We start from the raw sequence: 57,671 nt of genomic DNA, 5'->3' as shown, positions 1-57,671 counted from the left end.
GTGTGCGGACGTGAACGTCATGGATTTTTCGCCGGGCGTGCGCCATGCAGGCCGCTTCGGCGATACGGCCGTCTTCGTACAGTGCGTTGTAGCCGCCGTAAGCATCGGCCTGCAGGATACCGCTGTATCCGGCAAGGTGTTGCTGCGGATGTATCCCCTTACGGTCCGGCGAGTACGCGAACCACACCGCCGGGGGAAGCGGTGAGCCCGCGTTACGGTCGTCCCGCACGTAGACCCACAGCCGGGCCGTGCGGGTTTTACCGCTGCCCGGCTCCTGAACCGGCACAGGGATATCGTCGGTATGCACCTTGCCCGGAATCAGCACGTACTGGCGCAGCAGGTCATACAGCGGCTCCAGCAGTTCGCTGACCGCACCGGACCAGCGCCCCAGTGTGGCACGACTCAGCTCCACGCACTGACGCCGGTATATCTCTGACTGACGATAGTGAGGCGTGTGCTCTGCGAACTTTGCCGTGACGATGCGCGCCAGCAGCCCGGGACCCGCGTAGCTGCGCTCTATGGGTTTTGCCGGCATGGTCGCCTGAACGATGTGGTCACATCCACAGCAGGCCAGTTTTGGCCGCTGCGTTTCGATAACCTTAAAGGCGCTGCTGATGAGCTCCAGCTGCTCCGATACGTCGCAGCCCAGCGCGCTGAGCTCTCCGCCGCACGACGGGCAGGCGGTTTCTGCCGGCGACAGCGTGCGGGTTTCGCGGGGGAGTGTGGCCGGTAATGGTTTACGGGCAGAAGACTGGCGCAGCGGTTGCGGAACCACCGGGTCATGCTGCTCACCCAGCGCCTCAGCCATCTCCTCCTGCAGGGCGCCGATGCGCTCTTCAGCCTCGCGCACCTGGCGCTGCGTTTTCTCACGCAGCTTTTCGGAGCTTTTGCCGAACTGCATGCGCTGAAGCTTAGTGATCAGCGCCTTCAGCCGGTTGATTTCGCTGGCGTACGCCGCCACCCGCTGTGAGAGCAGGCGGTTATACTCCGCCATTTTGCGGATGGTGGTCTGCTGCTCCAGCAGCAGCGCCCTGAGCCGGGCGTTTTCATCGGGAAGGGATGCGTCCATAACCCCATTTTACAGCAGGTTATATCCGCAGGCCAGGCCGTTCAGTCCGCTGTGGGTGCTTCCAGTTAATGCCTTCCAGCAGCATGGAGAGCTGCGCAGGCGTCAGATGCACTTTTCCGTCACGGGTCACCGGCCAGACGAAGCGCCCCCGCTCCAGTCGTTTGGTGAACAGGCACAGGCCGTCCCGGTCGGCCCACAGCACCTTTATCATGTCGCCGCGACGACCGCGAAAGATAAACAGATGACCGCTGAACGGATCGGTGCGAAGCGTGTTCTGCACTTTCGCTGCCAGCCCGTTGAAGCTACAGCGCATATCTGTCACGCCAGCAACCAGCCAGATCCGCGAACCTGCCGGAAAGCTAATCATGACTCACCCTCCCTGAGTTCGCTGACCAGTGCGCGCAGAAGTTCAGGCGTCAGCGGGCCAGTCAGGTTGAGGCTTCCACCTGGCAACGTCAGCCTGCAGCTGATGACCGGTGGCAGGTCTGCTGATACGACGCCGTTTTGCCTGGGCGGAGGGACAACAGGCTCCATAGTAACCGGAATCAGAGTCGCTCTGTTGGCCGGATCCAGTAGCCCCTGACGATGCAGATTGCGCCAGTTGAACAGCAGATTATCGTTAATGCCATGCTCACGGGCAATTTGAGCCACACAGGCGTCCGGCTGCAGGGTCAGCTCCGCCATGCGAATTTTGAATTCCAGAGGCCAGTCCGGCCGGCGTTTTTTTACAGGAAGATTTGTCTCAAGATTGAAGGCATAGAGCTCTTCCTCCAGGCGTTCAGGCGTGTATTCTTCCGACAATGGCCAGTTAATTCCGGTTCGTCGAAAACGCGTGAACATTTTATGTATGGCAGATGAGCTAAGGTTCAGTTGTTCTGCTATTTCACGGTAAGTCAGAGCCTCATTAAAGCGCAGGCTCAGCGCTGTGAAGATCCATGGTCTTCTGGTGTAAGGCGTATTTTTGTCCACGGTAGTGTCCATGTTCGCGAAAGTGTCCATGGTAGGAAACGCGGGCAAAAATAAAAGACGGTCTGGATGAGACGCTTACCACCGCTATAAAGGGACACCGTGGTCAATCCGGGAAATTATCCGCCGTTTCGGCTTCGGAGAAGTGGATCTGATTGAAGGCACTGGTCAGATCGGCTACGACGGCAAACACACTTACAACGGGCTTTTCGTCCATGGAGATGCTGAAGCATGGGCGGTTTATCGCGTCATCCTTCAACAGCCCATCACTAACGATCAGGCGGCGCTGTTACGTCAGACGCTGGCAGCCTTTGCTCCGGCCCGCTGCCATCTGGCGAGCCTGGAGTATCAGTCTGTCGCTATTCGCTACAACAACACCGTCAACTATGACGGCAGCTATAACCACGGGAGCAGTTAACTATGGCAAACCTACCCGAAACCCCGCAGTGGGAAGAAGGCGTCTACCAGATTGAGGTCTCTGACCCCGTTCTGGGGGGGGCTGACGGGATATCTAACCGTCAGGCTAAACAGCTGGCCAGCCGTACTTCATACCTGAAACAACAGGTTGAAAAAGGCGGTGCAGACCTTGAGAAACACATTGCGGCAGTTGACCCGCATACCCAGTACGCACCGAAAGCCAGCCCGACATTCACCGGCACGCCAACAGCGCCCACGCCTGCAAATAGCGACAACAGCAAGAAACTGGCGACGACGGAGTTTGTGGCCAAAGCACTTGCGGCGCTTGCAGGCAGCGCCCCTGAGACGCTGGATACCCTCAAAGAGCTGGCTGATGCCCTTGGTAACGATCCAAACTTTGCAACCACGGTACTGAATAATCTGGCGGAGAAGCTGGCCAAAGACCAGAACGGCGCAGATATTCCTGACCCGGCGCTCTTTGTCAAAAACCTTGGTTTAGGAGAAGGCTCTGCTGTTATCGGTTCACCGTTCCCCTGGCCGCACGCGAAAATGCCAAACGAACTGTTTCCCTCAATGTCTGGCATGGTCTTTCTGAAAAGTAACGGGGCCAGTTTCAGCGGCACACTGTACCCAAAGCTGGCGCTGGCTTATCCGGCGCTTAAGCTGCCTGATCTGCGCGGGGAGTTTATTCGTGGCTGGGATGACGGGCGCGGCGTTGACACCTACCGCTCTTTAGGTTCCGCGCAGGCATCAACGGGCCTGCGAACCGCTGCTGTTGATTACCCTGGCATTGATGCGACAACTTCTGGTGCTACCGTAGGCACGGCCTTCAATCAGCCTGATTCAGTCACGAAGGCACAACCAGGGGATGCGAAAAATCCTGATAACGGCAAATTAGGCGCGGTACTCAGTGACAACTCAATCCAGGCAACTCAACTGCAGGCAGGCATTCCGGGCGGCTCTGTTTGGATCACAACGCGCCCGCGCAACGTGGCGTTTAACTACATCGTGAGGGCCGCATAATGGCAAAGGTGAAACTTGATGAAAACGGGCTGGCAAAAACTGACGGCACGCTGACGGTTTATAATTTTGATGAGGTAAGCGGAGAGTTTACTGGTTCAAATGATGAGTATCTGGCGCAAGGGGTTGGTCTGCCAGCTAATGCCTGCACCACCGCGCCACTGATTACTGATTCCGGGCATGTAGCGCTTTATATCAGTGGCTGCTGGCAGGCAGTTGCCGATCATCGTGGGGAAACAGTGTATTCAGTCAACGACGGAAAAGCAGTGCTGATTGATCTGCCCGGTGATTATCCGGCAGACACTACGCCGCTGAAACCTGCAACTGCCTGGGATAAATGGGATGGTGAGAAATGGGTAACTGATCCAGTTGAAGAGAAAGCGGCAGCCATCAAAGAAGCCAGAGAACTGCAGGCCGCACTGATTGCGGAAGCGAACAGCATTACGCAGGCATGGCAGACGCAACTTCTGCTCGGAATTATTACGGACGAAGACAAAGCCACGTTGACAAAATGGATGAAATATATTCAGTCGGTGCAGGCGATTGACATTAATAATGCGCCGGACATTATCTGGCCGCAGAAACCTTAATAAAAGGCCCGCAAAGCGGGCTTTATTTTTAGTTGGGCTTTTCAGTCCACTCAATATCCGGCGCTTTCGACGTATCAACAGCCTGCACTGCCCTGATGTATCTCATCCATGAGATCAGACTGGCTCTGTCTTCATCGCTGATAATGCCTAACTGTAGCTCCATCTGCCAGAAGCTGATTATTGTCTGAGCTTCCGCCAGTAGTGAAGCTTTCTGCTGTTCTGCCGCTTCAATAGGATTGTAATTCTTTTGCAAATATTGAAACGCCGCAGCGGTGCCATTTATCTCACGGAAATGGTCGCATTTATCGCGCGGCGCATCACTCAGCGGTAAGCCAACGTACGCCGCAGATTGATCGTCTGCAAACGCTGATCTATCGTCGCGACCAGTTGCAGAAAGTCGAAGGCATGGATGTACCGGGCAAAGCTGACGCGCTGGGTATGGGTTGGGTGTATATGGAGCCAAAAGACGGACGCCCTGGCATTATTCAGAAAACTGGCGGAGGCGGCGGCTTTATTACCTATATGGCGATGGTGCCGCAGCATAACGTCGGAGTATTTGTCGTCGTTACGCGTTCGCCGCTGACCCGTTTTACGCCGATGAGCGATGGAGTCAATAATATGCTGGCCGAGCTGGTTGGCAACCAAACCGGGTCACCCATGATGGTACAGGCCATGCGTTAACGCTGTTGCGTGGCTGAATTTGACTGGCTCACCCATAACGTGGGCCAGTCATCGCTGCTGTGCCATGCATCGCAGGTTGTCTCCTGTGCATATTCCGCCAGCACGAAGTTGTTGCCATCAAACTGCCAGCGCGTTGCCGTTCCACAGTCTCCCAGGCCACGCCCTTTACTAAAGGTATACAGCAAACCGGTTGCCGCATCATATTCCGCATTAATCAGTTCAAGCTGACGTTCATTCGTCGTCGGCGGCGTAAAGGGCAACGTCAGGCTAATGCCGCGTGCGATATAAGGCTGGGTACGCGTCACTTCAAACGCCAAATCGATCATGTTATAAGCGCCCATTTCGCAACTCACCAGCAGCAAAGCTTTATGGTCAGTTAATGGCGAAACGCTGACTTCACGCCGCATGGGATCAAGAGAACAGGAGTCAGTATTGATGCGCCAGGTGCCATAATCAATTAAGCCGCTGGTTTCTTCACGCGTAAGGGCTGCCGGTTGCTGTGGTGTCGGGGGTAAGCGTGGCAGCGCGGGCTGTGGCGGCACATCCCAGCTAGCGCGGTCACCACGCTTTACCCAGGCGCTCATGCCGTTAACCCGCCCTTGTATATCGTCCATTAGCAGTAGCGCAGCTTTCATACCACGCAGCGAAATCAATGCCCTGGGATCAAAAGTAAGTTGCAGACTTTTTGCTTCTATCACCAGATCAAGAAACTCATCAACGGCGATAGCATTACTGGTAGCGAGATGATGTGGCTCGACCGTCCAGTGTTTCAGATCGGGTCGCAGGCGGCGTTGGTCAATGAGCAGATTGTCTTTCAGCGCCCCGCCGGGTAACTCACCGCTGTAGGCACTGCCGTAGTCGATACGCAACAAGGGGCGATCGTTCACCCCCGCATGGCGCGAAATCGTCATCACTAATCCATTGTCGCCCGGAATATTGCGTACCACGCAAAAGGCCGCATTGTTACAGGTCATCTGCCAGTCAGAAAATGACTTTTGCAGCGGAGCGGCCCGTACGCTGGCAACAAAAAGAAAAGACAATACAAACAGCGTCTTCATCCAATACGACATTAATAAAACCGGTCCCCAAATTTTTAGAGTGGAGATGATAGCGCAACAGCGAACCTGGCGAAGCCCGGAAAATGTGACCCCGCCCAGAAAGCATCGTTAACTGCTTAAAAAACGTTCAGCGTCACGTCATATCGTAAAAGTGAAGCACAGGAAATCATCATCGTCATTGCCGCTAACGCGCTCAATCGGATTCCTCGGACAATTCATCGTCACGAATTGGTCAAATCGGCGTCAACGGCCAAAAACAGTCATAGTATAGACACTCTTTCTTGCGGGTTATTCCTCAGGTTCGATCATGAAGGCTGACGCGGAAAATAGATTGCTGACGCCAAAAAAAGAGTCACAAGCCAGTTCGCCACACGCAGCAGACAGCCTGCTAATGCGCATATCAGGCATGGCTGGCGAAACGCGGGGCCAGAGGGTGTGCCTCAGCAGGTAGAGCACGCAGACGCGGCATATTTAATGCCGCCCTACGCGAACGAGTGGAAGGTTTGCAGACGCACCCGGCAATGTGGTGCCGGGCGAAGGCGTTAAGGAGTGAGCCAACCGACAAGTTGGGCGTGTTGCAAAAGCATGATGGTTTTACCATCGCGGATGCGCCCATCTTTTACCATCGCTAACGCGTCAGGAAAAGTGAGTTCCAGTACGTCGATAACTTCATCATCAACGCCGCCACCTGCATTGGCACGCAGCGAATCATTATACTCAGCCGCAAAAAAGTGAATCATTTCAGTGACGCCGCCTGGCGACATATAGCATGCGTAGAGTTTTTCCACCTCGCCCACCGCATAACCCGTTTCCTCAATGGCTTCTTTACGGATGCAATCTTCCGGCGAGTCGTCGTCGAGTAGTCCGGCACAGGCTTCAATCAGCATGCCGCTTTCATTGCCGTTGACATAGGTCGCGATACGGAACTGGCGCGTCAGCACTACGCTATTTTTTTCACGGTTATAAAGCAGGATAGTCGCACCATTGCCCCGGTCATACACCTCGCGTTTGTGACGCAGCACGTCACCCGCTTTGTCGGTGAGTTCATACGTGAAGTTGCGCAGAACAAACCAGTTCTCGGACAGTAATTTCTCTTTGATAATATTGATCTTTAATGACATGCGTTCTCCGCATTTTTGAAGGGAGCTTCACATCTTAGGACGCCACACACCGAAAAACTATCTGAAATGTGATGTAGCGCACCATAAGTTGGGTGCGCTGACCCGCTTAAAAACCGTTGGGATTATTTTTCCTGTTCGTTAAAGGGTGCGCGATGCCTTTATGACAGGCGATACAGATTTGTCCGGTTGCTACTACACTGGCATGGATGTTAGCGGCAACGGTTTTCTGCTGGGTGAAATCTCTCTCTTCGAAGTTGTGGTAGTTTCGACACGCCTGCGAATGATTTTTCTTCATAGCATGATGCCGCCCTTATCTCAGTAACAGAGTGCTATCACGCAAAATAAGCCAACCATTTACCGGGAAATATCATTCAAAGGGCATCTTTCCCAAAACTGGATTAAATAAAGTGGAAATGGCATGAGGTAGGATCAAAAAAGCCAGCCCGAAGGCTAGCTAAAGCGCGTTTATGGCCGTTTAGCGCGACGCTTCATCAACCAGTTTGATCGAACTGGCATCATCCTGGCTATGCAGATGATCGTGTTCCGTCTGTGCAATAGTATTTACGCGCTTACGCACGCCAAACCAGCCGAGCACCAGAACCACCGCAATCAGGGGGATAGACGCAATGGTATAAGTGCCGTTCGGGTAGTCAAAAGCCATTAATACCAGCACGCTAAACAGGAACAGCAGCGTCAGCCACGAGGTGAATGGCGCGCCAGGCAGTTTGAAGCTGACATCGTCCGCTTTGCCTTCTTTGATCGCCTTACGCAGGCGCAGCTGGCACACCACGATAAACGCCCATGAAGAGATAATGCCCAGCGAAGCGATATTCAGCACTATTTCAAACACTTGCGAAGGGACATAATAATTCAGCACCACGCCGATAACGTACACACCAATAGTGACCAGGATTCCGGCGTAGGGTACTTGCTGGCCGCTCATTTTCGCCATGAATTTCGGCGCCGATCCGCCCATCGACATAGAACGCAGAATGCGGCCGGTTGAATACAGCCCTGAGTTCAGGCTCGACAGCGCTGCGCTCAATACGACAATATTCATTATGCTGCCAATATAAGGCACGCCGAGTTTAGAGAAGAAAGTGACAAACGGACTTTGTCCCGCCTGGTAGGCATTCCACGGCAGCAGCAGTACCAGCAGTACCACCGAACCCACGTAAAAAAGGCCAATACGCCAAATCACGCTGTTAATGGCTTTCGGCAGCATGGTTTTTGGATCTTTACATTCGCCTGCCGCCGTTCCCACCAGCTCAATCGAGGCGAAGGCGAACACCACACCCTGAATTAACACCAGCGCCGGTAACAAGCCGTGCGGAAACAGCCCGCCATTATCGGTTATTAAATGGAAGCCGGTGGTGCTGCCAGCCAGCGGTTTGCCTGTGCCCAAAAACACCACGCCGACCACCAGGAACACCACAATCGCCAGCACTTTGATTAACGCAAACCAGAACTCCATTTCAGCGAACCATTTAACGCCAATCATGTTCATGGTGCCGACAATCGCCAGCGCGCCCAAAGCAAAAACCCATTGCGGTACATCACCAAACGCGCCCCAGTAATGCATATAAAGTGCAACGGCGATAATATCGACAATACCGGTCATGGCCCAGTTGACGAAGTACATCCAGCCCGCTACATAGGAGGCTTTCTCACCAAGAAACTCACGCGCGTAAGAAACGAAATTACCACTGCTTGGACGGTGTAAAACCAGTTCGCCCAGGGCGCGTAAGATAAAGAATGAGAAGATCCCGCAAACCAGGTAGATGGTTGCTAAGGCAGGACCGGCCGCTTGTAAACGCGCCCCCGCGCCGAGGAACAAGCCAGTGCCGATAGCTCCCCCAATCGCAATCATTTGTACGTGACGGTTACCCATCGCTTTCTGGTAGCCGGTATCGTGAGAGTTCAGCCAACGTCTTTTCGCAGCGCGCATCTCGGCTGCGGTTTTTTTAGTAGATTTCATAGCCTTCCTGTTTGTCCTGACCATCAATCCACGGCAAAACCAATCGATTGCGTTGAGCCGTGCGAAAGGGGTATTTTCCTCTGTGCGCCTGCCTGTGAGTGAGGCCATAGCAGCGCGGGAATTTACGGCGATGAATCCTACCCGTTCTGCATGAACGAAGCAAAATATACCGCGGGGATGCACAGAATGATTTGTAAGAATGATTGGTCATACACAAAAAAACCGGCCACTGGCGGGCCGGTAAAAATGACAGGAAGGGAAAACAGAAAGAAATTTAGCGATAGATTTCTGCCGTGCCCGTCCACAAGCTGGAGTCGCCTAGGTTATCAACCCCAATAACACGATAATGGCTGGCTCCTCTCTCTGCTGCTTTTTGCGAAAGCTGTTCGGTGGCGTCATCTATAGAACCCCGTATACTGGAAACGGATACGCTCCCTAAACTTTGCATGCTTTGCGCCTGATCGCGGTCAATTGGGGTCGCGGCAAAAGACGAGAACGAAGCGGCGGTCAGTAGGGCACCGGCCAGAACTGCAGTCAGTTTTTTCATGGGAGACTCCTCAGTGAAACCTTTTTGTTTATTCCGATTGAATTATTAGCGACGCAATGAAAGCGAACATCAGCGCAATGTAAAGCTATTTAACTTTTAGCCAATGATGCAGACACAATCCTGGGAAAGGTCAGATTTGGTTGTTTTTCACTCAGCACCTAATCGTCTGTTTGCTTTTTGAAGGGGAATAGCCTGGCGCGCAATTTCTCCTCCTTATAAACTCGCGCCAGCATCAGGAATACCAAGGTGTTTGTGAAACGTTCCGTAACCCACAGCATTGCTCAGGCGCTTATCGCCATTGTGCTGTTGTCATTATTAAGTACCGGCCTGGCGTTAATCACCCTTTTCAGTAGTCTGCGCGACGCGGAAGTCATCAATCTGGCCGGTTCGTTACGTATGCAAAGCTATCGCCTGGCGTGGGACGCTGCGCATGAACCGCAGCAGCTTGTGAGTCATTTAGCCCAATATCAGCAGACGCTGGATGCACCGGCACTAAAAAACCTCAATCGCTTCTGGACCCCACGGGACGTATTCAAATATTATCGCCATCTGCGCCGCGCCTGGCCGCAACTGCAACATAATCTGCAACAAGGTGAAGCTCACCGTTATCAGCAGCAGGTGGCGGTTTACGTCAGTGAAATCGATCGCTTTGTGTTGGGTTTACAGCGTTATGCTGAACTGAAGATGCATCTGGTCGTTGCCAGCAGCCTGCTCGGATTGATTGCCATTGTAGCGCTGACGCTGCTGACCATTCGCTTTACCCGTCAACAGGTGGTTCGACCACTGAACGCGTTGGTGACCGCCAGTCGCTATATAGAGAACGGTAACTTCGCTTTTCCTCCGCTGGTCGTTGCTCAGGAAAATGAATTGCAGATGCTGTCGCAAACCTTTAGCAAGATGGCAATGCGCCTGCAACTACATTATCAACTGCTGGAAAGCACGGTACGTGAGAAAACCGAAGCGCTAACCGAAGCCAACCGTACCCTTTCGCTGCTGTATGAAAGCTCGCAAATGTTAACTGCCAGCCCGCTGCATCCGACGCTTTTTGAAAGCGTACTGGCGAACGTGCTGACGCATGAAGACCTGGCCGCTATCCGGCTGGAGAGTGATCACTTTCTGTTTTGCGCCGGTACTGGTCATCCTTCATTGACATGGCAGCGCGTGCCGTTACGGCAGGACGATCGGCTAACGGGCGAATTGCGCTGGCAGGCTAATCACGACGAGCCGCCGGAAGCCTTGATGCACAGCCTGGCGGCAATACTGGGGCGCGCACTCTGGATTTGGCAAACCCAGAAGCAGTATCAGCAAATGTTGTTAATTGAAGAACGTGCCACCATCGCCCGCGAATTACATGATTCCCTGGCCCAGGCGCTGGCATTTTTACGCATTCAACTCACCCTGCTGCGCCGTACTGTAGACCAGGCAGACAGCGCCGCGCAATTTATCATCGCTGACGTTGATCGCGCGTTATCTGATGCCTACCGTCAGCTGCGAGAATTGCTGGCAACCTTTCGTCTTAGCATTGAGCAAGCCGATTTAGTGGCGGCCATGCAGGCAATGATCGCGTCATTGCAAGAACAGGCTGATGCGCGAATTAGCTTTCATTATCAGTCAGGTTTGCAGAACCTTGATGCACAGCAGCAGGTACATGTTTTACAGATTGCGCGTGAAGCATTACTTAACGCCATTCGTCACGCTAATGCCCAGGAAATTCAGATAGCTTATCAACGTACATCTGAAGGTGAGCATGTACTGACCATTTCGGACGATGGTGTGGGCATTGCCAGTTCTGATGAACCGCCGGGACATTACGGCTTAACGACCATGGCGGAACGGGCCGCGCGTTTAGCGGGCAGTTTAAGCATCAGCGTACAGGCGCAAGGTACACAAATAGCGCTGCGCTTTCCGCCACATCCGGGACGTCCACTTGAATAAAGAGACAAAAAGCGTAACCGCAGACATACTGTGCGCGTTACAGCATCTTTTTACCGGGAGTTAACATGCTGACCTTAATGATTGTGGATGACCATCCGCTGATGCGTCGGGGCATTCGCCAGCTATTAGCGCTGGAGCCGCGGCTGGACATGGTGGCCGAAGCCAATAATGGCACCGAAGCGTTGGCTGAAGCACGGCGGCTGTCGCCAGACGTTATTCTGCTCGATCTGAATATGAAAGGCATGTCCGGGCTGGATACGTTAAAAGCCCTGCGCCACGAAGGTATTGCATCTCGTATCCTGGTGCTGACCGTTTCTGATGCACGCGCGGATATTTACGCCATGGTCGATGCTGGGGCTGATGGGTATCTGCTGAAGGACAGCGAACCAGAGAAGTTGCTCAGCCAGATTATGCAGGCGGCGGAGGGTGAAAAAGTATTCAGTGAAGCGGTGGAAAATTATCTCGCCACCCGTCAATACAGCGCCGATCCGTTTCGCCAGCTGACCGAACGCGAACGGGATGTACTGCAGGAAGTTGCGCGAGGATTATCCAACAAACAGGTTGCCACCACGCTACACATCTCTGAAGAAACGGTGAAGGTACATATTCGCAATCTGCTGCGTAAACTGAATGTGCGCTCCCGCGTTGCCGCTACCGTTATGTGGCTGGAGAATCGTATTAATTAACCTGCCGGGCTGTTTTACACTTTCTCCTTAATTTCTCCACGATTTCCTTACCTGTTGCACGTAGAGTAAGTTACGGCAGAAATATCTGGTTGATAGCATTATTATTCCTCTGCCTGTGCGCATGTTTGGTTGAGAAGCCATTTCCATAATAATGACGATACGCTGCTGAGGAGTGTCGATTCGATGTCGAATTTTTTTATCGACCGCCCCATTTTTGCCTGGGTTCTGGCGATTTTATTGTGCCTGTGCGGCACGCTCGCCATTATCGCTTTACCGATTGAGCAATACCCCGACCTGGCTCCTCCCAATGTTCGTATTACCGCTAATTATCCCGGCGCCTCCGCCGAAACGCTGGAGAATACCGTAACCCAGGTGATCGAGCAGAACATGACCGGCATTGATAATCTGATGTACATGTCCTCGAACAGCAGCAATATTGGCCAGGCACGCATCACCCTGACCTTTACCGCCGGAACCGATCCCGATGAGGCCCGTCAGCAGGTGCAAAACCAGCTGCAATCTGCGCTGCGTAAATTGCCACAGGCCGTTCAGTCACAGGGTGTGACGGTCACTAAAACCGGCGACAGTAATATTTTGATGGTCGCTTTTGTCTCAACTGACGGCAGCATGGACAAGCAGGATATTGCAGATTATGTCGCCAGTAACATTCAGGACCCGCTGAGTCGGGTAGACGGTGTGGGAGAAGTGGATGCTTATGGCTCGCAATATGCGATGCGCATCTGGCTTGATCCCAATAAATTGATTGCTTATGCACTCACCACCGATGACGTGGTAAGCGCCATCGAATCGCAAAATGCGCAGGTGGCAGTAGGCCAGGTGGGCGGCTTGCCTTCAGTGGATAAGCAAGCCCTGAACGCCACGGTGAATGCGCAATCGATGCTGCAAACACCCGAGCAGTTCAAGGCTATCACCTTAAAAAATAATCCCGATGGATCGGTGGTGACGCTGGGAGATGTCTCAGACGTAGCGCCAGGCGCAGAGAAATACGATTACCTTAGCCGCTATAATGGTCAACCCGCTTCTGGCCTGGGCGTGAAACTTGCCTCTGGTGCCAATGAGATGAACACCGACCAGCTGGTGCGCGCCCGCATAGAAGAGCTGTCGCACTATTTTCCCCACGGGCTGGAAGCCAAAGTCGCCTATGAAACCACGCCGTTCGTTAAAGCTTCAATTAAAGATGTGGTGAAAACCTTACTGGAAGCGATCGTACTGGTCTTTGGCGTGATGTATCTGTTTATGCAGAACTTCCGCGCCACCCTGATCCCGACCATTGCCGTTCCGGTGGTACTGTTTGGTACCTTCAGCGTGTTGTACGCTTGTGGTTTTAGTATCAATGCATTAACCATGTTTGCCATGGTCCTGGCAATTGGACTCCTGGTCGATGATGCTATCGTGGTGGTGGAAAACGTTGAACGCATCATGAGTGAGGAGGGATTATCGCCTCGTGCCGCCACGCGAAAATCGATGGGACAAATTCAGGGCGCGCTGGTCGGTATTGCGCTGGTGCTGTCGGCAGTATTTGTACCAATGGCGTTTTTTGGCGGCACCGTAGGCGCTATCTATCGTCAGTTTTCAATCACCATCGTTTCGGCGATGGTATTGTCGGTTTTGGTGGCGATGATCCTGACGCCCGCCTTGTGCGCCACATTGTTAAAGCCCACCCCACAGGGGCATCATCACGGGCGGCGCGGCTTTTTTGGCTGGTTCAACCGCCATTTCAACCGCAATGCTGAACGCTATGAACGCGGCGTTGCCCGCATTTTGTTGAAAGGCGGCCGCTGGCTGTTGCTTTATCTCGCTATTATTGGCGTGATGGCGCTTCTGTTTATTAAGCTGCCTTCTTCATTTCTGCCGCTGGAAGATCGCGGCGTGTTCCTGACCCAGGTGCAATTACCGGCAGGCTCAACGTTGCAGCAAACCTCACGGGTGGTGGCTAAAGTTGAGAATTACTACATGACGCAAGAAAAGGACAACGTATTGTCCGTGTTTTCAACCATCGGCGCTGGCCCTGGCGGAAATGGACAAAACGTTGCGCGTCTGTTTGTACGGTTAAAAGCGTGGGAAGATCGCCCAGGCGCGGATCGCACCTCGTTTGCCATCATTGAACGCGCCACCAAAGCATTCCAGAAAATCAAAGAAGGCCGGGTAATTGCCAGCAGTCCACCAGCCATTACCGGCATGGGCAGCTCATCCGGCTTTGATCTACAGTTGCAGGATCATGCGGGCATCGGTCATACCCAACTGATGGCAATGCGTGACAAGTTGCTGGAAATGGCCGACAACGATAAATCACTGTCGCGCGTGCGCCACAACGGTTTGGATGACAGTCCGCAGTTACAGATTGATATTGATGATCGCAAAGCGCAGGCACTGGGGGTTTCGATTGATACGATCAACGACACCCTTACCACCGCGTGGGGTTCAACCTACGTTAATGATTTTCTCGACCGCGGGCGCGTTAAAAAAGTGTATGTCCAGGCTGCGCCTGAATTCCGCATGCTGCCCAATGACCTCAATAAATGGTATGTCCGCAACAGCAGTGGCAGCATGGTGCCCTTCTCTGCCTTCGCCACCAGCCGCTGGGAAACCGGCTCACCGCGGCTTGAACGTTATAACGGCTACGCATCGCTGGAGATCGTCGGTGAAGCCGCTGCGGGTGTCAGCAGCGGCAAAGCTATGGATGAGATGGAAAAACTGGTTAACGCGCTCCCGCTGGGTGTGGGCTTTCAGTGGACCGGCGCTTCCTATCAGGAACGCCTTTCCGGCTCGCAAGCGCCTGCGCTATACGCCATCTCGCTACTGGTCGTATTTTTGTGTCTGGCAGCGCTGTATGAAAGCTGGTCGATTCCCTTCTCGGTCATGCTGGTGGTGCCGCTTGGCGTGATCGGGGCGCTAATCGCAACCTGGATGCGTGGATTGGAAAATGATGTTTATTTCCAGGTCGGACTGTTAACCGTGGTGGGGTTGTCGGCCAAAAACGCCATCCTGATTGTTGAGTTCGCCAACGAAATTAACAGCAAAGGAGGTGAGCTGACCGAATCGACGCTGGAAGCATCACGTCAGCGTCTGCGCCCTATTTTGATGACTTCGCTGGCCTTTATCTTTGGCGTGTTGCCAATGGCCATCAGTTCAGGCGCCGGTTCCGGCAGTCAGCACGCGGTAGGAACCGGCGTAGTGGATGGGATGATCTCAGCTACCCTGTTAGCGATATTTTTCGTGCCGCTATTTTTCGTTGTCGTACGTCGCCGCTTTCCGCTGCGCGAAAAACCGCAGGGTGAATAAATTAAAAGGCAGCCATTTTTCCTGGCTGCCTTTTTTCTGTGTGTGGTAAGAACTCCAGCAAGCAGGGAAATGCCCTGCTTTTCTCTTCACGTGTTACTTGCGTAACATCGCTTCGATAAACTCTTTCCAGTTTTCCATTTCAATATCAATCATAAAGCCCTCTCTTATTGTGCTGGCAATTTTACGCTTCTTTTTTTGCCAGGTGAATACGTTTACACCTGCTATGACTATCGGCGCTGGTCATTAAAATCTTTATTTTTTAATTTGCTTAGGGATGGGCATTTTAGCAACCTGCTAAATTAACAGGGTTTAATGCATTTTTCGTTCAGTGCCAGGCTAAAAACTCACACTGGACGCATTCTAAAAAAAGCATGCTAAGGAAAGGTGCGGGTATAGCGAGAAGTGAAATCGTTTACGTCGTGCTGACGTTACTCAAATTAACCCTTAGTGCGTTTTTTCTCTGCTGACAGGTGTGATGCCGCAACAGATCACACTATGTTAAACTCGCGCTTTATTTTTATGACGGGATGAAGTGATGACAGCGCACTGGATGATGTTTGGGATAAAGAACTGCGACACGATTAAAAAAGCCCGCCGCTTTTTAGAAGCCGCCCACATCGACTATCGCTTTCACGATTACCGCGCGGATGGGCTGAGTGCTGAATGCTTGCAGCAGTTCATCGACGCGCTGGGCTACCAGAATTTACTGAACACACGCGGCACCACCTGGCGCAAGCTGTCAGAGGCCGAACGCGAAGCTATTACCGATGCGGACAGCGCCAAAACGCTAATGCTGGCGCAACCGGCTATGATCAAGCGTCCGCTGTTGCGTGCGCCAGATGGAACGCTGCTGTCCGGCTTCAGTGAAACCACTTACCAGAACTTTATTCAGGAGAAGTCATAATATGTTTTGTCCGGTCATTGAGCTGACGCAGCAGCTTATTCGTCGTCCTTCTCTCAGCCCCGATGATGCCGGATGCCAGGCGCTGCTGATCGCGCGTCTGGAAGCTATCGGTTTCCATATTGAATCAATGAACATCGACGATACCCTGAACTTCTGGGCCACACGCGGCCAGGGCGAAACGCTGGCATTTGCTGGCCATACCGACGTAGTGCCACCGGGCGATGCCAACCGCTGGATCAACCCGCCGTTTGAACCAACCATTCGTGACGGTATGTTGTTTGGTCGCGGTGCGGCAGACATGAAAGGATCGCTGGCGGCGATGGTAGTGGCAGCCGAGCGTTTTGTTGCCGCGCATCCACATCATCAAGGCCGTCTGGCATTTCTCATTACCTCTGACGAAGAAGCCAGCGCGACCAACGGTACGGTAAAGGTGGTTGAACGCCTGATGGCGCGTAATGAACGACTGGATTACTGCCTGGTGGGCGAACCGTCCAGCACTGAGGTTGTTGGTGATGTCGTAAAAAATGGCCGTCGCGGTTCAATCACCGCCAATCTGACCCTGCATGGCGTACAGGGCCACGTCGCCTATCCACACCTGGCCGATAACCCGGTACATCGCGCCATGCCAGCGCTAAACGAGCTGGTGGCAACGGAATGGGATCGCGGCAATGAATTTTTCCCCCCAACCAGCATGCAGATTGCCAACGTACAGGCCGGCACTGGCAGCAATAATGTGATCCCTGGCGAGCTGTTTGTGCAGTTTAATTTCCGTTTTAGCACCGAATCGACTGATACCACGCTTCGCCAGCGCGTCACGGAACTGCTCGATCGCCATCAGTTACGTTACACCATTGAATGGAAATTATCGGGTCAGCCATTCCTGACTTCGCGCGGCAAGCTGGTTGATGCCGTGATCAACGCGGTCGCACACTATAATGAGATCAAACCGCAGTTGCTCACTACCGGTGGAACATCAGATGGCCGGTTTATTGCGCGTATGGGCGCACAGGTAGTGGAACTGGGTCCGGTAAATGCCACCATTCATAAAATCAATGAGTGCGTGAAGGCATCGGATCTGCAAATGCTAAGCCGGATGTATCAACGCATCATGGAACAATTGATCGCCTGATCGCGGTCATAAGGAGCGGGCAAATGGCGTTTATTAAAGATTACTGGTGGATCCTGGTGATCCTGCTGATGGTAGGTGTGCTCATGAATGTCTACAAAGATCTGAAGCGCATCGATCACAAAAAATACATGGATAATAAGCCGGATCTGCCACCGCATCGTGATTTCAACGATAAGTGGGATGACGATGACGACTGGCCAAAGAAAAAGTGAGTTAACGCGGCCTTTGCCATGGCAAGGGCCGTTTTACATCAGCAGCCGGTGACGTCTGGCGCCTCACCGAAATGGCTGGCGCAGGATGGCAGCACGCTCACTGCCCAGCGCTTCAAGCGCGGCTGCAGCCTGCTGGCGTAACGCAGTAATGATCGCCTTGCGTCCGCTCAATCCCGCCTGCTTCGCCAGCAAGGTTAATTCGTCAGATGCATCGACAGCAGCGCGCAGCAGCGGAACCGGCTGATCTGTTGCCCTTAATAACCGCTTTAAAACCGGCAGACTGGCTTCAAAGGGTCGCAACGCCCAGGCAAACCCCGCGGCCAGTTGTGCATCGTATGCCGTAAACTCTTGTTCATCTGCGGGTAAATCTGCGGATGATAATGTCAGTTTTATATCAATAAACTGCCGTAAAACTGGCCAGTCGCGCGCCAGCTGTTGTGCCGCCGCCTCTTGTAAGCGCTGCCCGGCAGGCGTAATGGCGCACATCGCCATTGCCGCGTAGCAGCCACTGCTGGCCTCACGCTGGCTACCAATGCGCACCAGCGTAAAGCCGCAGGCGCGCCAGAAATGCCAAAGCGCGTCGGTATAACCAAAGCTAATGGAAAAGAAGTCGCATTGCGATTCGGCAGCGCGTGCGGCATTAATCAGCGCTAACCCGATGCCCTGACGGCGGCATTCGGCGGCCACCGCAATACGGGTGATGCGCAAAGAACGCAGCATGGCGGCGTCCTTAAATCCGCTGTGTGCTGCTAATGACTGCGCCACCAGATTACCACGCGGCCTTCGCCGACCCGCCCAGACCGCCTGCGCCAGATTGGCCGGTAAATTCCCCTCTTCCACCAGCCACAGTGCGCCTTTTAAGCCCGGTACGTCACCAGCCAGCCACAGATGCATACCGGGAGCATCAAATAAGCGCCGTAAATCCAGTGGCGAAGTGCGGTAGTGCGCGCTGGTCAGTAAGCGATACGCCGCCTCAGGCGGGGCGGGATTGTCAGCCCAGTCAGCAATATCAAACCGTTGAATCAGGGGATCGTTGCTAACCGGCGCAGGCAGCGCATCTTCAAAAATCAGCGCCTGATTTAGCCATTTTTCAAGCGGATCGGCACGTGACCAGCGCAACGGTTCATCCAGAGTGAAACAGGTCACCTGGGGCAGCTCAGCGCAAAATTTCAGCATAAAGCCCCGCCCGGTGCCCTCGTAGCCTTGTACCGTGGTGGACAGTAAGACACGTGGAAAACGCGCGACCAGCGCGTGCAGCAGCGGAGCGGGAATAGCGGCGGCTTCATCAACAATCAGCCAGTCAACATCTGGTGTTATCACCTGTTCGAGAATGGCATCGGGCGCCATAAAGTGATAATGCTCGCCGGCGAAACGCGCTAATACCTCAGTGGAAACTTTTGCCGGGGCGGTGATCAGACAGCGTGTATTTTGCTTAGCCAGCATCCCTGCAAGCGCTGATTTCCCGCGTCCACGCGCAGCGGTTATTACCGCCACCCCCCTGGGCTGATGCAGTAATTGCGAAAGTATGGCGTGCTGTTGCAACGGCGCCTGGCATTGCCAGGCGGGCAACGGTGGTAAGGAGGGAATGTGGCATGGATCGCCCTGACGATGCAGCAATATTTGCTCGTCAGCATTAATCCGTTGCTGAAGATGCCAGATAAAATGTGGCGTTGAAATCGGCTCGGCCACGTCGGCCCAGCGCAGGCTATCGGCATCCGGCTTTTGTGGCCAGTCGTCCCAGGCTGGCACCAGCAATATCAGCCAGCTTCCCGCTTTCAATGTCCCGGCAAGCGCGGCAAAGGCTTCTGCATGAAACCCGTGTCGTGCGTCAAAGATTGCGTGGAGAAATTCCCGCCCAAGCAAAGTGCGCAGCGCACCAGGCGGACAATAAGGGGTAGAAAACAGCGGCGACTCGCTGATACACAGCCAGTCGCCGGTTAGCTCGTCAATCCATTTTTGCGCGCTTAGCTGACACCAGCTCGCTTCACCGCTGATAACACACAGCCGTCGCACCCCCGCCTGCTGCATCTGGCGGCTGATATTTTCACGCGTCATCCGTTACGGGCAAACGTATTGCACTGACCTGGATTACCGCTGTCAAAACCACGCTTAAACCAGGTATAACGCTGCTGAGACGTGCCGTGAGTAAAGCTGTCCGGCACGACGCGGCCCTGGCTTTTTTGCTGCAAACGATCGTCTCCAATCGCTTCCGCCGCGTTCAGTGCTTCCTGCAAATCACCCACTTCGAGCACGTGTTGCTGCTCCATATAATGGCCCCATACGCCAGCAAAGCAATCGGCCTGCAGTTCCATTTTCACGGACAGTTGATTAACCTGGGTCTGATTTGCGTTCTGCTGCATTTCACGCACTTTCGGTTCGATCCCGAGCAGTTTCTGCACGTGATGCCCGACCTCATGCGCAATCACATACCCCTGTGCAAAATCGCCATCCGCGCCAAGCTTGTTTTTCATCTCATCATAAAAGGAGAGATCGATATACACCGTTTGGTCAGCGGGGCAATAGAACGGTCCCATGACTGATTGCCCGGTGCCACAGCCAGTACGCGTCGCGCCGCGATACATCACCAGCTTTGGCGGAACATATTGCTTGTTCATCTGCTGGAACAGGTTGCCCCAGGTGTCTTCGGTGGTGGCGAGGATTACGGAGGTAAATTTTGCCGCCTCGTCCTGATTACTGTTGATACTGCGCTGTTGTTGCTGGCTGGCTGGCGTAACTTGTTCACCCGTTAACAAAGCCGTCAGGTCATAGCCGTAATAACCTGCCACCGCAACGATAATCAGTAGCACGATGCCGCCCTTGCCCCGTGGTAAACGGATCTGGCGTCCGGTCCCATAACCCGACGACTGATCGCGTCGATCTTCTACGTTGTCGCTTTCGCGACGTCCTTGCCAGCGCATGGCTTCACTCCATTTTGTGTTTTGCCTGGATGGCATGATTTTAGTTGCACGCCGGGGTAATCACCAGCTTTACGCCAAAATGAAAGGAGAGCCGAAGCTCTCCTCTCTACACATCAGGTCGTGCGTCAGCCACTCAGTCGAGTTTCACACCCAGACGTTGCGCAACCGCTTCATAAGCTTCGATCAGGCCGCCAAGACTTTGACGAAAGCGGTCTTTGTCCATTTTGTCCATGGTCTCTTTGTCCCACAGGCGTGCGCCATCCGGGGAAAACTCGTCACCCAGCGTCACTTCACCGTTAAACAAACCAAACTCCAGTTTGAAATCGACCAGGATCAGGCCCGCGTCATCAAACAGTTTGCTCAGTACCTCGTTGGCCTTGAAAGTCAGCTGTTGCATGCGTGCCAGATTCTCTTTGCTCACCCAGCCAAAGGTTTCGCAATAAGATTCGTTGACCATCGGGTCATGTTTGGCGTCATCTTTGAGGAAAAGATCGAACAGCGGGGGATTAAGCACCATACCCTCTTCCACACCCAGACGCTTGACCAGTGAGCCGGCCGCACGGTTACGCACTACGCACTCAACCGGTACCATATCCAGCTTCTTCACCAGCGCTTCGTTATCAGAAAGCAGTGCTTCCATCTGCGTCGGAATACCCGCTTCCTGCAGTTTGGTCATAATGAAATGGTTGAATTTATTGTTTACCATTCCTTTACGATCAAACTGTTCGATTCGGGCGCCATCACCTGCTGACGTATCGTTGCGGAATTCGAGTACCAGCAAATCCGGATTGTCGGTGCTGTATACGGTTTTCGCTTTACCGCGATACAACTCAGCTCGCTTTTGCATCTTATTAACTCCAGACATGAAATAACGGGTGTTCAACGGCTTGAGCCGCTGCGGCGACTGCGTCTACGCAATCGTTTACTTCGCCGAGCGCTATTATGCCAAAAACAAAATAAAAAGGCCGGAGAATCTCCGGCCTGGGACAATTTATTTGTTCAGCGCGCCCTGGAACACGGCCACCAGCGCATCATTTTGCGATTGGGTCAGCACATGCCCTTTGGGATCGATAAACTGCAGGCTGCTGCGGTTATCCAGATCGCCGACCTGCACTTTGTAATCACCGTTTGGCAGTTCAGGATCTTTGGCACCTATTTCATCCCATGTACCGCTGCCCGGTGCTTTATAGGTCACGTTCAGGCTGCCCTGCGAGCGGTTGCTGTCCGTAACCTCCATGCCTACACGTTTCATGGCGCCTGGCAGTCGTTGCCATGCCACATTAAACGGGGTACGCAGAACCAGCATTGGCAAGCCGGTATCATCGGCGCCGCTTTGTACATCAATAGTGCCATTGACACGACCTGCTGCAGCGCTTTCACTGGCGGTGTCGATCTTATCCATACCGGTGCTAATATCATTCAGCATCTGGGCGGTATAGCGCTGGATCTGAACCGGTGAAGTAACGGTTTTGCCTGTCTGCTGCAGCTCAAGCAGACGCACGGTCAATACCTGCTGATAGCTTTGCGACTGCACGCTTATCTGATACCGGCCACGATACTGGTTATCTTCATCCGCACGATTCCACTGCACCCAATCCGTAGTCAGCTCCTGGCCTGCATCGTTACGCGACGCAATCGGGAATTTGTAGGACTGCACTACATTAACCACTTGCGACCAGACTGAGCCATGGCTGTTTTCAATCATTAGCGCGCCGGTATTGTTGCTGAACTGGGCACGCGTGCCGTTCATCAGCGCCAGAGGCTGCGCCGGTGGACGGATGTCAAGTTGTTTACCGACCGGTGCATTGCTGGCGGTGCGGGGAACATCGTAATCACCACGCTGTACCGGCAGGATCATACCGGCTGGCGCTTTAAGTTCGTGCAATTCACTGGCTTTCAGATAGGATTCATCACCACTGACCTGACGCTTATAACGTTGATCGCTCGAACATGCCGACAACAGCATCAGCGTGGAAAGCCCCACCACTGTGGCAACTGTTGACCGCTTAACTGAATAATTCATTCATTCTCCCTAAATTATCGCAAACCCGCTTTAACCAGCGCCTGCTCTACCTTTGGCTGGCTTGCTGCTGTCAGTGGCGTCATCGGCAGACGCAGCGTGTCGTTAGCGATTAATCCTAACTGCTTCGCAGCCCATTTTACCGCAATAGGATTGGGTTCACAGAAAAGCGTCTGGTGCAGGTGCATCAGACGCTGATTCAACTGGCGCGCTTCGGCGAAATTGCCCTGCTGTGCCAGCGCGCACAATTCAACCATCTCGCGTGCAGCGACGTTCGCTGTCACAGAAATGATGCCTTTGCCGCCCAGTTGCATGAAGTCCAGCGCGGTAGCATCGTCACCGCTGACCAGGATGAATTCATCATCAACCAGCTCTTGGATCTGATTAACCCGCGATAAGTTCCCCGTGGCCTCTTTGATTCCGATAATATTTTTGATTTCAGCAAGGCGCGCTACGGTTTCCGGCAGCATGTCACAACCGGTACGCGCCGGCACGTTATACAGCATCTGCGGCAGGCTGGTGCTTTCGGCGATAGCTTTGAAATGCTGATACAACCCTTCCTGCGTTGGACGGTTGTAGTACGGCGTGACGGTCAGGCATCCGACCACCCCGGAATTTTCGAAGCGTTTGGTGAGAGAGATACCTTCAGCGGTGGCATTGGCACCCGTTCCGGCGATGACCGGAATCCGTCCGTCAGCCAGTTCCAGCGTCTGTAGCACCACATCGCCATGTTCATCATGGCTCAGCGTGGCTGATTCGCCGGTCGTGCCAACAGAAACAATCGCTGCGGTTCCGCTGGCGACATGATAATCAATCAGTTTTTTCAGACTCGCACGGCAGACATTACCTTTGTCATCCATCGGCGTGATGAGTGCAACAATACTTCCCGTAAACATTGGCGATCCCCTCGACAAACAAGTGCTTCATGGTACGTTTTACGCTTAGTGAAAAGCAAGCAAGCCACGCCATTCCCGCGCTTGTCAGCAGTTTTTTTTATGTTTACCTTATGGTTATTAGCGAATGCACAGGAAATCCCATTTTGCCGCAATCTCAGCCCCACCATTTGGTCATCACCGCGCTGGGTGTTGACCGTCCGGGTATCGTCAATACGATTACCCGCCATGTCAGCAGCTGCGGTTGCAACATTGAAGACAGCCGACTTGCCATGCTGGGGGATGAATTCACTTTTATTATGCTGCTGTCTGGTAGCTGGAACGCCATTACGCTGATCGAATCGACGCTGCCATTGAAAGGTGCCGAGCTGGAATTATTGATCGTAATGAAACGCACCAATGCCAGAGCGCGCCCCCCTATGCCCGATACCGCCCTGGTGCAGGTAGAAGTCCCCGATTCGCCACATATCATTGAACGCTTTACCGATTTAATCGATAAACATCAGATGAACATTGCTGAGCTGGTTTCGCGCATCACCCCTGCTCAACACAATCAGCCCCCCACGCTCTATATTCAAATGACTGCCCACAGCCCAACGCGTAACGAAGGCGGGCCTTTTGAGCAGGCTTTTAATGCGCTCTGTCAGGAATTGAATGCCCAAGGTACACTGCGTCTTTATAGTCTGTCGGACAGAGACAGCGTCGAGCAGATAGCCTCCTCGCGCTAACTGTATTGCGCGCGTGGTAAACCGGAGCTATTTCTCTGCGTTGCTGCATAACGATGAAAAGCTATGCGGTGAAATACCCCTGATGGTAATTTTCCATTTGGCAGTTACGCGCCGGATGGTGTATTACCCACAGCATGATTAAAAAATGGAGAGATGTGATGAATCCACTGAAAGCCGGAGATCCCGCACCGAAGTTTAGCCTGCCCGATCAGGACGGCGAACAGGTCAATTTGACTGACTTCCAGGGACAGCGTGTGTTGGTGTACTTCTACCCGAAGGCGATGACGCCAGGTTGCACCGTGCAGGCTTGTGGTCTGCGTGACAATATGGATAAGTTGAAAATGGCCGGTGTAGAGGTACTGGGTATCAGTACCGATAAGCCCGAAAAGCTGTCACGCTTTATCGAGAAAGAGTTGCTGAATTTCACCTTGCTGTCTGATGAAAATCATCAGGTGAGCGAGCAGTTCGGCATTTGGGGCGAGAAAACCTTCATGGGCAAAACCTATGATGGCATCCACCGTATCAGCTTTTTGATTGATGCGAATGGCAAAATCGAAAAAGTTTTCGACGATTTTAAAACCTCGAATCACCATGACATCGTGCTGGATTACGTTCAGTCTGCCTGATCTCCCCAGGGCGCGGCGATCCTCACTGCTGCGCCCTGTTTTTTAACGACAGGGCGCAGGGAATCAGCGCTAAAAGCAGCTGAGATGGCATTGTTAAGGCGTTACAACATCAGGAAGGCATAACCTTCATTTTGTAGCGTCGCAACGGTGGTTCCGCTGGAAATAGTATGCGTCACCATCGGATCAATCCATTCACGCTCAAGGTGGTGGAAAGCGACTGACTGATCGCAGATTGATACCTGAACCCCGGCTTTTTTCAGCTCGCCGATCAGTTTCAGGTTTGGATTATCCACGCCGTATGCTTTGCGGAATTGATCGTTACTCAGTGCGGCAGGCACCGCATCGCTATTAATTGATACCACAAATTTCAGCTGATCAAGCGGCACGCCTGCAGCGTAATAAAGGTTCGTTACGCGTGCAACACGTTCCAGCCCCAGATTAGGTCGACGGATATCGCCTTCGCTGCGGTTAATCTGGAAAACGATTTTATTACTCAAACCTGCCACCGTGCCGGGTTTAAAAGCTGGCGTATCGACATAATGTATTTTGCCGAATCCCTCAATTGCAGGTGTGCTCCAAAAATCAGCGGGTTCAGTTTTATTCTCTGTAAACTTACCGCTAACTTTATCCATTAACTGTGGAAACGGCTTTGTTGAATAAATCGAACTTTTGCTGAGTTGAAGGATCAGATCACGCATCCTCCCGACAACACAGACCGTTCCGTGGCAAAGCAAAAGTTCAAAATCACCAACTGGCCCACCTACAACAAAGCCCTCATCAACCGTGGCTCCCTCACTTTCTGGCTGGACGATGAAGCGACTCATGCCTGGTATGAGTCGGCAACGCCTTCATCACGGGGAAGACCTCAGCGCTATTCTGACCTTGCCATCACCACCGTCCTGATGATTAAACGCCTGTTCCGGCTGACCCTGCGGGCTGCGCAGGGTTTTATTGATTCCATTTTTGCCCTGATGAACGTTCCGTTGCGCTGCCCGGATTACAGCAGTGTCAGCAAGCGGGCAAAGTCGGTTAATGTCTGTTTCAAAACACCCACCCGGGGTGAAATCGCACACCTGGTGATTGATTCCACCGGGCTGAAGGTTTTTGGTGAAGGCGAATGGAAAGTCAAAAATCACGGCAAAGAGCGCCGTCGTACCTGGCGGAAGCTGCATCTGGCCGTTGACAGCAGAACACATGAAGTCATCTGCGCGGACCTGTCTCTGAACAACGTCACGGACTCAGAAGCTTTCCCGGGTCTTATCCGGCAGACACACAGAAAAATCAGGGCAGCCGCAGCAGACGGCGCTTACGACACCCGACTCTGTCACGATGAACTGCGGCGCAAGAAAATCAGTGCCCTCATCCCGCCCCGAAAAGGAGCGGGTTACTGGCCCGTAGAGTACGCAGACCGTAACCGTGCAGTAGCGAATCAGCGGCTGACCGGGAGTAATGCCCGGTGGAAATGGACAACAGATTACAACCGTCGCTCGATAGCGGAGACGGCCATGTACAGGGTAAAGCAACTGTTCGGAGGTTCACTGACGCTGCGTGATTACGATGGTCAGGTAGCAGAGGCTTTGGGCATGGTGCGTGCGCTGAATAAAATAACGAAGGCTGGTATGCCAGAAAGCGTGCGTATTGCCTGAAAACCCGGTCAGCTACAGAGTCACTCGTCCTGAAGCTGATTTATTCAACAAAGCCTGTGGAAACTGTAAAACGTTACCACCAATAAATCCGGCTACGGCTGCCACTACAATATACGCTGCTGGACGCATCGCTTATTCTCCTGTTTAAATTACATTAGCAACCATGCATAACCCTGATTTTGCAGGGTTGATACCGTGGTCAGGCTGGAAAGCGCATGGATTACCGATTTATCAATCCAGTTTTTGGGATAATGATGAAATGCCACAGCCTGATCGCATACCGACACTTTCACGCCGATCTTATTTAGCTCGCTGATTAACTTCAGATTGGGATTATCAGTGCCGTAAAGCTGTTTGAAATGGGTGTTGTCCAGCATCGCAGGCGTTGCTTTGCCATTTACCGAGACGACAAACTGCAATTGATCGGCAGGAATACCGGAAGCTATATACAGATTCACCACACGCGCCACACGCTTCAGTCCGGTATTAGGCGCGGTCATCGCGCCATCGCTGTGGTTGATCTGGAAAACCACTTTATTGCTTAAACCCACCACCGGTTTAAACGCCGCATCTGCTTCGTAATGTATTTTCCCGTAACCTTCTACCGCAGGCGTACTCCAGAAATCGTCTGGATATTCAGGCGCAGCAGTTAAATGCCGAACGACTTTGTCATATATCACACCACTTTGCGTTACGCCCGCGCCAACGGCACCGCCAATAATGGCGATAAGTGCATAAGATACGGCAGAACGCATAACTCCCCTCTCCAGAAAACAACGCGTTTCAGATGTGGCTTATCTATATCACAGCATGACGAACGTGAGCGCGCAGGCGAAATAGGCAAAACAGGATTTTAGTTTCTAAAGTTACAGTTAACGGAGGGGATTAAAAAAAATATTAAATGATGTGCTGACCGGACATTTTTTAAAACTGGCTCTTATTCCCGCCGCTTAATAATTATGACTGGTGGTTTATCTCATCTTTATAAGTCCACTCATTAATGCTTTTTTATTTGTCGCTTACGCCGCCACGATAAAAAAATGTGATTAAACCAAAGCGTGAGAATGAACAAATGCCGTTATTTTTTCGGAGTAAACCTGGAAAAAATCATGCCACCTTCAATTTTTTTGAGAGAATTTACATAACTTTAATTAGGAGCTATTTTCCTTTCGGTTAAAATCCCACAGGGTTTCTCCCTGTTAACAGAGTTTATAAAATAAGCGATCAGACACGCCTTAATATTTCCCTTGAAACGCTGGCTTACTGGCGCAATATGGCGTGTGTTTAGCTTTGGTTGAGGTTGGCGAGATATTCAATTTTTTGCTGCAAGCGCCCCTGGTTTGCTACAAATACCAGCATCCCGGGGCAGTAAACCCCATTTCTTTCCTGTCGGGCTGTGGTTAAGATAAGCGCGACGCGTTATGACTGCCGAAAAAAACAGAACATTGCTGCTGCGCACCTGTCCAATTTCAGGTCTTCTCTACAGGATTACGTCATGTTGAACCGGTTAACGAAAACATTGCTCGCCGCGCTTATTCCTACGCTGATCGTGACCAGCATGGCATCTGTCAGAGCCGATGTCAGTGATTCGCTGCCTGACATTGGCACGACCGCCGGATCGACACTCTCCATTAATCAGGAACTACAGATGGGCGATTTTTACGTGCGCCAGCTGCGCGCCAGTGCCCCTCTGATTAACGATCCCCTGTTAAATCAGTACATTAATCAACTCGGTCAGCGGCTGGTATCGCACGCAGATGCAGTCAAAACGCCCTTTCACTTTTTCCTGATTCAAAATGATGAGCTAAATGCTTTTGCTTTCTTCGGCGGAAATGTGGTGCTGCACGCCTAGCTGTTTCGCTTTACAGATAATGAAAGCCAGTTGGCTTCCGTGATGGCGCACGAAATCTCTCACGTTACTCAACGTCACTTAGCGCGCGCGATGGAAGATCAAAAACGTAATGCGCCCCTGACCTGGGTAGGTGCGTTGGGCTCGATCCTGTTAGCAATGGCGAATCCGCAAGCCGGAATGGCAGCGCTAACCGGCACGCTGGCAGGCTCGCAACAGGGGATTATCAGTTTTACCCAGGGCAACGAGCAGGAGGCCGATCGCATCGGCATTCAGGTATTGCAACGCGCTGGCTTCGATCCACAAGCGATGCCTGACTTCCTGCAAAAGCTGGCGGATCAAACCCGCTTCTCCTCTAAACCGCCAGAAATTTTGCTAACCCACCCGCTGCCTGATAGCCGTCTGGCCGACGCACGTAATCGCGCCAACCAGATGCGGCCTGTGGTCGTGCAGTCTTCTCAAGACTTTTATATGGCAAAGGTACGCTCGCTGGGAATGTATCCTACCGGGCGCAATCAACTGACCGGGGAGTTGCTCGACCAGTATGCTAACGGCAATGCGCGAGAGCAACTGGCCGCGAAATACGGCAAAGCGGTGCAATTTTTACAGGCGAAAGATTTTGCTGCTGCGAAAAAAATCATCGCCCCATTGCTGGCGAAACAGCCCGGCAACGTTTGGTTGCTAGATATTATGTCGGACATTGATATTGGGCTGAATCAACCGCAGCAGGCAATAATCATGCTGAATAACGCCAGCGGAGCAAAAAACAGTCCGGTGGTGCAGCTTAACCTTGCTAACGCTTACGTCGAAGCGAAACAACCCGCCAACGCCAGCCGCATTCTTAACCGTTATGCCTGGACGAATAAAGATGACCCAAATGGCTGGGATTTACTGGCGCAGGCATCGGCACAACAGGGTTTGAGTGATGAAGAACTGTCGGCGCGCGCTGAAAGCCTGGCCCTGAATGGCCAGCTCGATCAGGCGATTTCCGCATTGAGCAGAGCCAGCGCGCAGGTGCCGCTCGGCAGCCTGAAGCAGGCGCGTTACGATGCTCGCATCGACCAGTTACGTCAGTTACAACAACGTTTTAAGCAGTATCAAAAAGGATAACGATTATGGTGACCATTTATCACAACCCGCGCTGCAGTAAGAGTCGCGAAACGCTGGCGCTGTTAAAAGAGCAAGGTATTGAACCAGACGTGGTGCTTTATCTGGAAACCCCGCCAGACCGCGAAACACTGCAAATTTTGCTGAAAAAACTCGGCATGACCAGCGCACGTCAGCTGATGCGTACAAAAGAGGAGATGTACAAAACATTAGCGCTTAGCGAAAGCGATAAAAGTGAAAGCGCGTTGATCGCGGCGCTGGTTGAGCACCCCAGACTGATTGAACGTCCGATTGTGATCAATGGCGAGCAGGCACAGCTGGGGCGACCGCCAGAAGCGGTGCTGAAGATCCTTTAAAGGCCAAGCGTCTCTTTCACAAAGGGAATGGTGAGTTTGCGCTGGGCGCTGATGGAAGCGCGATCAAGGCGATCCAGCGTTTCAAACAGCGTACGCATTTCACGATCGAGTCGCTTAAGCAGAAAGCGGCCCACATCTTCTGGCAGTTCAAATCCACGTAATCCGGCTCGCAGCTGTAACGCCTGTAGTTTGTCTTCGTCAGAAAGCGGCTGTAAACGGTAGATTTGTCCCCAGTCAAGGCGCGAAGCCAAATCGGGAAGTTGCAAATTGAGTTGACGTGGCGGCCGGTCCCCGGTAATCAGCAGGCGCGTATTACCCGTTTCCAGAATGCGATTATAGAGATCAAAAATCGCCATCTCCCATTCGGCTTCACCCGCAATGCACTCGATGTTGTCAATACACACCAGAGCCAGCTGTTCCATGCCATCTAACACTTCTGGCACAAACCAGGTGCGCTTATCCAGCGGTACATAGCCGACCGCTTCACCGCGAGCCGACATTTCGGCGCATGCGGCGTGCAGCAGATGGCTGCGCCCTCCGCCTTCGCGTGACCAGAAATAGAGATAACTGCCATGATGTTGACTGAGTGCACCTTTTAACGCGGCAATCAGCGACGGGTTTTCCCCCGGCCAGAAGCTGGCAAAGGTTTCGTCGTCAGGTAAATAAAGTGGCAATGACAATTGTGCCGGCGTGTTCAGAAGCACCTCAGCAAGCGAACAAGCTAAAAAACCGGGGCAGTCTACCACAGTTTTTAAAAAGAGATGAATGAGGCTTCCCTGCCCCGATGTTGACCTTAATGGCTGCCTTTTTCTTCGGTATCCAGCACTACTTCTTCCGGGCGCAGCAGTGAGATAACACGAAAGATCAATGCCAGCCCAATGCCAACAAGGGTTGCCAGCGCCATACCTTTCAGTTCTGCTGCACCGAGGTGTATTTTTGCGCCGCTCACGCCAATGATCAGGATAACGGACGTCAGGATCAGATTTTGCGCTTTGTTGTAATCCACTTTAGATTCGATCAGCACACGAATACCTGAAGCTCCGATTACGCCATACAGCAGTAACGATACCCCGCCCATCACCGGCACCGGTATTGCCTGAATGGCGGCCGCCAGTTTGCCGACGCAGGAAAGCAGAATGGCAAAAATCGCCGCGCCGCCAATCACCCATGTACTGTAAACGCGGGTAATCGCCATCACACCGATATTCTCACCATAGGTCGTGTTCGGCGTTGAACCAAAAAAGCCGGAAATCATCGTCGATAAGCCGTTAGCAAACATTGAACGATGCAGGCCTGGATCGCGAATTAAATCCTTCTTCACGATATTTGCTGTCACTACCAGGTGTCCAACATGCTCGGCAATCACCACCAGCGCGGCAGGCAGAATGGTCAGCATCGCCACCCATTCAAAGCGCGGGGTATAAAACGTTGGCAGCGCAAACCACGGCGCATTATAGACGCCGCTCCAGTCAACAATACCCATAAAGAACGAGAGCCCGTAGCCGACCAACACTCCAATCAGGATAGGAATAATGGCGAGAAAGCCCCGAAACAGCACCGAACCAAATACCGTGACCGCCAGCGTGACGAGAGAAATGATCACTGTTTTGCTGTCTGGCGAACTGCCTTCGGCAGGCAGCAAACCAGCCATATTTGCCGCCACACCCGCCAGCTCCAGGCCGATAACCGCGACAATTGCTCCCATCGCCGCTGGCGGAAACATCACGTCGATCCAGCCGGTGCCGGCTTTTTTTACGATCAGCGCGACGATGCAAAACAGCAGGCCGCAGAGAATAAAACCGCCCAGCGCCACTTCATAACCCAGCGGTAACAGCAACAGCACCGGCGAAATAAAGGCAAAGCTCGAACCCAGATAGGCCGGAATTTTGCCTTTACAGATGAAAAGGTATAACAGTGTGCCGATACCATTAAACAGCAATACCGTGGCCGGATTAATGTGAAATAAAATCGGCACCAGGACAGTTGCACCAAACATGGCGAACAGATGTTGCAGGCTGAGTGGAATGGTTTGCAGTAGCGGCGGTCGTTCGCTAACGCCAATGGCGCGACGAGTCATCATGTATCCCCTTGAGATGTGTGGTGCTTTTTTGTCAAAAAAAAGCCGACTCTCTGGTCGGCTATTCACTTTATTTGGTTCCGAAAATCTTGTCTCCGGCGTCGCCCAGACCCGGAATGATGTAGCCTTTTTCGTTCAGGCCCTGATCGACAGAGGCGGTATACAGCTCAACGTCAGGATGGGCTTTTTCCAGGGCGGCAATACCCTCCGGCGCAGCCACTAACACCAGCACTTTAATGCTGTTGCAACCCGCTTTTTTCAGCAGGTCGATGGTAGCAATCATCGAACCACCGGTTGCTAACATTGGATCAACCACCAGCGCTAAGCGTTCTTTAATATTAGAGGCCAGCTTCTGGAAATAGGGCACCGGCTCCAGCGTCTCTTCATCACGATACACGCCAACTACGCTAATACGCGCGCTCGGAACATGTTCCAGTACGCCTTCCATCATGCCAAGGCCGGCACGCAGAATAGGTACAACGGTGATTTTTTTGCCTTTGATTTGATCGACCTGCACCGGGCCGTTCCAGCCCTCAATGGTAACGCTTTCGGTTTCCAGATCGGCGGTGGCTTCGTAGGTCAGCAGGCTGCCGACTTCTGAGGCCAGCTCACGGAAACGCTTCGTGCTGACATCATGCTCACGCATCAGACCCAGTTTATGTTTGACCAGCGGGTGTTTGACTTCCACGATCTTCATTGGTGTTCTCCCGGAATGAGTTGAGCTAAAAAAAATCGCGGGATTATACCGCCTTTTCGGCTTTGCGCCATATGTCCTTGCACTGGTCGGTAATTTTTGCCCGACAAATTAAGGATTGATGAAAATCGCATGGCGCGCAATCTGAGGCTCGCAAACGTTTGCCTGCGCTGGTAGAATTGCCGCGCTTTATTTTAACCACCAACCGCAACTCGCGTGGGGACCTCGCAGTGACCGACAAGACCTCTCTCAGCTACAAAGACGCCGGTGTTGATATTGATGCTGGTAACGCTCTGGTTGACCGTATTAAAGGCGTAGTGAAAAAAACGCGTCGCCCGGAAGTTATGGGTGGCCTGGGCGGTTTCGGTGCGCTTTGTGCGTTGCCGCAGAAATACCGCGAACCCGTGCTGGTCTCCGGCACCGACGGCGTGGGCACTAAGCTACGTCTGGCGATGGATCTGAAGCGCCACGATGCTATTGGTGTTGATCTGGTGGCGATGTGTGTCAACGATCTGGTGGTGCAAGGGGCTGAACCTTTATTCTTCCTGGATTACTATGCAACCGGCAAGCTGGACGTTGAAACCGCGTCTGCGGTGATCACCGGTATCGCCGAAGGATGTCTACAGTCGGGCTGTGCGCTGGTGGGCGGTGAAACCGCTGAAATGCCGGGCATGTATCACGGCGAAGATTATGACGTTGCGGGTTTCTGTGTCGGCGTGGTTGAGAAGTCCGAAATTATCGACGGCAGCAAAGTGCAGGACGGCGATGTACTGATCGCACTCGGCTCAAGCGGCCCGCACTCCAACGGTTATTCGCTGGTGCGTAAGATCCTTGACGTCAGCAACACCGATCCGCTGACTGAACAGTTGGACGGTAAACCGCTGGCCGATCATCTGCTTGAACCTACCCGTATTTACGTGAAAAACATCCTTAGCCTGATCGCGCAAATTGACGTCCATGCTATTGCGCACCTGACCGGTGGCGGCTTCTGGGAAAATATCCCACGCGTACTGCCTGATAATACCCAGGCCGTGATTGACGAGAAAAGCTGGCAATGGCCTTCGGTGTTCAACTGGATGCAGCAGGCAGGCAATGTCAGCCGTCACGAAATGTATCGCACCTTTAACTGCGGCGTGGGCATGGTGATTGCGCTGAGTCCGGCGGATGCTGACAAAGCGGTTGAGCTGATGAGCGCAGCCGGTGAAAAAGCGTGGAAAATCGGCGTGATTAAAGCGTCTGACGCCGAAGAGCGTGTGGTTATTCAGGCATGAAGAAACTGGTTGTACTGATTTCCGGCAGCGGAACCAACCTTCAGTCCATCCTTGACGCCTGCGCAAGCGGGCGCATTCATGGCCGTGTCGCTGCTGTGTTCAGCAATAAAGCGTCTGCCTATGGTTTAACCCGTGCCCAGCAAGCTGGCGTGCCGACCCTGTCGTTAGCCGCCAGCAATTTTGCCGATCGCGAAGCTTTTGATCGCCAGCTGATTGCCGAAATCGACGCGTATGCGCCGGATCTGGTGGTGCTGGCCGGTTATATGCGCATCCTGAGCAGCGCTTTTGTTGCGCGCTATCACGATCGTTTACTGAATATCCACCCTTCCCTGCTGCCGAAATATCCTGGCCTGCATACCCATCGTCAGGCGCTGGAGAACGGCGATACCGAACACGGCACGTCAGTGCATTTCGTTACCGATGAGTTGGACGGTGGCCCGGTTATTCTACAGGCGCGGGTGCCGGTGCTTGCCGGAGACAGCGAGGAAGCGATTACCGGGCGCGTACAGCAGCAAGAACATGTTATTTACCCGCAGGTCATTAACTGGTTTATCGAAGGACGACTCGTGATGCGTGACGGCAAAGCCTGGCTGGATGGCAAGCCGTTGCCGCCACAAGGCTGCGATCGCGCCTGATTTTCCAGGGAGAAGCGCACGCTTCTCCTTTATTGCTTCCTTAACCGTAGCGCCCGGTAATGTAATCTTCAGTACGACGTACCTGCGGCGTGGTAAAAATCCGGTCAGTTTCATCAAACTCTATCACCGCTCCATTGTGCATAAACGCGGTGTAATTCGACACGCGCGACGCCTGCTGCATATTGTGCGTCACCAGCACCAGCGTGAAGTGCTGCCTGAGCGTGGTCATCAGCTCTTCAATCACCAGCGTGGAGATCGGATCCAGCGCCGAGGTTGGTTCATCCAGCAATAATACTTCCGGCTCGATAGCGATAGCCCTGGCGATCACCAGGCGCTGCTGCTGACCAGTTGAAAGCGCCAACGCATTCTGCCCCAACTGATCTTTCACTTCGCTCCACAGCGCTGCGGCGCGCAGCGCACGCTCACAGGCTTCATTCAGCACCCGCTTATCACGCACGCCCTGTAAGCGCAGGCCATAAACCACATTTTCGTAAATGGATTTTGGAAACGGATTTGGCCGCTGAAACACCATACCAACGCGACGGCGTAGCGCGGACAGATCCTGATTCGGATGCATAATGTCTTGTTGATCGAGCAGCACTTCGCCTTCGATACGGCAATTATCGATCACATCGTTCATGCGATTAAAACAGCGTAGCAGTGTCGATTTGCCACAGCCCGAAGGTCCGATAAGGGCCGTGATACGATTTTTCGGCACCTGCAACGAGATACCTTGCAGTGCCTGACGCTCGCCGTACCACAGAGAGAGTTGATTTACGCTCAGCGCGATGTCAGTTTCGGGCATCATAGTCATAACCTGTTATTGAGTCATAAGACGATAGCGCTCGCGCAGGCGGTGACGCAGACCCATCGCCAACAGATTGAGCGACAGAATGATCAGCACCAGCAGCAGCGCGGTGGCAAACACCAGCGGTCGATCGGCTTCAATATTGGGGCTTTGAAACGCTAAATCGTAAATCTGAAAACCCAGGTGCATAAATTTACGATCAAGATGCAGATACGGGAACACCGCATCCGCAGGCAGCTCTGGCACCATTTTCACCACGCCCACCAGCATCAACGGGGCAGTTTCACCGGCAGCGCGCGCTACCGCTAAAATCAAACCGGTCAGCATCGCCGGAATTGCCATGGGTAACACTATCTTCCATAAGGTTTCCGCCTGCGTTGCGCCCAACGCCAAAGAGCCTTGGCGCAGGCTGTCAGGGATGCGTGATAGCCCCTCTTCCGTGGCGACAATTACCACCGGCAACGTCAGTAAGGCCAGCGTCAGGGCCGCCCATAACAGACCTGGCGTACCAAAGGTCGGGTTTGGCAACGCATTGCTATAAAACAGTTGGTCGATTGTGCCGCCCACGCCCCAGACAAAGAAACCCAGACCGAAAACGCCATAAACAATCGACGGCACGCCTGCCAGATTCACAACCGCAATGCGCACCAGCCGCGTTAACGCGTTGCGTCCGGCATATTCATGCAGCCAGACGGCGGCAATCACCCCGAGCGGCATCACCACCACCGACATCAGCAACACCATCAACACGGTGCCAAATATAGCCGGAAACGCCCCGGTTTCGCTTTCGCCGTCAGCGGGAGAATCGCTTACGAAATGCCAGGTTTGCTGCAAAAAGTGCAGCACTTTTTCTTTCAGGCTAAGCGCGTTAGGTTTCCAGACGTCGAAAATTTGTGACAACGGAATGGCGTGGTCGTTGCCCTGTACGTCGCGCAAGATTAAAACGTCTCGCTGGCTTTCATGCTGTAAGCTCGCCAGGGTCGCGCTGAGTTTTTCAAAACGGCGCTGCAACGCAGCCTGATTGGCCTGATATTCTGATTGCGCCTGCAAATCGAACTGTTTTGCCTGGCGTTGCCGCCCGGCCTGCTCTTTCAGCATTTCCAGCTGATTATTGAGCCGCGCCATATCAATCCGACGAATGTGATTTATCTGCCGCACCAGGGCATGCGTCTGCGCCAGACGCTGATGCAGCAGCGCATCGGTGTTCTGCGCAACCAGTACTTCATTGTCTTCACGCAGGCCGACTAACCAGCCATAAGCATTGCCGTGGCTGCGGCGCTGCAATAGCAGAATATCTTTGGGTCGGCTCACGTTTGCCGGATCGCGACTATAAACAACGCGAAAATCCGGCGCATCCCAGTCACGGTTGCCGGTTTTAATCAGGTAACGATTCACCTGATCTGCACTGTTGCCCTGCTCCCCGGCTGGGGCCGGAAAATGTTTTTGATGTTCAATGGTTTCGCCAGACAAGCGGCTTTTATGGCCATCGTGCTGCGTGAAGGTATACAAATCGACAGGCTGTGGCCAAAAAGCGCGCGCGCCTTGCCACGCCAGTAGCGCAATCAGTAATGTGAAGGCCAGCAGGCAAACCGTGACGGCACCGGCAGTCAGCCAGCGCCAGCGGCTGTTTTGTCGCATCGCCGTCATGCTGATGTCTCAGGTTGGCTGTAACGCTGTCGCAGGCGTTGGCGAATCACTTCGGCAATGGTGTTGATCACCAGGGTAAACACCAGCAACAGTAAGGCGCTCAGAAATAAAATGCGATAATGCGCGCTGCCTGGCGCCGCTTCAGGCATTTCAATCGCGATGTTAGCCGATAAAGCGCGTAGCCCACTGAATAAGCCACCTTCGCTTTGCGGCGTATTGCCTGTTGCCATCAGCAGGATCATGGTTTCGCCAACTGCACGACCAAAGCCAATCATCAATGCCGCAAAAATACCGGCTGATGCGCCAGGCAATACCACCCGGGTTAAGGTTTGCCACGGCGTCGCGCCTAAAGCCAGCGATCCCTGTCCGAGCAAGGCAGGCACGCTGAACAGTGCATCCTCAGCAAGGGTAAAAATTAGCGGCACCAGGGCAAAACCCATCGCCAGCGCCGCCACCAGCAGGTTACGCTGTTCGTAATGAGGCACCCAGTCGCCTGCGTCACGCACCCACAGCGTCGGCAGCCATAATGTCAGCACGATAACAACCAACAGCAGCGGTAACAACAGCAGCACTTCGCGGCCTGGCTGTCGCCAGCGCGCTGGCAGACAGGCGCTTAGCACACCACACAGCAGCAGGCTGGCGGCTAAGGTGAACGGCAGCAGCAGTACGCCTGTCAGCGCCTGGCTGATATGCGGCGCCAGCCACAATCCCGCAATCAGCCCAACTATCACGCTGGGCAGCGCGCCCATCATCTCAATCGACGGTTTAACCCAGCGACGCAGACCCGGCGCCATAAACCATGCGGTTTACATCGCCGCAGCCAACGCCAGCGGCGTAGCAAATAACAGCGCCAGGCTCGCAGCTTTTAACGTGCCGATGACCATTGGCACTAAACTAAATTTGGCCTGATAACTGTCGCCTGCGGCGGTGGATTGCCATGCCCAGTCCGCTTTGGGATAGTTTTCGTACCAGATCTTCTGCCAGAAGTTGCGCCAGGTAACATCTGGCCACGGATTATCCAGCTTAAAGGTTTGCCAACTTCCCTGACGCTCCACCAGCAGGCTGTCGCCGTGCGGCGAGAACTGCGCATGCAAGATGCCGGGGGCTAGCTGGCGTTGAAATATCGGCCCTGCTTGTTTGCTGGAAAATAGCTTCAGCATACCGTCCTGGGTGAAGGTGGCAAAGACGCGGCGCTGTGGCTCTGTAATCAGTTGCGCCTTGCCTGCGCTGTGCCTGAAGGTACGAATCTGATGCAGACGCGGGCCTTGTTCGCTGGCAATTGAAAACCATTGCGTTACCCCCGCCTCATCCTGGACGAGCAGCGTTTGGCCACCGGTTAACAGATGCAGGCTCTGCGGCGTGTGCGGTAGCGTTTGTGTCTCACGCAGCTGCGCGTGATCCTTGTCCAACTGCCAGACCCGCAGCACATTACCTTCGCTGGTATAGAGAAGATCGCCTTGCGGCGCAAGAAGCAGATGATCGGGATGCTGTTGCGGCAAGCTGATCATCGTTGCCTGATGATAGGGACCCAGCGTCAGATAGCCCAGGCCATGGGTGGTAACAACGGCGATACGCCATTGATTCGGGCTCAGCGTCGCTAGCGCCATTTTTTCCACCGTGCCTTGTGGCAGGTGGAAAGGTTTATCACCCAGCGGGAAACGCCACTGCGCTTCATCTTTTCGCAGAACCGGTTGCAGCAACAGTAAATCGCCCTGCATATTAAGCAGCAGCGTTTGGCGATCGGCGCTCTGTACCACTGCCTGCGGGGCTGGCGTCAGCGCTAATGCCTGATCGGCAGGCTGACCGTTAAGCGGAATAAAACGCGCCGCGCCAGCCGTACTGATACGCCAGCCGTGGCTGCCGTCATTGCCTATCGCCAGCGCAGGTGCGCGATCCCACAGTTGCTGCGAAGCGCCTGGCTGCATGTCCGGCGCGCTGAACAGCGGCAGAACTACCCAGATTAGCCAAAAAAACAGCAGCAGCATAAGCAGCAGAATCGCAATGCCACATGACGTGACCAGTCGCCGCGTCAAACGGTCAATCCTACGACGTCGGCGGTCGCTAAACTGAACGGGAATGTGGTTTATGCTCATGCGGTCCTAAATGCAGCGGAAAATAAGCCGCTATGTTGCCCGTAGCTGATTGATAAGACAACTCTTGCCGTTGGACAAGCCTGCCATACTCTCGCCATAATGTTGTTGGACACTGGATCTTCAGTCCTGCAACCGCTATACGGAGTGAGAATGGGTCAGGTAAAGCTGTATATTGAAAAAGAGTTAAGCTGGTTATCTTTCAATGAACGTGTCTTACAGGAAGCGGCGGATAAAACGAATCCGCTAATCGAACGCATGCGGTTTTTGGGTATATTTTCCAATAACCTGGATGAATTCTATAAAGTGCGTTTTGCCGATTTAAAGCGCCGTATCCTTATCGGTGAGGAGCAAGGCTCCCCTGGCACACCGCGCCATTTGTTTAAAAAAATTCAACAGCGTGTGCTGAAATCCGATCAAGAGTTCGACGCGTTGTATAACGATCTACTGCTGGAAATGGCGCGTAACCAGATCTTCCTGATTAATGAGCGTCAGCTTTCACCGAATCAACAAATCTGGCTGCGCCACTATTTTAAAAACGAACTGCGCCAGCATATTTCCCCCATTCTTATTACTCACGAAACCGATCTGACCGAATTTCTTAAAGACGATTACACCTATTTAGCGGTTGAGATTATTCGTGGGGACAATATTCGCTATGCGTTACTGGAAATCCCTTCGGATAAAGTGCCACGTTTCGTTAACCTGCCCGCTGAATCACCCCGCCGTCGCAAACCGATGATTCTGTTGGATAACATTCTGCGTTATTGCCTGGACGATATTTTTAAAGGTTTCTACGACTACGATGCGCTGAACGCCTATTCGATGAAGATGACGCGCGATGCCGAGTACGACCTGGTTACCGAAATGGAGTCCAGCCTGCTGGAACTGATGTCCTCCAGCCTGAAACAACGTTTAACCGCAGAGCCGGTACGCTTTGTTTATCAGCGCGATATGCCGGATTCGATGGTGGAGCTGCTGTGCCATAAATTGTCGATCACTAACTTTGACTCAGTACTGCCGGGTGGGCGTTACCACAACTTCAAAGACTTTATCGGCTTTCCCAATGTCGGTAAAAATAATCTGGTCAACCGTCCGCTGCCGCAGATTCGTCATATTGGCTTTGATGGCTACCGAAACGGGTTTGACGCCATTCGTGACCGGGATGTACTGCTCTATTATCCCTATCACACTTTTGAACACGTATTAGAACTGCTGCGTCAGGCCTCGTTTGACCCCAGCGTACTGGCAATCAAAATCAATATTTATCGTGTAGCAAAACACTCGCGCATTATGGATGCCATGATTCATGCCGCCTATAACGGTAAAAAAGTCACGGTGGTGGTTGAGCTACAGGCGCGTTTTGATGAAGAAGCCAATATTTATTGGGCAAAACGTCTGACTGAAGCCGGTGTTCACGTCATTTTCTCGGCGCCAGGCCTGAAAATTCACGCTAAGTTATTCCTGATTTCGCGCCGCGAAGGGAATGAAGTTGTGCGTTATGCGCACATCGGTACGGGCAACTTTAATGAGAAAACCGCGCGCATTTATACTGACTACTCACTGCTGACCGCCGATGCACGTATTACCAATGAAGTGCGTCGGGTGTTTAATTTTATTGAGAACCCTTATCGGCCGGTGACTTTCGAGCATTTAATGGTCTCACCACAAAACTCGCGCCGCATGCTGTATCAGTTGATCGATGAAGAAATTGCCAATGCGCAGCAAAAACTGCCGTCCGGCATTACGCTGAAAATTAATAATCTGGTGGACAAAGGCCTGGTTGACCGGCTTTATACCGCATCCAGCGTAGGGGTAAAGGTCAACTTACTGGTGCGTGGCATGTGCTCGCTGATCCCTGATTTACCGGGCATAAGCGAAAATATTCGCGTTACAAGCATCGTTGACCGTTATCTGGAGCATGATCGCGTCTATATTTTTGAGAATGGCGGCGATAAAAAAGTGTTTCTTTCTTCTGCTGACTGGATGACGCGTAACATCGACTACCGTATCGAAGTGGCGGTGGCAATTCTCGATCCGCAAATTAAACAGCGTATCCTGGATATTATTGCGATTCAGTTAAGTGATACGGTGAAAGCCCGGATTATTGATAAAGAATTAAGCAATCAATACGTTCCACGCGGAAATCGTCGTAAGGTGCGCTCGCAACTGGCGATTTATGATTACATTAAGAAACTGGAACAACCTGAATAACGCTTATGCCAATTTCCCAGAAAACTACGCCGAAACCCCAAGAGTTTGCGGCGATTGACCTCGGTTCGAACAATTTCCACATGGTGATTGCCCGTGTGGTTGACGGCGCTATGCAGGTACTCGGTCGCCTGAAACAGCGTGTGCACTTAGCCGACGGGCTGGGTCCGGATAATCGTCTGAGTGATGAGGCAATAGAGCGCGGCCTGAGTTGCCTGGCGCTGTTTGCTGAACGATTACAGGGCTTCAGGGCCAGCAACGTCACTATTGTTGGCACTCACACGTTGCGTCAGGCCGTGAATGCCGAAATATTCTTACAACGCGCCGCAGAAGTGATCCCCTATCCAATCGAAGTGATTTCCGGTCACGAAGAGGCCCGCCTGATTTTTATGGGCGTAGAGCACACGCAGCCGGAAAAAGGCCGCAAGCTGGTGATCGACATCGGTGGCGGTTCAACTGAACTGGTTATCGGTGAAGATTTCGAGCCGCAGCTGGTGGAAAGTCGCCGCATGGGTTGCGTCAGCTTTGCGCAACTTTATTTTCCTAAAGGCGAAATCAACCGCGAGAATTTTCGTCGGGCACGTTTAGCGGCAGCGCAAAAGCTGGAAACGCTGGCATGGCAATATCGTCTGCACGGCTGGCAGTATGCCTTAGGCGCGTCCGGCACGATCAAAGCCGCCTGTGAAGTGCTACAGGAGATGGGCGAAAAAGAGAAGCTTATTACGCCAGAACGCCTTGAAATGCTTTATGACGAAGTGATGAAGCATAAAACCTTTACGGCACTAAGCCTTCCGGGATTAACTGAAGAACGTAAAGGCGTTTTCGTTCCTGGGCTGGCCATTATTTGCGGTGTGTTTGACGCGCTGGCAATTCGCGAGCTACGTCTTTCTGATGGCGCGCTGCGTGAAGGCGTGCTGTATGAAATGGAAGGCCGTTTCCGTCATCAGGATATTCGCAGCCGTACCGCGCAAAGCCTGGCTAACCACTACGCCATTGACAGCGATCAGGCACGGCGCGTGCTGGAAACCACCGAGCAACTTTATCTGCAATGGCGTGACCAGCATCCCAAACTGGCGAACCCGCAACTGGCTGCCCTGCTAAAATGGGCGGCGATGCTGCATGAAGTGGGGTTGTCCATCAACCACAGCGGCCTGCAACGCCATTCATCCTATATCCTGCAAAATAGCAATATGCCGGGTTTCAATCAGGATCAGCAGATGCTGCTGGCCGCGCTGGTAAGATTCCATCGCAAAGCGGTTAAGGTTGACGAATTGCCTCGTGTGACGCTGTTTAAGAAAAAGCAGTTCCTGCCGCTGATTTTCCTGCTGCGCCTTGGCACCTTGCTGAATAATCAGCGCCAGGCCACTACACGCCCAATTTCTTTAAAGCTAAGCTGTGATGATGGACACTGGACGTTAACGTTCCCGGTGGGATTTCTCAGCCAGAACAACCTGGTACAACTCGATCTGGAGCGTGAACAAAGCTACTGGAACGAAATCACCGGCTGGAAATTGATCCTTGAAGAAGCCTGACGTTGTGGACCTTTGTGCCCACTTCACTGAAGCGATAAAGATGAATAATTCGATTAACTTCTCAGAAAAATATGGCCTGACGCCGACACATTCAGAAGTGCTGGAGGCTTTCCCGCAACTCACAGTGGGCAAAGCGCTGGATCTGGGCTGTGGCAACGGACGCAACACCCTGTTTCTTAATCAGCAAGGCTTTGACGTTACCGCATGGGATCACAACCCAAAAAGCCTGGCGCGCCTGAACCGCATCATTGCAGACGAAGGCTTACAGGGTATTCACACCGGGCTGCGTGACCTTAACCAGACGCGCTTTAACGGCGGCTACGACTTCGTACTGTCTACGGTGGTGATGATGTTTTTACAACCGGAAACCATCCCGCAGCTGATCGCCGATATGCAGGCCTGCACGGTGAAATATGGCTACAACCTGATTGTCGCGGCGATGAACACGGATGATACGCCCTGCCCGACTGATTTTTCTTTTGCTTTTAAATCCGGGGAACTTAGCCACTATTACCGCAACTGGCACATCGTAAAGTACAACGAAAACAGAGGCCAGCTGCATCGCACCGATGAAAATGGCAACCGCATCACCTGCCGTTTCGCCACACTGCTGGCGCAAAAGGCCAGCTATTAATTATTTCTGTCGTTTTTTTAGACAACGATTGATTTCATCTGGCGACTGTGACTAAATATTGCTGTCGCCCATTTGGGTCATTACAGGAACCATCCCGCGTGAACAGCGCTATACCTTCCCGAAGACGTCAGAAAACCGGCACCATGACCCGGATCGTTCTGTTGATCAGTTTTATCATCCTCTTTAGCCGAATGATTTTTATCCTGCCTGCTGCTTTTGAACATCATCAGCAAAAAAAATCCATCCCCGCACCGGTAAGCCTTAGCGTTAACGATTCTCGCTAGCCAGACGCTTCATTAAGCAACTAAAACGCTGTCCAGACGACAGTACGATTTTTTGCATCCCTTTTACAGACGAAACGCTACACTTCGTGCTGGTACTTTCAGACAAAAGGGACGCAATATGTCTGCCTCTCACTCGCAACGTTTAAGTGAAATACGTCATCGTATTCTGACGCTGCTGCTTAACGAGCACGATCTGGTTGATGCGCTGCTTAAAAAAACCAGCCATCTCAGTTCTGAACAGCAACGTGAAAATGCGATCCAGCGCGAAATGCTGGAACAGGATATTACTCAGCTGCATGCTGCAGACCTGGCCGATATTCTCGAAGCCTTACCTGAAGAAGAACGTCAGGCGTTGTGGCGTCTGGTGCCCAACGAGCGGCGCGGCCATGTACTGGTCGAAGCCGCAGAAACTGTCTGGGCCAGCCTGACTGAAGAGATGAGCGACCGCGATATTCTGCGCGCTATCGAACCGCTGGATATTGACGACCAGGTCTGGCTGGCGCGCTATCTACCACGCGATCTTACCGGACGCTTGCTTACTACGCTGGAACCGAGCCAGCGGGCGCGCATACTCAACGTGATGCAGTTTGACCGCGACCGTGTGGGCCGGGTGATGGATTTTAATATCCTCACGGTGCGTTCCGACGTCACTTTAGCCACCTTGCAGCGTTACTTACGCTATCGTAAAGCCATACCAGGGGGCACTGACAAGCTGTTTATCACCAATCAGGATAATCACCTACTAGGTGAGCTGTTGCTTACCGACATTCTGCTCAACAAACCGCAAATGCGCGTGGACGAAGTAATGAACACGCACCCTACCACCTTCCAGCTCAACGACAGAGCAGAGGATGCAGCCAGTGCCTTTGAGCGCTATAACCTGATTTCTGCTGCCGTTATTGATGCCAAAGGCAAGCTGATAGGCCGCGTTACCATTGAAGATGTGATCGATTTAGTGAACGAAGAGAACGAAAGCAACATTCGTAAAATGGGGGGTATCAGCCAGGAAGAGGACGTTTTTGCTCCGGTTCGTAAAGCAGTACGTAATCGCTGGGCGTGGCTGGCGGTTAACCTGTGTACCGCCTTTGTTGCTTCACGCGTGATCGGCCTGTTTGAATCAACCATTTCGCAACTGGTCGCGCTAGCTGCTTTGATGCCGATTGTCGCGGGTATCGGTGGTAATACCGGTAATCAGACTATCACTATGATTGTGCGCGCCCTGGCGCTGCATCAGGTGGAACCGGGAAACTTCTCTTTCCTGATTGTGCGTGAGCTGGGAGTCGCTTTAATCAACGGTATTTGCTGGGGCGGCATTATGGGAATCATTACCTGGCTGATGTATGGCAACCCCGCGCTCGGCGGCGTAATGATGCTGGCGATGGTGCTTAATCTGCTGCTGGCGGCATTAATGGGCGTGCTGGTGCCATTGGTAATGACTAAAATGAAGCGCGATCCGGCGGTCGGCTCCAGCGTATTCATTACGGCCATTACCGATACCGGCGGCTTTTTTATCTTTCTTGGCCTGGCGACGTTATTCCTGCTGCGACATTAAATACGTAGCCATTCCAGTACAATAGCCAGATGCCAAATCACCGCTAACCCTGGCTTTCGGCATAGCGTGACGTGGCTTCTGTCTTTTTATTCGGGGCGCTTTCTGCCAGCCTTTGCCTGCCCCTTCAGTCCATTTAGTTTTGTTATCAACGACGACGAGCATGCCTTACTTCTTTCTACGGTTTAAATCAGCGCGCTAAACTGGAAAGCATGACGCAAAATTTTTCTAACTTACCCATGTAACCCGCTCGACACTGACTAAAAAACGGAGGGAGTGATGTTTAAGATTAACGATTTTGTGCAGGCAAAAACCGGTGGGCCAAAGATGTTAGTGTTGCGCGTAGAAGGCGATGTGTTGTGGTGCGCGCGCGTGGATGATGCAACCAAAAAAGAAATAGAAGTGAAAGCCGGCAGCGTGAATCTGTATCACGAAGAGGATGATTTCGGCGTCTGTTAAGTTAAGAGGCCCCATTAGGGGCCTGAATGGTCAGGGGTTATTATGTTGCAGATTATCGTGACCAAGGCCGCCAATAAACGGCAAACGCAGACGTAACGGTGTGAAATCTACCCCCATACTCAGCCCTAATATATTCAGCTCAACGCCCTCTTCCGCGCCGAGCGTCATCCCCGCCACGCCTAAAACTGACACCTGCAAACCGCGGCCAGACGGTGGTAATCCAATCGGACGCCACAGCGGACGATAATCTTTACCCAGCGCATTGGCGGGCAAATCGAGTTTTAAGGCCGACACATGTCGGCCAATGTGTGCCAGGAAGGTGTTGCTGTTAGGTCCCGGCCATGCATGGTAGGTTTGCGGCCAGGGATAAGACTTTATCGCAGCTTCAATTTGCGGAATCATCGCTTCTGCCGCCGGGCCGCGATGGTCCACCAGCAGGCGAGGTTTTGCGCCGTACCAGTATCCGTCGGGAATATTGGTGTTGCGCCGTACTTTATCGCCGCTCCCCCAGCTGATCACTTCGTAGCGGTTATACTGGGTTTCTCCGGCGCGTTTGAAGATAATCCACGGATGCATCGCCACTGCCCCCTTCCAGCCATATGTCGGCGCGGCATAAACCTGCACAATCGTTAAACTGGCATGGGTACGTGGATCGGGCGCGATCCCGGCGGAATCGCGTCGTGCCGACCACCATCCTTCCTGACTGGCTGCACCGCTATGGCGGGTTGCCTGCGCAATACTCGCCGCCAGAGATAGCAGCAACACAGCAAGAAAAAAGAGACTGAATACTTTCAGTGGAAGCATGCGGGATCCCGGTGGTTAAGACAAAGAAAAAAAAACGCCAGTCAATCTGACGATTAAACTGGCGATTGGGTAATCAGCGCGTTTTAGAATAAGTCAGAAACTTATTCCCACTCAATGGTGGCCGGTGGTTTGCCACTAATATCGTAAACAACGCGGGAAATACCCTCTACTTCATTGATGATACGGTTGGATACGCGGCCAAGGAAGTCATAGGGCAGATGCGCCCAGTGTGCTGTCATAAAGTCGATAGTTTCGACCGCACGCAGCGAGACAACCCAGTCATACTTACGACCATCGCCCATTACGCCAACAGAACGTACCGGCAGGAACACGGTGAAGGCCTGGCTGACCTTGTTGTACAAATCAGCTTTGTGCAGTTCTTCAATGAAGATAGCATCGGCGCGACGTAGCAGGTCGCAGTACGCTTTCTTCACTTCGCCCAATACGCGCACGCCCAAACCGGGACCTGGGAATGGATGGCGGTAAAGCATGTCGTATGGCAGGCCAAGTTCCAGACCAATTCTACGTACTTCATCTTTGAACAGCTCTTTCAGTGGCTCGACCAGCCCCAGCTTCATCTCTTTTGGCAGCCCGCCGACGTTATGGTGTGATTTGATCACATGAGCTTTGCCGGTTGCAGAAGCCGCAGATTCAATGACGTCAGGATAAATGGTGCCTTGCGCCAGCCACTGCACATCGGTCAGCTTCGTCGCTTCTTCGTCAAACACTTCAACGAACACCCGACCAATGGTTTTACGTTTGGCTTCTGGATCATCAATACCTGCCAGCGCGTTAAGGAAGCGCATTTCAGCCGGCACGTGAATAATGCTCAGACCAAAGTGGTCACCGAACATGTCCATTACCTGTTGCGCTTCGTTGAGGCGCAACAACCCATTATCAACGAATACGCACGTCAGGCGATCGCCGATGGCTCGATGCAGCAGCATCGCAGTAACAGAGGAATCCACACCTCCCGACAGGCCAAGAATAACTTTGTCGTTGCCAATCTGCTTACGCAAACGCTCAACGGCGTCTTCGATGATTTTTGCTGGTGTCCACAGCGCTTCACAGCCACAAATGTCGATAATGAAACGCTCGAGCATACGCAAACCCTGACGCGTGTGCGTCACTTCCGGGTGGAACTGTACGCCGTAAAAACGCTTCTCTTCATTGGCCATAATGGCAAACGGACAGGTTTCGGTGCTGGCGACGGTCACAAAGTCAGACGGGATTGCCGTCACTTTGTCGCCGTGGCTCATCCATACGTCCAGTAAGGGTTTGCCGGCCGCGCTGAGCGCATCTTCAATATCGCGAACCAGGGCACTCGCGGTAGTCACTTCAACCTGTGCGTAGCCAAATTCACGCTCGCTGGAACCTTCAACTTTTCCGCCGAGCTGCATCGCCATGGTCTGCATGCCGTAGCATACGCCCAGCACCGGTACGCCAGCGTTAAATACATATTCCGGTGCCCGTGGGCTGTTCAGCTCCGTGGTGCTTTCCGGGCCGCCGGAAAGGATGATGCCGCTCGGGTTGAACTGGCGGATCTGTTCTTCGGTGACATCCCATGCCCAAAGTTCACAGTAAACGCCCAGCTCACGCACGCGACGCGCCACCAGTTGGGTATATTGAGAACCAAAATCGAGAATCAGAATGCGATGCTTATGGATATTTTCCGTCGTCATTGAGGGGTTTCCAGAACGGTGACTTGATAATAAAAGCGCCCGGCTGAGCCGGGCGAGAAATCTTACGGGATTATGAACCCATGCGGTAGTTTGGCGACTCTTTGGTAATTGTCACATCGTGCACGTGGCTTTCGTTGATCCCGGCGCCGCTGATACGGACAAACTCCGCTTTAGTCCGCAAATCGTCAATGGTTAGGCAACCGGTCAGGCCCATGCAGGAACGCAAGCCGCCCATCTGTTGATGAACGATCTCTTTCAGACGACCTTTATACGCGACGCGACCTTCAATCCCTTCCGGTACCAGTTTGTCAGCCGCATTGTCGGTCTGGAAGTAACGGTCAGATGAACCTTTGGACATGGCGCCTAACGATCCCATGCCGCGATAGGATTTGAATGCGCGACCTTGATACAGCTCAATTTCGCCCGGCGATTCTTCAGTACCCGCCAGCATTGAACCGACCATCACGCAGGATGCGCCCGCGGCGATAGCTTTTGCAATGTCGCCTGAGAAACGGATACCGCCATCGGCGATAACGGGAATGCCGGTGCCTTCCAGGGCGGCAACAGCGTCAGAAACAGCGGTGATTTGAGGTACGCCTACGCCAGTTACAATACGCGTGGTACAAATTGAACCAGGGCCGATGCCCACTTTCACGGCGCTCACGCCCGCTTCTACCAGAGCTAATGCGCCCGCGCCTGTCGCGACGTTGCCCCCGACGATTTCGAGGTCAGGGTATTTAGCACGGGTTTCACGGATACGCTGCAGTACGCCCTGAGAATGACCATGGGAAGAGTCGATCAGCAGTACGTCAACGCCAGCGGCAACCAGCGCATCTACACGCTCTTCGTTGCCAGCGCCAGCGCCTACCGCAGCACCGACACGCAGACGACCCTGCGCATCTTTACAGGCGTTAGGCTTACGTTCAGCTTTCTGGAAATCCTTAACGGTAATCATGCCCAACAGGTGAAAGCTTTCATCCACCACCAGGGCTTTTTCTACGCGTTTCTCATGCATTTTCTGCAGAACTACATCACGCGCTTCACCCTCTTTTACCGTTACCAGGCGCTCTTTCGGTGTCATTACCGCCGAAACAGGCTGAGTCAAATCGGTCACAAAGCGAACGTCACGGCCGGTAATGATACCGACCAGTTCGTTGTTGGCATTAACAACCGGATAACCTGCAAAGCCGTTACGCTCAGTCAGCGCTTTTACGTCGGCCAGCGGAGTCGTTGGCAACACGGTTTGCGGTTCAGTGACTACGCCGCTTTCATATTTTTTCACCTTGCGGACTTCATCTGCCTGGCGTTCAATCGACATATTTTTATGGATGAAGCCCAGACCGCCTTCTTGCGCCAGCGCAATGGCCAGGCCCGCTTCCGTCACGGTGTCCATTGCTGCGGACAGCATGGGAATAGTTAAACGGATGTTTTTAGTGAGCTGGGTACTGAGATCAGCCGTATTTGGCAGGACGGTGGAGTGAGCAGGAACGAGCAGGACGTCGTCAAAAGTGAGTGCTTCTTTAGCGATTCTTAACATGGCAATACTCCACCTCGGGTGAATGAGAATAGATAAAATATTGCCGCGGCATTATACAGGCCGTAATCGATTGCCTCCAGCATTATTTAATAAAAACTCTTGATCCGTGGTATCAGCCCTGTAGTATCGACTAATTAACCTGCTGATTTGGAATTTGATCTTCGTCACATGTCACTGCCTCCAACCGCCAATATTTTTACCGTCAGCCGCCTCAATAACACGGTGCGTCAGTTACTGGAAAAAGAGATGGGCCTGGTTTGGCTGAGCGCGGAGATCTCTAACTTTACTCAGCCCGCTTCCGGCCACTGGTATTTTACGCTTAAAGATGATGGCGCCCAGGTTCGCTGTGCTATGTTCCGTAACAGCAATCGTCGCGTGACCTTTCGTCCTCAACATGGCCAGCAAATTTTAGTTCGTGCCAATATCACGCTGTATGAACCCCGTGGCGACTACCAGCTCATTATCGAAAGCATGCGCCCCGCCGGTGAAGGCTTATTGCAGCAGCAGTTTGAGCTGCTGAAAGCCAGACTGGCAACCGAAGGCTTGTTCGACCCTCAACATAAGCAGGCCTTGCCGGAACCGGCGAAACAGGTTGGCGTGATCACCTCTGCCAACGGCGCGGCGTTACATGATGTGCTGCGCGTGCTGCATCGACGCGATCCCTCTTTACCGGTAGTGATCTATCCCACCGCCGTCCAGGGCGTTGACGCGCCCGCCGCCATCGTTCGCGCCATTGAAATAGCCAACCTGCGTAATGAGTGTGATGTATTAATCGTAGGCCGCGGCGGCGGCTCGCTGGAGGATTTGTGGAGTTTTAACGACGAACGTGTGGCGCGCGCCATCTTCGCCAGCCGCATTCAAGTGGTGAGCGCTGTCGGTCATGAAACCGACGTTACCATTGCCGATTTTGTTGCGGATCTGCGTGCGCCAACCCCTTCAGCCGCAGCCGAAATCGTCAGCCGCAATCAGGTTGAGTTATTACGCCAGCTCCAGTCTCAGCAGCAGCGGCTGGAAATGGCTATGGATTATTACCTGGCTCGCCAACAGCGGCTGTTTAGTCGGTTAGACCATCGCCTGCAGCAGCAACATCCACAATTACGTCTGGCGCGGCAGCAAACTGCCCTTTTCCGTCTGCAACAGCGTCTGACCGAAGCAATGGAATCACGCCTTCGAGTGTTCACGCGCCAGCAGGATCGCCTAACACAACGTTTTACGGCGCAATACCCACAGCAGCGCCTGTTTCTGGCGCAAAAGTCATTGCAAAACTGGCATTACCGTCTCGAACAAAGCATGGAAAAAGTGCTCAATTGCGATAAGCAGCGCTTTGCAACCCTGGCTGCTCAGCTTGAAGGCGTCAGCCCGCTGGCGACACTTGCACGCGGTTTTAGCGTAACCACTGACGTTTCCGGCCAGAGAGTGAAAAAAACCGGCCAGCTGCATACCGGCGATCTTCTTCGCACCCGACTTGAAGATGGCTGGGCAGAGAGCCAGGTGACAAAACTTCTGCCCGAAAAGCCGCGGCGGCGCCAAACATCTTCCTGAGGTCATAACTATACTTTTTGGCTCAACTGTTAATTCATCGTGCCAAGGAGTCGGATATGGCTTATAGCGTTATTCCTCCCTACATCTTACGCAAAATCATTGCACACGGTTCCGGCCATCAGCAGGAAGAAGCGCGTCGTACCTTAACCCACGTACAGCATTTAATGGCAGCGCCCTGGCAAAAGCCATCCGTGGCGAAAACCGCTGTTGGCGGCCGGGTTGAACGTGAGATTTATGATGCGCAAAACGAGCAAACTTTGCCGGGCAAGTTGATCCGGCAGGAAGGTCAATCGGCAAACGGTGATATTGCCGCCCAGGAAGCCTGGGATTATCTCGGTACAACCTACGACTTTTTCTGGCAGGCTTACAAGCGTAACTCTCTGGACAATCAGGGCTTGAAACTGTTGGGCACGGTGCATTACGGTAAAAATTACCAGAATGCCTTTTGGAATGGTCAGCAGATGGTGTTTGGCGATGGTGACGGCGAAATTTTTAATCGCTTCACTATTGCAATAGACGTGGTAGCGCATGAGCTGACGCATGGCGTTACTGAAAATGAAGCCGGATTGATCTATTTCGAACAGGCTGGTGCACTGAACGAGTCATTGTCAGATGTATTCGGCTCGTTAGTGAAGCAGTTCAGTAAGAAGCAGAGCGCCGAACAGGCCGACTGGATTATCGGTGAAGGCTTGTTGGCCAAAGGTATTCATGGCCGGGGCTTACGCTCAATGTCTGAACCCGGCACGGCTTATGACGATCCCATGCTGGGCAAAGATCCACAGCCTGCGCATATGGATCACTATGTGCAGACGCGTGAAGATAATGGCGGCGTGCACCTTAACTCTGGTATTCCTAATCGCGCTTTCTGTCTGGCTGCCAAAGCGCTGGGCGGTTATGCATGGGAGTTGGCTGGTCATGCGTGGTATGACAGCCTGTGTGATAAAGCGTTGCCGCAGGATGCCGATTTTAAAACCTTTGCTCAGTACACCATGCAGCACGGCGAAAAGCGCTTTAACCGTTCAGTGGGCAGCGCGATTGAACAAGCCTGGAAAGAGGTGGGCGTGTTATGAGCGAGCTTCCTCAACTCACCGACGATGCAATCATTGTGGTGGCACGTGAAGGCGGTATCGCGTTTATTCCGGGCCTGCGCGGCGAGCGTCGTTTCACTTTAGGCCAGCTTCCTGCCCCCCAAAAACAGCGCGTTTGTGCTGTGCTGGAACAGGCGATGCCTTTAGGAGAACCGGAAGAAAAGGCTGCTCAGGTTGGTCGTGGCGATCAGCGTTATTTTCGCATTCAGATTCAGTACGCCACCCACCGGGAAAGTGGCACGATAGTGCTGTTAATACCGGAACAGGTGGCGCCACCTGAACTGGAATCCCTGTGGCGCGACGGCGAATAGCGAAAAAAAGCCGACATCGCTGTCGGCTTTTTCATCACGTTATTTACTGTCAGGTAGGGCGTAAGCAATGACATAGTCACCACGATCGGGAGACTGACGTGCGCCGCCCGCTGAGATGAGAATGTATTGTTTGCCGGTTTTCGGTGAAACATAACTCATTGGACCGCCCTGGCTGCCAACCGGCAGGCGAGCTTTCCATACTTCTTTACCGGTTGAGCTGTCGAAGGCGCGCAGATAGTAATCCTGCGTACCCGCGATAAACACAAGGCCGCCCTGCGTTGCCAGCGTGCCGCCCAGCGTTGGCATACCAAGTGGCATTTTCATGCGCATTTTGATACCAAAAGGACCGGTATCCTGCACCGTACCGACTGGCACCTGCCAGACGATTTTCCGTGTTTTCATATCAATCGCGGACAGCGTACCAAACGGTGGCGCCTGGCAAGGAATGCCCAGCGGAGACATGAAACGGTTTTTATTCACCGCATAAGGCGTGCCTTTCAGCGGAACCGCACCCATGCCGGTGTTGATCGCTTCACCGCCATTGCTACCACGGGCAATCTTGCTGGTATCAGCCGGAATCATCTGTACCCACAGGCCCAGACGCATATCGTTGACGAACAGCAGATGGTTGTTCGGATCGGTGGACATGCTGCCCCAGTTCATACCGCCCAGCGAACCTGGGAAGCTGAGGGATTTATCGGTATCCGGCACGGTGAACAGACCATCATAACGCATGGATTTAAAAGCAACACGGCATACCAGCTGATCGAACGGCGTTGCACCCCACATGTCAGATTCTTTCAACGTCTGGTTGCCAATCTGTGGCATACCGGTCGAATGCGGCTGAGTTTTGGTGTACTGCTCGTTCGGAATATGGCCCTGCGGCATTGGCAACTCTTCGACTTTCGTCAACGGCTTGCCTGTCATGCGATCCAGCACAAAGATCATGCCGGTTTTACCGCCGATGACCACGGCCGGTTTGGTGGTGCCATCCTGCATTGGGAAATCGATCAGGCCTGGCTGCATCGGCAGGTCGAAGTCCCACAGATCGTTATGAACGGTCTGATAAACCCACTTCTCTTTACCCGTGGTGGCATCCAGCGCCAGCACGGACGCGCCGTATTTGTGATCCAGTGCAGTACGATTCGCGCCCCACAGGTCAACAGAAGAGCTGCCCATAGGGATAAATACGGTATTCATCGCCGGATCGTAAGACATCGGCGCCCACGAGTTTGGTGTGCTGCGCGTATAATCTTTGCCTGGCATCAGAATCGCATTCGGGTCCACATTGCCTGGGTCAAACGCCCAGCGCATTTGGCCTGTGATAACGTCAAAACCACGTAATACACCGCCTGGCATATCGGTCTGAACGTTGTCCGCGATACGTCCTCCAACCACAACGGTAGTACCCGCCACGGTCGGTGCAGAGGTCAGCTGATATTGCGGATCTGGCGCTTTACCCAAACCGGCTTTCAGATCAACCTGTCCGTTGTTGCCGAAGTCCTGACAGAATTCACCATTGTCAGCGTTGATTGCGATCAGGCGTGCATCAATGGTGTTCATCAGGATGCGGCGCTGACAGGTATCACCCGCAGGTAAATTTACGGCTGTCACCGGCGTTGAGCCTGGCTTTGACGGCTGCGTCAATGGTTTGGTCGCATCAAAATAAGCCAGACCGCGGCAGCGATTCCAGACTTCAGCTTGTGCGTTGATTTCGCGTTTCCAGATTTGCTTTCCGCTATCCGCTTCTACCGCAATCACATTGTTATGCGGCGTACAGAGATAGAGCGTATTGCCAATCTGCAGCGGAGTTTGTTGATCTTCCGCACCGTTACCGGTTGGGCTAACTGGCGTATCGCCAGTATGGAAAGTCCAGGCCACCTGCAGGTCTTTTACGTTGTCACGTGTGATTTGATCCAACGCAACAAAGCGGCTCCCGCCTGATGTATTACCGTAGTTATCCCAGTTTTTCTGCTGTTTCGCTTTATCAACCGGAATCAGCGGCAATTCCTGACCGCTGCTGGCAACAGTGGGATGTGGCTGGAACATCTGAACAAACGTCACCACCATGCCAATAGCCAGCACGGCAGACAAGACGTAGGAAACGTTAGCCAGCGACGTTTTGCCTTCACGCTTACGCAGCGCAGGCCAGGTCAGGAACGCCAGGATCATCAGTCCGGCTGGCACCATCAGGCGTGAAACCAGCGGCCAGAACGCCAGCCCAGCATCGAAAAGCGCCCAAATCAGCGTGCCGATACACATCAGCAGAAAAAGCGTCACTGCAGAAGATTTACGCCGGAAGAACTGAACTGCCGACAGAACGGTAACAATACCCGCGATTAAGAAGTACCAGCTGCCGCCAAGCGCGACGAGCTTACCGCCGCCGATAGCAAAGAACAGGCCGGTGGCAAGCAGCACCAACCCGAGCAGCACGGTCCATATTCCCAACCCTTTACCGGAGCGGGATGATGTTTCAGCCATAACACTAACTCTCCTGAAAAAAAAAAAGCGTCCGCGCTCCACGCCCGCTTGCCGTTTCGGGATCCGAGAGCTTTACGCTGGGGAACACTTTATTTTAAATCGAATTAAAAACGGACCTGCGTCCGGGATTCAAGCAATGTGAGGCAGGCGACATTAAGAATTGTCTATAGATCTGCCCACAGCGGGGCTGGATTGTACCACCTGGTACATAAAAAGGTGAATATCTATTACTCATTTGTTACTGAGAAATAGCATTTTTGCTACAAAATGTGCGTTAAGTAATTAAATTTACACGGTTCTTGCAATAACAGGCTTTCAGGCGGTCGATGTGTAAGCGTGCGTTAAGCGCTTAACGGTACATATCCGATGTTCTTTAACGGTTAAACCGTATTTATAAGCGTCAAAACAGCCAATTAGACCAAAAGATTAAAGTATGCCTGCAGCTAAGGACAACCTGAGCAACGTACCTGCGCTGCGTATGACGTACCACATATTTTACAAATGCCTTTGCGCTACGTTAACGACAGCGGATAAAGCTATCCCTCAATACGTTTCCCTTTTTGCAACCTGGCTGCTTACCGCAAAAAAAGAGGGCCAAACCGGCCCTCGATAATTAACGCTTATTTTTTTTCATATGCGCCATCAGGCGCTTACGTTTACGCTGCTGAGTGGGTGTCAACAGGTTACGCTTGCCTTCATAAGGGTTTTCGCCCTCTTTAAACTGAATACGAATCGGCGTTCCCATGACATTGAGAGAACGACGGAAGTAGTTCATCAGATAGCGCTTGTAAGAATCCGGCAGATCTTTCACCTGATTGCCATGGATCACGACAATAGGTGGATTGTAACCTCCGGCATGCGCATATTTCAGCTTCACGCGGCGACCACGAACCAGCGGTGGCTGGTGATCTTCTGCTGCCATATTCATAATGCGCGTCAGTAACGATGTGTTAACCCGTTTAGTTGAGCAGTCGTAAGCTTCCGTGACCGATTCAAACAGGTTACCCACGCCGCTGCCGTGCAGCGCAGAAATAAAGTGAACGCGGGCGAAATCAATAAAGCCCAGACGGAAATCGAGCGTCTCTTTGACCTCGTCACGCACCTCTTGCGACAGGCCATCCCACTTATTAACCACAATTACCAGTGAGCGCCCGCTATTCAGAATAAAACCGAGCAGCGAGAGATCCTGGTCGGAAATCCCGGCGCGGGCATCAATCACCAGCATCACAACGTTTGCGTCTTCAATCGCCTGTAGCGTTTTGATTACCGAAAACTTTTCTACCGTATCGGTGATTTTTCCGCGCTTACGCACACCTGCGGTGTCAATCAGCACGTACTCACGCCCATCACGCTCCATCGGAATATAGATGCTGTCGCGCGTCGTACCCGGCATGTCATATACCACTACGCGATCTTCGCCAAGAATGCGGTTGGTCAGGGTAGATTTGCCCACATTTGGGCGGCCTACAATCGCCAGCTTGATCGGCAAACCGGTTGGATCGAACTCTTCCTCTTCCTCTTCAGGCGGTTCACCATTCTCTTTTGCCGCCAGTGCCGCCCAGTAGGCTTCGTTTTCGTCTTCTTCGGTCACTTCTACCGGATCGACCTGTTCCATCCACGGCAGCAGCGCGGTTTCTAACAGGCTGGTCACGCCACGACCGTGCGAGGCTGCAATGGCATGGATTTCTCCCAGGCCCAGCGAGTAGAAATCTAAGACGGCTGAATCGGGATCGAGTCCGTCGGTTTTATTAGCCACCAGGAAGGTAGCTTTTTGGCGCGAACGCAGATGCTTAGCAATTTGCTGATCGGCCGGCATCAGACCCGCACGGGCATCTACCATAAACAGCACAACATCGGCTTCTTCAATCGCCAGCAGCGACTGTTCTGCCATGCGCGTTTCGACACCATCCTCAGTGCCGTCAATGCCGCCGGTATCAATAACAATAAATTCGCGCCCTTCCACTTCGGCGCGACCATATTTGCGATCGCGAGTCAGTCCAGGAAAATCCGCTACCAGCGCATCACGTGTGCGGGTTAAGCGGTTAAAAAGCGTAGATTTTCCCACATTGGGACGCCCAACCAGCGCGACCACAGGTACCATAAACATGCCTCAATAAATAATTAATCGCCCGAATGGCGTGATTATAACGGCTCTTGCCGCTAAGTTCAGGCTGAAGGCGCAAAGAATACCATGCCTGACTAAAAACGAAACGGCCCCTGATAAACTCAGGAGCCGCTTTCAGGGAAGGATTTCACCTGACTGGCGTTTACCCATTAGCGGGTAATCGCATAAACCTCACCGTCTTTGGACTGGATCAGCAACTTGTCGCTGGCAACCACCGGTTCAGTCTGGAAGCCGGAGCTGTCCAGTTTCTGCTGGGCAACAAAGCGACCGTCGGTCGTGTTCATCCAGTGCAGATAACCTTCGCTGTCACCTACCACGATGTAGCCATTGTACAACACGGGCGATGTCAGGTTACGGTGCAGCAGATCGCTTTGACGCCAGATTGCCACGCCGCCATCCGCGTTCAGAGCAATGACGCGATCGTCCTGATCGATCAGGTAAATACGGCCCG

General features: G+C 52.9%; 50 protein-coding genes and 4 pseudogenes (2 of these 54 only partly in view). 26 read left to right on the top strand and 28 right to left on the bottom strand.

What is annotated here, in order from left to right; translation table 11 throughout:
* The 3 genes in view from tnpC to tnpA are tightly spaced (at most 19 nt apart) and all read right to left on the bottom strand, a layout consistent with a single transcriptional unit that may run on beyond the window.
* Positions 1–1,069 carry the 5' portion of an IS66 family transposase gene (gene tnpC / locus H2P46_RS08235; protein WP_193404199.1) on the bottom strand. Its footprint begins 503 nt before the window's first position, so the window shows 1,069 of its 1,572 coding nt (coding positions 1–1,069); the start codon lies at positions 1,067–1,069; its stop codon lies beyond the left edge, outside the window.
* Between the two features lie 19 nt (positions 1,070–1,088).
* Positions 1,089–1,436, bottom strand: a complete 348-nt coding sequence (gene tnpB, locus H2P46_RS08230; RefSeq protein ID WP_193403484.1) for an IS66 family insertion sequence element accessory protein TnpB — start codon at positions 1,434–1,436, stop codon at positions 1,089–1,091.
* Positions 1,433–2,068 carry an IS66-like element accessory protein TnpA gene (gene tnpA, locus H2P46_RS08225; protein ID WP_193403483.1) on the bottom strand — a complete coding sequence of 212 codons (636 nt, stop codon included), beginning with the start codon at positions 2,066–2,068 and terminating at the stop codon, positions 1,433–1,435. Before tnpA ends, tnpB begins: the two co-directional genes overlap by 4 nt.
* Before the next feature lie 49 nt (positions 2,069–2,117).
* On the opposite strand from tnpA, the pseudogene H2P46_RS08220 reads away from it, so the two are divergent.
* The 3 genes and pseudogenes from H2P46_RS08220 to H2P46_RS08210 form a co-directional block, all read left to right on the top strand.
* Positions 2,118–2,453: pseudogene (locus H2P46_RS08220) on the top strand (phage tail protein); the annotation flags it as partial.
* A 2-nt stretch (positions 2,454–2,455) separates the two neighbouring features.
* A complete protein-coding gene (locus H2P46_RS08215; protein ID WP_193404649.1) occupies positions 2,456–3,475 on the top strand; it encodes a phage tail protein in 1,020 nt (339 codons plus the stop codon).
* On the top strand, positions 3,475–4,062 hold the full coding sequence (locus tag H2P46_RS08210) for a tail fiber assembly protein (protein ID WP_193404648.1): 588 nt from the start codon (positions 3,475–3,477) through the stop codon (positions 4,060–4,062). The genes H2P46_RS08215 and H2P46_RS08210 overlap by 1 nt, the downstream gene beginning before the upstream one ends.
* 28 nt (positions 4,063–4,090) lie before the next feature.
* Here the strand turns inward: H2P46_RS08210 and H2P46_RS08205 are convergent, their stop codons facing one another.
* Positions 4,091–4,345: a tail fiber assembly protein gene (locus H2P46_RS08205; protein WP_338103637.1), complete on the bottom strand. Its 255-nt coding sequence runs from the start codon at positions 4,343–4,345 to the stop codon at positions 4,091–4,093.
* Positions 4,346–4,389: 44 nt separating this feature from the next.
* Between H2P46_RS08205 and H2P46_RS08200 the strand changes: the two are divergent.
* Positions 4,390–4,743 (top strand): annotated as a pseudogene (locus tag H2P46_RS08200) (serine hydrolase); the annotation flags it as partial.
* Here H2P46_RS08200 and H2P46_RS08195 read toward each other — a convergent pair.
* From H2P46_RS08195 to H2P46_RS08175, 5 genes are all read right to left on the bottom strand, one after another.
* Complete coding sequence (locus tag H2P46_RS08195; protein WP_193404647.1) at positions 4,740–5,813, bottom strand: DUF1176 domain-containing protein; 1,074 nt, start codon at positions 5,811–5,813, stop codon at positions 4,740–4,742. The pseudogene H2P46_RS08200 and the gene H2P46_RS08195 overlap by 4 nt on opposite strands.
* Positions 5,814–6,343: 530 nt before the next feature.
* Entirely contained in the window at positions 6,344–6,922 is a 579-nt protein-coding gene (nudK, locus tag H2P46_RS08190) for a GDP-mannose pyrophosphatase NudK (protein WP_193404646.1), read from the bottom strand.
* Positions 6,923–7,028: 106 nt separating this feature from the next.
* Positions 7,029–7,217, bottom strand: coding sequence for a NapC/NirT family cytochrome c (locus H2P46_RS08185; protein WP_193404645.1), 189 nt, complete (start codon positions 7,215–7,217; stop codon positions 7,029–7,031).
* Positions 7,218–7,397: 180 nt separating this feature from the next.
* Positions 7,398–8,900 (bottom strand): L-asparagine permease, encoded by a 1,503-nt coding sequence (ansP, locus tag H2P46_RS08180; RefSeq protein ID WP_193404644.1) that lies wholly within the window; start codon positions 8,898–8,900, stop codon positions 7,398–7,400.
* A gap of 274 nt (positions 8,901–9,174) precedes the next feature.
* A complete protein-coding gene (locus H2P46_RS08175; RefSeq protein ID WP_193404643.1) occupies positions 9,175–9,447 on the bottom strand; it encodes a YdgH/BhsA/McbA-like domain containing protein in 273 nt (90 codons plus the stop codon).
* 246 nt (positions 9,448–9,693) lie between these two features.
* Here H2P46_RS08175 and narQ point away from each other — a divergent pair, with 246 nt between their 5' ends.
* The 6 genes from narQ (at position 9,694) to H2P46_RS08145 (ending at position 17,616) form a co-directional block, all read left to right on the top strand.
* Positions 9,694–11,382: a nitrate/nitrite two-component system sensor histidine kinase NarQ gene (gene narQ / locus H2P46_RS08170; RefSeq protein WP_193404642.1), complete on the top strand. Its 1,689-nt coding sequence runs from the start codon at positions 9,694–9,696 to the stop codon at positions 11,380–11,382.
* Positions 11,383–11,447: 65 nt separating this feature from the next.
* Positions 11,448–12,068: a response regulator gene (locus tag H2P46_RS08165; RefSeq protein WP_193404641.1), complete on the top strand. Its 621-nt coding sequence runs from the start codon at positions 11,448–11,450 to the stop codon at positions 12,066–12,068.
* A gap of 183 nt (positions 12,069–12,251) precedes the next feature.
* Complete coding sequence (gene acrD, locus H2P46_RS08160) at positions 12,252–15,371, top strand: multidrug efflux RND transporter permease AcrD (protein WP_193404640.1); 3,120 nt, start codon at positions 12,252–12,254, stop codon at positions 15,369–15,371.
* A 535-nt stretch (positions 15,372–15,906) separates the two neighbouring features.
* Positions 15,907–16,275, top strand: coding sequence for an ArsC family reductase (locus tag H2P46_RS08155; protein WP_193404703.1), 369 nt, complete (start codon positions 15,907–15,909; stop codon positions 16,273–16,275).
* A 1-nt stretch (position 16,276) separates the two neighbouring features.
* Positions 16,277–17,404 (top strand): succinyl-diaminopimelate desuccinylase, encoded by a 1,128-nt coding sequence (gene dapE, locus H2P46_RS08150; protein WP_193404639.1) that lies wholly within the window; start codon positions 16,277–16,279, stop codon positions 17,402–17,404.
* A gap of 23 nt (positions 17,405–17,427) precedes the next feature.
* Positions 17,428–17,616 (top strand): YpfN family protein, encoded by a 189-nt coding sequence (locus tag H2P46_RS08145; RefSeq protein WP_193404638.1) that lies wholly within the window; start codon positions 17,428–17,430, stop codon positions 17,614–17,616.
* A gap of 63 nt (positions 17,617–17,679) precedes the next feature.
* Here the strand turns inward: H2P46_RS08145 and H2P46_RS08140 are convergent, their stop codons facing one another.
* The 5 genes from H2P46_RS08140 to dapA form a co-directional block, all read right to left on the bottom strand.
* Positions 17,680–19,671 carry a tRNA(Met) cytidine acetyltransferase TmcA gene (locus H2P46_RS08140; protein ID WP_193404637.1) on the bottom strand — a complete coding sequence of 664 codons (1,992 nt, stop codon included), beginning with the start codon at positions 19,669–19,671 and terminating at the stop codon, positions 17,680–17,682.
* Positions 19,668–20,534 carry a KPN_02809 family neutral zinc metallopeptidase gene (gene ypfJ / locus H2P46_RS08135; RefSeq protein ID WP_193404636.1) on the bottom strand — a complete coding sequence of 289 codons (867 nt, stop codon included), beginning with the start codon at positions 20,532–20,534 and terminating at the stop codon, positions 19,668–19,670. Before ypfJ ends, H2P46_RS08140 begins: the two co-directional genes overlap by 4 nt.
* Before the next feature lie 133 nt (positions 20,535–20,667).
* Positions 20,668–21,381 (bottom strand): phosphoribosylaminoimidazolesuccinocarboxamide synthase, encoded by a 714-nt coding sequence (gene purC, locus H2P46_RS08130; RefSeq protein ID WP_193404635.1) that lies wholly within the window; start codon positions 21,379–21,381, stop codon positions 20,668–20,670.
* Between the two features lie 144 nt (positions 21,382–21,525).
* Complete coding sequence (bamC, locus tag H2P46_RS08125) at positions 21,526–22,557, bottom strand: outer membrane protein assembly factor BamC (protein WP_193404634.1); 1,032 nt, start codon at positions 22,555–22,557, stop codon at positions 21,526–21,528.
* A gap of 14 nt (positions 22,558–22,571) precedes the next feature.
* Positions 22,572–23,450 carry a 4-hydroxy-tetrahydrodipicolinate synthase gene (gene dapA, locus H2P46_RS08120; RefSeq protein WP_193404633.1) on the bottom strand — a complete coding sequence of 293 codons (879 nt, stop codon included), beginning with the start codon at positions 23,448–23,450 and terminating at the stop codon, positions 22,572–22,574.
* 143 nt (positions 23,451–23,593) lie between these two features.
* Between dapA and H2P46_RS08115 the strand changes: the two genes are divergently transcribed.
* Both H2P46_RS08115 and bcp read left to right on the top strand, forming a co-directional pair.
* Positions 23,594–24,175, top strand: a complete 582-nt coding sequence (locus tag H2P46_RS08115; protein ID WP_419776124.1) for a glycine cleavage system transcriptional repressor — start codon at positions 23,594–23,596, stop codon at positions 24,173–24,175.
* 158 nt (positions 24,176–24,333) lie between these two features.
* A complete protein-coding gene (gene bcp, locus H2P46_RS08110; protein ID WP_193404631.1) occupies positions 24,334–24,801 on the top strand; it encodes a thioredoxin-dependent thiol peroxidase in 468 nt (155 codons plus the stop codon).
* A 101-nt stretch (positions 24,802–24,902) separates the two neighbouring features.
* Here bcp and H2P46_RS08105 read toward each other — a convergent pair whose 3' ends face one another.
* Positions 24,903–25,499 (bottom strand): DsrE family protein, encoded by a 597-nt coding sequence (locus H2P46_RS08105; RefSeq protein ID WP_193404630.1) that lies wholly within the window; start codon positions 25,497–25,499, stop codon positions 24,903–24,905.
* On the opposite strand from H2P46_RS08105, the gene H2P46_RS08100 reads away from it, so the two are divergent.
* Positions 25,479–26,447: an IS5 family transposase gene (locus H2P46_RS08100; protein ID WP_193403199.1), complete on the top strand. Its 969-nt coding sequence runs from the start codon at positions 25,479–25,481 to the stop codon at positions 26,445–26,447. The genes H2P46_RS08105 and H2P46_RS08100 overlap by 21 nt on opposite strands.
* Positions 26,448–26,596: 149 nt before the next feature.
* Here H2P46_RS08100 and H2P46_RS08095 read toward each other — a convergent pair whose 3' ends face one another.
* Positions 26,597–27,202 (bottom strand): DsrE family protein, encoded by a 606-nt coding sequence (locus H2P46_RS08095; protein WP_193404629.1) that lies wholly within the window; start codon positions 27,200–27,202, stop codon positions 26,597–26,599.
* 740 nt (positions 27,203–27,942) lie between these two features.
* On the opposite strand from H2P46_RS08095, the pseudogene bepA reads away from it, so the two are divergent.
* Together bepA and arsC are read left to right on the top strand one after the other, a co-directional pair.
* A pseudogene (gene bepA, locus H2P46_RS08090) lies at positions 27,943–29,406 on the top strand (beta-barrel assembly-enhancing protease).
* Positions 29,407–29,411: 5 nt separating this feature from the next.
* The gene (gene arsC, locus H2P46_RS08085) at positions 29,412–29,759 is read left to right on the top strand and encodes an arsenate reductase (glutaredoxin) (RefSeq protein ID WP_193404628.1); all 348 of its coding nucleotides are present in this window, start codon (positions 29,412–29,414) and stop codon (positions 29,757–29,759) included.
* Here the strand turns inward: arsC and hda are convergent.
* From hda to upp, 3 genes are all read right to left on the bottom strand, one after another.
* On the bottom strand, positions 29,756–30,457 hold the full coding sequence (hda, locus tag H2P46_RS08080; protein WP_202987387.1) for a DnaA inactivator Hda: 702 nt from the start codon (positions 30,455–30,457) through the stop codon (positions 29,756–29,758). The two genes, arsC and hda, sit on opposite strands and share 4 nt — an antisense overlap.
* Before the next feature lie 95 nt (positions 30,458–30,552).
* Complete coding sequence (uraA, locus tag H2P46_RS08075; protein WP_193404702.1) at positions 30,553–31,836, bottom strand: uracil permease; 1,284 nt, start codon at positions 31,834–31,836, stop codon at positions 30,553–30,555.
* 70 nt (positions 31,837–31,906) lie between these two features.
* Complete coding sequence (upp, locus tag H2P46_RS08070) at positions 31,907–32,533, bottom strand: uracil phosphoribosyltransferase (protein ID WP_193404626.1); 627 nt, start codon at positions 32,531–32,533, stop codon at positions 31,907–31,909.
* A 227-nt stretch (positions 32,534–32,760) separates the two neighbouring features.
* Between upp and purM the strand changes: the two genes are divergently transcribed.
* On the top strand, positions 32,761–33,801 hold the full coding sequence (gene purM / locus H2P46_RS08065) for a phosphoribosylformylglycinamidine cyclo-ligase (protein WP_193404625.1): 1,041 nt from the start codon (positions 32,761–32,763) through the stop codon (positions 33,799–33,801).
* Complete coding sequence (gene purN / locus H2P46_RS08060; protein WP_193404624.1) at positions 33,798–34,436, top strand: phosphoribosylglycinamide formyltransferase; 639 nt, start codon at positions 33,798–33,800, stop codon at positions 34,434–34,436. The genes purM and purN overlap by 4 nt, the downstream gene beginning before the upstream one ends.
* 40 nt (positions 34,437–34,476) lie before the next feature.
* Here the strand turns inward: purN and pstB are convergent, their stop codons facing one another.
* The 3 genes and pseudogenes from pstB to H2P46_RS08045 form a co-directional block, all read right to left on the bottom strand.
* Positions 34,477–35,244 (bottom strand): phosphate ABC transporter ATP-binding protein PstB, encoded by a 768-nt coding sequence (pstB, locus tag H2P46_RS08055; protein ID WP_193404623.1) that lies wholly within the window; start codon positions 35,242–35,244, stop codon positions 34,477–34,479.
* Between the two features lie 12 nt (positions 35,245–35,256).
* Entirely contained in the window at positions 35,257–36,891 is a 1,635-nt protein-coding gene (gene pstA, locus H2P46_RS08050; protein ID WP_193404622.1) for a phosphate ABC transporter permease PstA, read from the bottom strand.
* A pseudogene (locus tag H2P46_RS08045) lies at positions 36,888–38,984 on the bottom strand (ABC transporter permease subunit). Before H2P46_RS08045 ends, pstA begins: the two are co-directional and overlap by 4 nt.
* Positions 38,985–39,134: 150 nt before the next feature.
* On the opposite strand from H2P46_RS08045, the gene ppk1 reads away from it, so the two are divergent.
* The 6 genes from ppk1 (at position 39,135) to H2P46_RS08020 (ending at position 45,650) form a co-directional block, all read left to right on the top strand.
* Positions 39,135–41,195 carry a polyphosphate kinase 1 gene (gene ppk1, locus H2P46_RS08040; RefSeq protein ID WP_193404621.1) on the top strand — a complete coding sequence of 687 codons (2,061 nt, stop codon included), beginning with the start codon at positions 39,135–39,137 and terminating at the stop codon, positions 41,193–41,195.
* A gap of 5 nt (positions 41,196–41,200) precedes the next feature.
* Entirely contained in the window at positions 41,201–42,724 is a 1,524-nt protein-coding gene (gene ppx / locus H2P46_RS08035) for an exopolyphosphatase (RefSeq protein WP_193404620.1), read from the top strand.
* Between the two features lie 40 nt (positions 42,725–42,764).
* Entirely contained in the window at positions 42,765–43,358 is a 594-nt protein-coding gene (gene tehB, locus H2P46_RS08030) for a tellurite resistance methyltransferase TehB (protein WP_193404619.1), read from the top strand.
* Between the two features lie 98 nt (positions 43,359–43,456).
* Positions 43,457–43,642 (top strand): YfgG family protein, encoded by a 186-nt coding sequence (locus H2P46_RS22935; protein WP_338103635.1) that lies wholly within the window; start codon positions 43,457–43,459, stop codon positions 43,640–43,642.
* Between the two features lie 118 nt (positions 43,643–43,760).
* Positions 43,761–45,194, top strand: a complete 1,434-nt coding sequence (gene mgtE, locus H2P46_RS08025) for a magnesium transporter (protein WP_193404618.1) — start codon at positions 43,761–43,763, stop codon at positions 45,192–45,194.
* A 276-nt stretch (positions 45,195–45,470) separates the two neighbouring features.
* Entirely contained in the window at positions 45,471–45,650 is a 180-nt protein-coding gene (locus H2P46_RS08020; protein ID WP_193404617.1) for a DUF2158 domain-containing protein, read from the top strand.
* A 30-nt stretch (positions 45,651–45,680) separates the two neighbouring features.
* Here H2P46_RS08020 and H2P46_RS08015 read toward each other — a convergent pair whose 3' ends face one another.
* The 3 genes from H2P46_RS08015 to guaB form a co-directional block, all read right to left on the bottom strand.
* Complete coding sequence (locus H2P46_RS08015) at positions 45,681–46,454, bottom strand: DUF3750 domain-containing protein (protein ID WP_193404616.1); 774 nt, start codon at positions 46,452–46,454, stop codon at positions 45,681–45,683.
* A gap of 101 nt (positions 46,455–46,555) precedes the next feature.
* On the bottom strand, positions 46,556–48,136 hold the full coding sequence (guaA, locus tag H2P46_RS08010) for a glutamine-hydrolyzing GMP synthase (RefSeq protein WP_193404615.1): 1,581 nt from the start codon (positions 48,134–48,136) through the stop codon (positions 46,556–46,558).
* A gap of 70 nt (positions 48,137–48,206) precedes the next feature.
* Positions 48,207–49,673, bottom strand: a complete 1,467-nt coding sequence (gene guaB / locus H2P46_RS08005) for an IMP dehydrogenase (protein WP_193404614.1) — start codon at positions 49,671–49,673, stop codon at positions 48,207–48,209.
* Positions 49,674–49,841: 168 nt separating this feature from the next.
* Here guaB and xseA point away from each other — a divergent pair, with 168 nt between their 5' ends.
* Genes xseA through H2P46_RS07990 form a run of 3 tightly spaced genes read left to right on the top strand, consistent with a single transcriptional unit; the run spans position 49,842 to position 52,614 of the window.
* The gene (xseA, locus tag H2P46_RS08000) at positions 49,842–51,215 is read left to right on the top strand and encodes an exodeoxyribonuclease VII large subunit (RefSeq protein ID WP_193404613.1); all 1,374 of its coding nucleotides are present in this window, start codon (positions 49,842–49,844) and stop codon (positions 51,213–51,215) included.
* Between the two features lie 56 nt (positions 51,216–51,271).
* A complete protein-coding gene (locus H2P46_RS07995) occupies positions 51,272–52,285 on the top strand; it encodes a M4 family metallopeptidase (RefSeq protein ID WP_193404612.1) in 1,014 nt (337 codons plus the stop codon).
* Positions 52,282–52,614 carry a protealysin inhibitor emfourin gene (locus H2P46_RS07990; RefSeq protein WP_193404611.1) on the top strand — a complete coding sequence of 111 codons (333 nt, stop codon included), beginning with the start codon at positions 52,282–52,284 and terminating at the stop codon, positions 52,612–52,614. The genes H2P46_RS07995 and H2P46_RS07990 overlap by 4 nt, the downstream gene beginning before the upstream one ends.
* A 39-nt stretch (positions 52,615–52,653) precedes the next feature.
* Here the strand turns inward: H2P46_RS07990 and H2P46_RS07985 are convergent, their stop codons facing one another.
* The 3 genes from H2P46_RS07985 to bamB all read right to left on the bottom strand — a co-directional run.
* The gene (locus H2P46_RS07985; protein ID WP_193404610.1) at positions 52,654–55,095 is read right to left on the bottom strand and encodes a glucose/quinate/shikimate family membrane-bound PQQ-dependent dehydrogenase; all 2,442 of its coding nucleotides are present in this window, start codon (positions 55,093–55,095) and stop codon (positions 52,654–52,656) included.
* 613 nt (positions 55,096–55,708) lie between these two features.
* Complete coding sequence (der, locus tag H2P46_RS07980; RefSeq protein ID WP_193404701.1) at positions 55,709–57,196, bottom strand: ribosome biogenesis GTPase Der; 1,488 nt, start codon at positions 57,194–57,196, stop codon at positions 55,709–55,711.
* Positions 57,197–57,369: 173 nt separating this feature from the next.
* On the bottom strand, positions 57,370–57,671 hold the 3' end of the coding sequence (bamB, locus tag H2P46_RS07975) for an outer membrane protein assembly factor BamB (protein ID WP_193404609.1). 880 nt of this gene lie beyond the right edge of the window; only the last 302 of its 1,182 coding nucleotides appear in the window; its start codon lies beyond the right edge, outside the window; it ends in the stop codon at positions 57,370–57,372.

The sequence above is a fragment of the Mixta mediterraneensis genome (genome assembly GCF_014946725.1).
In the GTDB taxonomy this organism is placed as follows: Bacteria; Pseudomonadota; Gammaproteobacteria; order Enterobacterales; family Enterobacteriaceae; genus Pantoea; species Pantoea mediterraneensis.
This window is presented reverse-complemented; position numbering and strand designations above follow the sequence as displayed.

Excerpts from the sequence above, each read along its gene's own strand:
- tnpB (WP_193403484.1), bottom strand. The coding sequence starts at position 1,436 with ATGATTAGCTTTCCGGCAGGTTCGCGGATCTGGCTGGTTGCTGGCGTG.
- tnpA (WP_193403483.1), bottom strand. The coding sequence starts at position 2,068 with ATGGACACTTTCGCGAACATGGACACTACCGTGGACAAAAATACGCCT.
- H2P46_RS08215 (WP_193404649.1), top strand. The coding sequence starts at position 2,456 with ATGGCAAACCTACCCGAAACCCCGCAGTGGGAAGAAGGCGTCTACCAG.
- H2P46_RS08210 (WP_193404648.1), top strand. The coding sequence starts at position 3,475 with ATGGCAAAGGTGAAACTTGATGAAAACGGGCTGGCAAAAACTGACGGC.
- H2P46_RS08195 (WP_193404647.1), bottom strand. The coding sequence starts at position 5,813 with ATGTCGTATTGGATGAAGACGCTGTTTGTATTGTCTTTTCTTTTTGTT.
- nudK (WP_193404646.1), bottom strand. The coding sequence starts at position 6,922 with ATGTCATTAAAGATCAATATTATCAAAGAGAAATTACTGTCCGAGAAC.
- H2P46_RS08185 (WP_193404645.1), bottom strand. The coding sequence starts at position 7,217 with ATGAAGAAAAATCATTCGCAGGCGTGTCGAAACTACCACAACTTCGAA.
- ansP (WP_193404644.1), bottom strand. The coding sequence starts at position 8,900 with ATGAAATCTACTAAAAAAACCGCAGCCGAGATGCGCGCTGCGAAAAGA.
- H2P46_RS08175 (WP_193404643.1), bottom strand. The coding sequence starts at position 9,447 with ATGAAAAAACTGACTGCAGTTCTGGCCGGTGCCCTACTGACCGCCGCT.
- H2P46_RS08165 (WP_193404641.1), top strand. The coding sequence starts at position 11,448 with ATGCTGACCTTAATGATTGTGGATGACCATCCGCTGATGCGTCGGGGC.
- acrD (WP_193404640.1), top strand. The coding sequence starts at position 12,252 with ATGTCGAATTTTTTTATCGACCGCCCCATTTTTGCCTGGGTTCTGGCG.
- H2P46_RS08155 (WP_193404703.1), top strand. The coding sequence starts at position 15,907 with ATGACAGCGCACTGGATGATGTTTGGGATAAAGAACTGCGACACGATT.
- dapE (WP_193404639.1), top strand. The coding sequence starts at position 16,277 with ATGTTTTGTCCGGTCATTGAGCTGACGCAGCAGCTTATTCGTCGTCCT.
- H2P46_RS08145 (WP_193404638.1), top strand. The coding sequence starts at position 17,428 with ATGGCGTTTATTAAAGATTACTGGTGGATCCTGGTGATCCTGCTGATG.
- H2P46_RS08140 (WP_193404637.1), bottom strand. The coding sequence starts at position 19,671 with ATGACGCGTGAAAATATCAGCCGCCAGATGCAGCAGGCGGGGGTGCGA.
- ypfJ (WP_193404636.1), bottom strand. The coding sequence starts at position 20,534 with ATGCGCTGGCAAGGACGTCGCGAAAGCGACAACGTAGAAGATCGACGC.
- purC (WP_193404635.1), bottom strand. The coding sequence starts at position 21,381 with ATGCAAAAGCGAGCTGAGTTGTATCGCGGTAAAGCGAAAACCGTATAC.
- bamC (WP_193404634.1), bottom strand. The coding sequence starts at position 22,557 with ATGAATTATTCAGTTAAGCGGTCAACAGTTGCCACAGTGGTGGGGCTT.
- dapA (WP_193404633.1), bottom strand. The coding sequence starts at position 23,450 with ATGTTTACGGGAAGTATTGTTGCACTCATCACGCCGATGGATGACAAA.
- bcp (WP_193404631.1), top strand. The coding sequence starts at position 24,334 with ATGAATCCACTGAAAGCCGGAGATCCCGCACCGAAGTTTAGCCTGCCC.
- H2P46_RS08105 (WP_193404630.1), bottom strand. The coding sequence starts at position 25,499 with ATGCGTGATCTGATCCTTCAACTCAGCAAAAGTTCGATTTATTCAACA.
- H2P46_RS08095 (WP_193404629.1), bottom strand. The coding sequence starts at position 27,202 with ATGCGTTCTGCCGTATCTTATGCACTTATCGCCATTATTGGCGGTGCC.
- arsC (WP_193404628.1), top strand. The coding sequence starts at position 29,412 with ATGGTGACCATTTATCACAACCCGCGCTGCAGTAAGAGTCGCGAAACG.
- uraA (WP_193404702.1), bottom strand. The coding sequence starts at position 31,836 with ATGACTCGTCGCGCCATTGGCGTTAGCGAACGACCGCCGCTACTGCAA.
- upp (WP_193404626.1), bottom strand. The coding sequence starts at position 32,533 with ATGAAGATCGTGGAAGTCAAACACCCGCTGGTCAAACATAAACTGGGT.
- purN (WP_193404624.1), top strand. The coding sequence starts at position 33,798 with ATGAAGAAACTGGTTGTACTGATTTCCGGCAGCGGAACCAACCTTCAG.
- pstB (WP_193404623.1), bottom strand. The coding sequence starts at position 35,244 with ATGATGCCCGAAACTGACATCGCGCTGAGCGTAAATCAACTCTCTCTG.
- pstA (WP_193404622.1), bottom strand. The coding sequence starts at position 36,891 with ATGACGGCGATGCGACAAAACAGCCGCTGGCGCTGGCTGACTGCCGGT.
- ppk1 (WP_193404621.1), top strand. The coding sequence starts at position 39,135 with ATGGGTCAGGTAAAGCTGTATATTGAAAAAGAGTTAAGCTGGTTATCT.
- ppx (WP_193404620.1), top strand. The coding sequence starts at position 41,201 with ATGCCAATTTCCCAGAAAACTACGCCGAAACCCCAAGAGTTTGCGGCG.
- tehB (WP_193404619.1), top strand. The coding sequence starts at position 42,765 with ATGAATAATTCGATTAACTTCTCAGAAAAATATGGCCTGACGCCGACA.
- mgtE (WP_193404618.1), top strand. The coding sequence starts at position 43,761 with ATGTCTGCCTCTCACTCGCAACGTTTAAGTGAAATACGTCATCGTATT.
- H2P46_RS08020 (WP_193404617.1), top strand. The coding sequence starts at position 45,471 with ATGTTTAAGATTAACGATTTTGTGCAGGCAAAAACCGGTGGGCCAAAG.
- H2P46_RS08015 (WP_193404616.1), bottom strand. The coding sequence starts at position 46,454 with ATGCTTCCACTGAAAGTATTCAGTCTCTTTTTTCTTGCTGTGTTGCTG.
- guaA (WP_193404615.1), bottom strand. The coding sequence starts at position 48,136 with ATGACGACGGAAAATATCCATAAGCATCGCATTCTGATTCTCGATTTT.
- guaB (WP_193404614.1), bottom strand. The coding sequence starts at position 49,673 with ATGTTAAGAATCGCTAAAGAAGCACTCACTTTTGACGACGTCCTGCTC.
- xseA (WP_193404613.1), top strand. The coding sequence starts at position 49,842 with ATGTCACTGCCTCCAACCGCCAATATTTTTACCGTCAGCCGCCTCAAT.
- H2P46_RS07995 (WP_193404612.1), top strand. The coding sequence starts at position 51,272 with ATGGCTTATAGCGTTATTCCTCCCTACATCTTACGCAAAATCATTGCA.
- H2P46_RS07990 (WP_193404611.1), top strand. The coding sequence starts at position 52,282 with ATGAGCGAGCTTCCTCAACTCACCGACGATGCAATCATTGTGGTGGCA.
- H2P46_RS07985 (WP_193404610.1), bottom strand. The coding sequence starts at position 55,095 with ATGGCTGAAACATCATCCCGCTCCGGTAAAGGGTTGGGAATATGGACC.
- der (WP_193404701.1), bottom strand. The coding sequence starts at position 57,196 with ATGGTACCTGTGGTCGCGCTGGTTGGGCGTCCCAATGTGGGAAAATCT.